This window comes from Pseudomonas sp. AF03-9 (genome assembly GCF_020515815.1).
Taxonomy (GTDB): domain Bacteria; phylum Pseudomonadota; class Gammaproteobacteria; order Pseudomonadales; family Pseudomonadaceae; genus Aquipseudomonas.
The window spans coordinates 1-56,921 of record NZ_JAHPJF010000001.1 but is presented as its reverse complement, the minus strand read 5'-3'; the positions used below and the strand labels follow the sequence as shown (position 1 = coordinate 56,921).

Annotated in this window: 52 protein-coding genes and 1 tRNA gene (1 of these 53 running past the window's edge); 24 read left to right on the top strand and 29 right to left on the bottom strand. The window is 60.8% G+C overall.

What is annotated here, in order from left to right; genetic code table 11:
- From LIY36_RS00265 to rpsU, 7 genes are all read right to left on the bottom strand, one after another.
- On the bottom strand, positions 1-193 hold the 5' end (the start) of the coding sequence (locus LIY36_RS00265) for a flavin monoamine oxidase family protein (protein WP_192299816.1). 1,499 nt of this gene lie to the left of the window's left edge; the window shows 193 of its 1,692 coding nt (coding positions 1-193); the start codon lies at positions 191-193; its stop codon lies beyond the left edge, outside the window.
- A 146-nt stretch (positions 194-339) separates the two neighbouring features.
- On the bottom strand, positions 340-786 hold the full coding sequence (locus LIY36_RS00260; protein WP_192299815.1) for an Lrp/AsnC family transcriptional regulator: 447 nt from the start codon (positions 784-786) through the stop codon (positions 340-342).
- 131 nt (positions 787-917) lie between these two features.
- Positions 918-994, bottom strand: a tRNA-Ile gene (locus LIY36_RS00255).
- Positions 995-1,009: 15 nt separating this feature from the next.
- Complete coding sequence (locus tag LIY36_RS00250) at positions 1,010-4,753, bottom strand: EAL domain-containing protein (RefSeq protein WP_226454466.1); 3,744 nt, start codon at positions 4,751-4,753, stop codon at positions 1,010-1,012.
- A 122-nt stretch (positions 4,754-4,875) separates the two neighbouring features.
- Positions 4,876-6,726 carry an RNA polymerase sigma factor RpoD gene (rpoD, locus tag LIY36_RS00245; RefSeq protein WP_226454465.1) on the bottom strand — a complete coding sequence of 617 codons (1,851 nt, stop codon included), beginning with the start codon at positions 6,724-6,726 and terminating at the stop codon, positions 4,876-4,878.
- A gap of 67 nt (positions 6,727-6,793) precedes the next feature.
- Positions 6,794-8,767, bottom strand: coding sequence for a DNA primase (dnaG, locus tag LIY36_RS00240; protein ID WP_226454464.1), 1,974 nt, complete (start codon positions 8,765-8,767; stop codon positions 6,794-6,796).
- Positions 8,768-9,212: 445 nt separating this feature from the next.
- On the bottom strand, positions 9,213-9,428 hold the full coding sequence (rpsU, locus tag LIY36_RS00235; protein WP_002551877.1) for a 30S ribosomal protein S21: 216 nt from the start codon (positions 9,426-9,428) through the stop codon (positions 9,213-9,215).
- Between the two features lie 202 nt (positions 9,429-9,630).
- Between rpsU and tsaD the strand changes: the two genes are divergently transcribed.
- Complete coding sequence (gene tsaD / locus LIY36_RS00230) at positions 9,631-10,656, top strand: tRNA (adenosine(37)-N6)-threonylcarbamoyltransferase complex transferase subunit TsaD (protein ID WP_192299811.1); 1,026 nt, start codon at positions 9,631-9,633, stop codon at positions 10,654-10,656.
- A gap of 30 nt (positions 10,657-10,686) precedes the next feature.
- Here tsaD and plsY read toward each other — a convergent pair whose 3' ends face one another.
- Entirely contained in the window at positions 10,687-11,256 is a 570-nt protein-coding gene (gene plsY / locus LIY36_RS00225; RefSeq protein WP_105524764.1) for a glycerol-3-phosphate 1-O-acyltransferase PlsY, read from the bottom strand.
- A gap of 74 nt (positions 11,257-11,330) precedes the next feature.
- On the opposite strand from plsY, the gene folB reads away from it, so the two are divergent.
- Both folB and folK read left to right on the top strand, forming a co-directional pair.
- A complete protein-coding gene (gene folB / locus LIY36_RS00220) occupies positions 11,331-11,684 on the top strand; it encodes a dihydroneopterin aldolase (RefSeq protein ID WP_053131128.1) in 354 nt (117 codons plus the stop codon).
- Positions 11,675-12,193, top strand: coding sequence for a 2-amino-4-hydroxy-6-hydroxymethyldihydropteridine diphosphokinase (folK, locus tag LIY36_RS00215; protein WP_226454463.1), 519 nt, complete (start codon positions 11,675-11,677; stop codon positions 12,191-12,193). The genes folB and folK overlap by 10 nt, the downstream gene beginning before the upstream one ends.
- 54 nt (positions 12,194-12,247) lie before the next feature.
- Here the strand turns inward: folK and LIY36_RS00210 are convergent, their stop codons facing one another.
- The 11 genes from LIY36_RS00210 to LIY36_RS00160 all read right to left on the bottom strand — a co-directional run bounded on the left by LIY36_RS00210 (position 12,248) and on the right by LIY36_RS00160 (position 26,317).
- Positions 12,248-13,477: a multifunctional CCA addition/repair protein gene (locus LIY36_RS00210; RefSeq protein ID WP_226454462.1), complete on the bottom strand. Its 1,230-nt coding sequence runs from the start codon at positions 13,475-13,477 to the stop codon at positions 12,248-12,250.
- Between the two features lie 63 nt (positions 13,478-13,540).
- The gene (locus LIY36_RS00205) at positions 13,541-15,106 is read right to left on the bottom strand and encodes a SpoVR family protein (RefSeq protein ID WP_192299808.1); all 1,566 of its coding nucleotides are present in this window, start codon (positions 15,104-15,106) and stop codon (positions 13,541-13,543) included.
- Entirely contained in the window at positions 15,103-16,374 is a 1,272-nt protein-coding gene (locus LIY36_RS00200; protein WP_016977872.1) for a YeaH/YhbH family protein, read from the bottom strand. Before LIY36_RS00200 ends, LIY36_RS00205 begins: the two co-directional genes overlap by 4 nt.
- A 113-nt stretch (positions 16,375-16,487) precedes the next feature.
- Positions 16,488-18,410, bottom strand: a complete 1,923-nt coding sequence (locus tag LIY36_RS00195; protein ID WP_192299807.1) for a PrkA family serine protein kinase — start codon at positions 18,408-18,410, stop codon at positions 16,488-16,490.
- A gap of 285 nt (positions 18,411-18,695) precedes the next feature.
- Positions 18,696-19,025, bottom strand: coding sequence for a thiosulfate sulfurtransferase GlpE (gene glpE / locus LIY36_RS00190; protein WP_192299806.1), 330 nt, complete (start codon positions 19,023-19,025; stop codon positions 18,696-18,698).
- A gap of 9 nt (positions 19,026-19,034) precedes the next feature.
- Positions 19,035-19,883 (bottom strand): symmetrical bis(5'-nucleosyl)-tetraphosphatase, encoded by an 849-nt coding sequence (locus LIY36_RS00185; protein WP_192299805.1) that lies wholly within the window; start codon positions 19,881-19,883, stop codon positions 19,035-19,037.
- On the bottom strand, positions 19,883-20,263 hold the full coding sequence (apaG, locus tag LIY36_RS00180; RefSeq protein WP_192299804.1) for a Co2+/Mg2+ efflux protein ApaG: 381 nt from the start codon (positions 20,261-20,263) through the stop codon (positions 19,883-19,885). Before apaG ends, LIY36_RS00185 begins: the two co-directional genes overlap by 1 nt.
- A 106-nt stretch (positions 20,264-20,369) precedes the next feature.
- A complete protein-coding gene (gene rsmA, locus LIY36_RS00175; protein WP_226454461.1) occupies positions 20,370-21,182 on the bottom strand; it encodes a 16S rRNA (adenine(1518)-N(6)/adenine(1519)-N(6))-dimethyltransferase RsmA in 813 nt (270 codons plus the stop codon).
- Entirely contained in the window at positions 21,179-22,168 is a 990-nt protein-coding gene (gene pdxA, locus LIY36_RS00170) for a 4-hydroxythreonine-4-phosphate dehydrogenase PdxA (RefSeq protein ID WP_124529347.1), read from the bottom strand. The genes rsmA and pdxA overlap by 4 nt, the downstream gene beginning before the upstream one ends.
- Positions 22,165-23,505, bottom strand: coding sequence for a peptidylprolyl isomerase (locus LIY36_RS00165; RefSeq protein WP_226454460.1), 1,341 nt, complete (start codon positions 23,503-23,505; stop codon positions 22,165-22,167). The genes pdxA and LIY36_RS00165 overlap by 4 nt, the downstream gene beginning before the upstream one ends.
- Positions 23,480-26,317, bottom strand: a complete 2,838-nt coding sequence (locus LIY36_RS00160) for an LPS-assembly protein LptD (protein WP_226454459.1) — start codon at positions 26,315-26,317, stop codon at positions 23,480-23,482. The genes LIY36_RS00165 and LIY36_RS00160 overlap by 26 nt, the downstream gene beginning before the upstream one ends.
- Positions 26,318-26,447: 130 nt before the next feature.
- Between LIY36_RS00160 and LIY36_RS00155 the strand changes: the two genes are divergently transcribed.
- Genes LIY36_RS00155 through LIY36_RS00145 form a run of 3 tightly spaced genes read left to right on the top strand, consistent with a single transcriptional unit; the run spans position 26,448 to position 28,913 of the window.
- Complete coding sequence (locus LIY36_RS00155) at positions 26,448-27,473, top strand: aminoglycoside phosphotransferase family protein (RefSeq protein WP_226454458.1); 1,026 nt, start codon at positions 26,448-26,450, stop codon at positions 27,471-27,473.
- Complete coding sequence (murU, locus tag LIY36_RS00150) at positions 27,470-28,144, top strand: N-acetylmuramate alpha-1-phosphate uridylyltransferase MurU (RefSeq protein WP_192299798.1); 675 nt, start codon at positions 27,470-27,472, stop codon at positions 28,142-28,144. Before LIY36_RS00155 ends, murU begins: the two co-directional genes overlap by 4 nt.
- A gap of 1 nt (position 28,145) precedes the next feature.
- Positions 28,146-28,913, top strand: coding sequence for a TerB family tellurite resistance protein (locus tag LIY36_RS00145; RefSeq protein WP_192299797.1), 768 nt, complete (start codon positions 28,146-28,148; stop codon positions 28,911-28,913).
- 154 nt (positions 28,914-29,067) lie between these two features.
- Here the strand turns inward: LIY36_RS00145 and LIY36_RS00140 are convergent, their stop codons facing one another.
- Positions 29,068-30,042, bottom strand: coding sequence for an alpha/beta hydrolase family protein (locus LIY36_RS00140; protein ID WP_226454457.1), 975 nt, complete (start codon positions 30,040-30,042; stop codon positions 29,068-29,070).
- Positions 30,043-30,119: 77 nt separating this feature from the next.
- Between LIY36_RS00140 and LIY36_RS00135 the strand changes: the two genes are divergently transcribed.
- From LIY36_RS00135 to LIY36_RS00070, 14 genes are all read left to right on the top strand, one after another.
- Positions 30,120-32,114 carry a sensor histidine kinase gene (locus LIY36_RS00135; protein ID WP_192299795.1) on the top strand — a complete coding sequence of 665 codons (1,995 nt, stop codon included), beginning with the start codon at positions 30,120-30,122 and terminating at the stop codon, positions 32,112-32,114.
- An 18-nt stretch (positions 32,115-32,132) separates the two neighbouring features.
- A complete protein-coding gene (locus LIY36_RS00130; RefSeq protein ID WP_038842984.1) occupies positions 32,133-32,762 on the top strand; it encodes a response regulator in 630 nt (209 codons plus the stop codon).
- 225 nt (positions 32,763-32,987) lie between these two features.
- Complete coding sequence (locus LIY36_RS00125; protein WP_226454456.1) at positions 32,988-34,100, top strand: ABC transporter ATP-binding protein; 1,113 nt, start codon at positions 32,988-32,990, stop codon at positions 34,098-34,100.
- Positions 34,101-34,144: 44 nt separating this feature from the next.
- A complete protein-coding gene (locus LIY36_RS00120; protein ID WP_226454455.1) occupies positions 34,145-35,185 on the top strand; it encodes an ABC transporter substrate-binding protein in 1,041 nt (346 codons plus the stop codon).
- 182 nt (positions 35,186-35,367) lie between these two features.
- Positions 35,368-36,615: an ABC transporter permease gene (locus LIY36_RS00115; protein ID WP_226454454.1), complete on the top strand. Its 1,248-nt coding sequence runs from the start codon at positions 35,368-35,370 to the stop codon at positions 36,613-36,615.
- A 12-nt stretch (positions 36,616-36,627) separates the two neighbouring features.
- Complete coding sequence (locus LIY36_RS00110) at positions 36,628-37,452, top strand: ABC transporter permease (RefSeq protein WP_192299791.1); 825 nt, start codon at positions 36,628-36,630, stop codon at positions 37,450-37,452.
- A gap of 219 nt (positions 37,453-37,671) precedes the next feature.
- Entirely contained in the window at positions 37,672-38,820 is a 1,149-nt protein-coding gene (locus tag LIY36_RS00105) for an iron-containing alcohol dehydrogenase (RefSeq protein WP_226454453.1), read from the top strand.
- Between the two features lie 84 nt (positions 38,821-38,904).
- The gene (gene rpe / locus LIY36_RS00100; RefSeq protein WP_192299789.1) at positions 38,905-39,579 is read left to right on the top strand and encodes a ribulose-phosphate 3-epimerase; all 675 of its coding nucleotides are present in this window, start codon (positions 38,905-38,907) and stop codon (positions 39,577-39,579) included.
- Positions 39,576-40,394: a phosphoglycolate phosphatase gene (locus LIY36_RS00095; RefSeq protein WP_192299788.1), complete on the top strand. Its 819-nt coding sequence runs from the start codon at positions 39,576-39,578 to the stop codon at positions 40,392-40,394. Before rpe ends, LIY36_RS00095 begins: the two co-directional genes overlap by 4 nt.
- 69 nt (positions 40,395-40,463) lie before the next feature.
- Positions 40,464-41,945 (top strand): anthranilate synthase component I, encoded by a 1,482-nt coding sequence (gene trpE, locus LIY36_RS00090; RefSeq protein WP_226454452.1) that lies wholly within the window; start codon positions 40,464-40,466, stop codon positions 41,943-41,945.
- 10 nt (positions 41,946-41,955) lie between these two features.
- A complete protein-coding gene (locus tag LIY36_RS00085) occupies positions 41,956-42,549 on the top strand; it encodes an aminodeoxychorismate/anthranilate synthase component II (RefSeq protein ID WP_192299786.1) in 594 nt (197 codons plus the stop codon).
- Between the two features lie 9 nt (positions 42,550-42,558).
- The gene (gene trpD / locus LIY36_RS00080; protein ID WP_192299785.1) at positions 42,559-43,608 is read left to right on the top strand and encodes an anthranilate phosphoribosyltransferase; all 1,050 of its coding nucleotides are present in this window, start codon (positions 42,559-42,561) and stop codon (positions 43,606-43,608) included.
- Positions 43,605-44,441, top strand: a complete 837-nt coding sequence (trpC, locus tag LIY36_RS00075; protein WP_226454451.1) for an indole-3-glycerol phosphate synthase TrpC — start codon at positions 43,605-43,607, stop codon at positions 44,439-44,441. The genes trpD and trpC overlap by 4 nt, the downstream gene beginning before the upstream one ends.
- 159 nt (positions 44,442-44,600) lie before the next feature.
- The gene (locus LIY36_RS00070) at positions 44,601-45,296 is read left to right on the top strand and encodes a lipoate--protein ligase family protein (RefSeq protein WP_192299783.1); all 696 of its coding nucleotides are present in this window, start codon (positions 44,601-44,603) and stop codon (positions 45,294-45,296) included.
- Here the strand turns inward: LIY36_RS00070 and crp are convergent.
- Positions 45,293-45,937, bottom strand: coding sequence for a cAMP-activated global transcriptional regulator CRP (crp, locus tag LIY36_RS00065; protein ID WP_192299782.1), 645 nt, complete (start codon positions 45,935-45,937; stop codon positions 45,293-45,295). The genes LIY36_RS00070 and crp overlap by 4 nt on opposite strands.
- A gap of 247 nt (positions 45,938-46,184) precedes the next feature.
- Between crp and LIY36_RS00060 the strand changes: the two genes are divergently transcribed.
- Entirely contained in the window at positions 46,185-46,607 is a 423-nt protein-coding gene (locus tag LIY36_RS00060) for an OsmC family protein (RefSeq protein ID WP_005792019.1), read from the top strand.
- A gap of 72 nt (positions 46,608-46,679) precedes the next feature.
- Here the strand turns inward: LIY36_RS00060 and coq7 are convergent, their stop codons facing one another.
- From coq7 to hemJ, 6 genes are all read right to left on the bottom strand, one after another.
- Complete coding sequence (coq7, locus tag LIY36_RS00055; RefSeq protein WP_017739622.1) at positions 46,680-47,327, bottom strand: 2-polyprenyl-3-methyl-6-methoxy-1,4-benzoquinone monooxygenase; 648 nt, start codon at positions 47,325-47,327, stop codon at positions 46,680-46,682.
- Between the two features lie 118 nt (positions 47,328-47,445).
- On the bottom strand, positions 47,446-47,784 hold the full coding sequence (locus LIY36_RS00050; RefSeq protein WP_192299781.1) for a histidine triad nucleotide-binding protein: 339 nt from the start codon (positions 47,782-47,784) through the stop codon (positions 47,446-47,448).
- Between the two features lie 46 nt (positions 47,785-47,830).
- Complete coding sequence (locus LIY36_RS00045) at positions 47,831-48,619, bottom strand: SDR family NAD(P)-dependent oxidoreductase (protein WP_192299780.1); 789 nt, start codon at positions 48,617-48,619, stop codon at positions 47,831-47,833.
- Positions 48,620-48,682: 63 nt separating this feature from the next.
- Positions 48,683-49,633, bottom strand: a complete 951-nt coding sequence (locus LIY36_RS00040) for a DUF805 domain-containing protein (RefSeq protein WP_226454450.1) — start codon at positions 49,631-49,633, stop codon at positions 48,683-48,685.
- A gap of 69 nt (positions 49,634-49,702) precedes the next feature.
- Positions 49,703-50,665 (bottom strand): NAD(P)H-dependent flavin oxidoreductase, encoded by a 963-nt coding sequence (locus tag LIY36_RS00035; protein WP_226454449.1) that lies wholly within the window; start codon positions 50,663-50,665, stop codon positions 49,703-49,705.
- 24 nt (positions 50,666-50,689) lie between these two features.
- Positions 50,690-51,118, bottom strand: a complete 429-nt coding sequence (gene hemJ, locus LIY36_RS00030) for a protoporphyrinogen oxidase HemJ (RefSeq protein WP_192299777.1) — start codon at positions 51,116-51,118, stop codon at positions 50,690-50,692.
- Between the two features lie 135 nt (positions 51,119-51,253).
- Between hemJ and argC the strand changes: the two genes are divergently transcribed.
- Entirely contained in the window at positions 51,254-52,288 is a 1,035-nt protein-coding gene (argC, locus tag LIY36_RS00025) for an N-acetyl-gamma-glutamyl-phosphate reductase (RefSeq protein WP_024077689.1), read from the top strand.
- A gap of 165 nt (positions 52,289-52,453) precedes the next feature.
- Positions 52,454-52,804, top strand: a complete 351-nt coding sequence (gene erpA, locus LIY36_RS00020) for an iron-sulfur cluster insertion protein ErpA (protein WP_003176443.1) — start codon at positions 52,454-52,456, stop codon at positions 52,802-52,804.
- A gap of 65 nt (positions 52,805-52,869) precedes the next feature.
- On the opposite strand, the gene LIY36_RS00015 is transcribed toward erpA, so the two are convergent.
- Positions 52,870-53,961 (bottom strand): anhydro-N-acetylmuramic acid kinase, encoded by a 1,092-nt coding sequence (locus LIY36_RS00015; RefSeq protein WP_226454448.1) that lies wholly within the window; start codon positions 53,959-53,961, stop codon positions 52,870-52,872.
- A 3-nt stretch (positions 53,962-53,964) separates the two neighbouring features.
- The gene (locus LIY36_RS00010) at positions 53,965-55,383 is read right to left on the bottom strand and encodes a peptidoglycan DD-metalloendopeptidase family protein (RefSeq protein ID WP_226454447.1); all 1,419 of its coding nucleotides are present in this window, start codon (positions 55,381-55,383) and stop codon (positions 53,965-53,967) included.
- Positions 55,384-55,592: 209 nt separating this feature from the next.
- On the opposite strand from LIY36_RS00010, the gene tyrS reads away from it, so the two are divergent.
- Positions 55,593-56,792, top strand: a complete 1,200-nt coding sequence (gene tyrS, locus LIY36_RS00005; RefSeq protein ID WP_226454446.1) for a tyrosine--tRNA ligase — start codon at positions 55,593-55,595, stop codon at positions 56,790-56,792.
- Positions 56,793-56,921: the final 129 nt, after the last annotated feature.

The window sequence follows — 56,921 nt, the reverse complement described above, 5'->3', positions numbered from 1 at the left end:
AAGCGGCCACCAGGCCGGCGATGCCCGCGCCGACAATCGCTACTTCGGCGCCATGGTTGGCGGCGGGAATGCTGCCCAGGCCGGCGGGGTGTTCGATCCAGTCATCGAAGGCGAACGGGAAGTCCGGGCCAAAGATGGTGATGGGTTTTTTACCGTCTGCAGGGTGGCGATTGTTTTTGTTGAATGTGTTCATGGCTGACCTGGCTGGCGACTCGGCGGGGCACGTCCCGCTGAGTATAGGAAAAGATGGCAGCCAGTTTAGGGAGCGTAGCGCTCGTTAATAAGACGCAAAGTGTCGTCGGAATGAATTGTTTTTAGTCAGAGTGACGAAGCGGGTGGTCAGACTGGCTGGCCGCGATCCAATTTGTTACTGAGGATGATCGAAGTGGTGGTCTTCTCGACGCCATCGACGCTGCCGATCTGGTCGAGCAACTGGTCGAGCTGCTCCGGCGAGTCGGTGCGCAGCCAGGCCACGTAATCGAACTCGCCGCTCACGGCGCACAACTGCTGGACCTGGGCCATCGCACTCAGTCGGCGCAGCACTTCCTTGCCGGAGCGCGGCTGGACGGTGATCCCCACATAAGCCTGCAAACCACCGCCCGCCACCCGTTGGCCGAGGCGTACACCGTAACCTGTGATCACCTGGGTCTTTTCCAGGCGCGCCAGGCGCGACGTCACCGTGGTGCGCGCGATCCCCAACTGGCGGGCCAGCATCGCCACGCTTTCGCGCGCGTTGATTTGCAGGGCGGCGATCAGTTGGCGGTCGATTTCGTCTAGGGCAGGCAAGGGGAGGCTCCAGTAGGTGAGCGATGGAGTGTGGACGCTTTTTACACACTTTCGTCGATTTATTCGCCTGGGCTGGCTGGCAAACCACTCGGCCAGACACACAAAAGCCGCGCAATGCGCGGCTTTGGAGTTGGTGGGCCCACACGGACTTGAACCGTGGACCAAAGGATTATGAGTCCTCTGCTCTGACCAACTGAGCTATAGGCCCTAAACAGGTCGCGGATTATAACGACGGTTTCTCCACTGTGCTATCCGAAAAATCCTCAGCCCTCATACGAAGGAATGTAGCTGCGAACAGTTCGGGCGGCAGGGGCAGGCTGACGATGTAGCCTTGCATCTGTTCGCAGCCCTCGGCGGCAAGGAATGCCTGTTGCGCGGAGTTTTCCACGCCCTCGGCGATGATGGTGAATTGCATGCTGTGGCCCAGGGCGATGATGGCGCGCACGATTGCAGCGTCGTGGGGGTCGTCGGGCAGGCCGCGGACGAAGGATTGGTCGATTTTCAGGAAGTCCAGCGGCAGCCGCTTGAGGTAGCTGAGGGATGAATAACCTGTGCCGAAGTCGTCGATCGCCAGCTGCACGCCCAGGTGCTTGAGTTGGTGCAGGACCTCCAGCGCTTCTTCAGCCTGGCTCATGATGAAGTTTTCGGTGATCTCCAGTTGCAGGCAGCCGGGTGTGAGGTGGTAGTCGTGCAACAGTTGTTCGATGCGTGACAGCAGGTTGGGGTGACGCAGTTGCGCGCCGGCGAGGTTGACCGAGAGTGTGCCGAAGTCATCGAAGGTGCCCTGCCAGGCGTGCATTTGCCGGCAGGCCTGTTCGAGTACCCAGTCACCGATCTGCAGGATCATGCCGTTCTCTTCGGCGAGGGCGATGAAGTGTTCGGGCGGCACTTCGCCGAAGGTCGGGTGACGCCAGCGGATCAGTGCTTCGGCGCCGATCAGTTCTTGTGTCGCCAGGCTGCGCTTGGGTTGGTAGCACAGGCTCAGTTCGTCGCGTTCGATGGCGCGGCGCAGTTCGTGTTCTAAGGCCACGCGCTCGTTGGCCTGGGCGGTGAGGTCGCGGGTGTAGCTCTCTACCCGGTTGCGGCCCTTGGCCTTGGAGCGGTACATCGCGGCGTCGGCGTTCTTGACCAGGGTGGCGACGTCGGTGCCGTCCTGGGGGTACAGGCTGGTGCCGATGCTGGCGCTGATGAAGAACTCATGTTCGCCGGCCTGGAACGGTAGGGTGAAGCACGCCAGCAGTTTGTTTGCGAGGTGTTCGGCGTCGCTGGCATGTTGCAGGCCCGGCAGCAGGATGATGAATTCATCGCCACCGAGGCGGGCGACGGTGTCGATGTCACGCAGTTGTTCCTTGAGGCGTACGGCAATGTCCTTGAGCAGCAGGTCGCCGACGGGGTGGCCGAGGCTGTCGTTGATGTGCTTGAAACGGTCCAGGTCGAGAAACAGCACGGCGCCCTGTTTGCCGGTTTCCTGATGGCCGTTGAGGGCGGCCTGCAGTCGGTTTTCAAACAGCGTGCGGTTTGGCAGGCCGGTCAGCGGGTCGTGGTGCGCCTGGTAGTCGAGGCGGGCCTGGGCCAGTTTTAGGCTGGAAATGTCGGCAAACACGGCGACGAAGTGCGTGATCAACTGGTCGCGGTTGCGTACGGCGCTGATGGTCAGCCAGCTGGGGTACGGCTCGCCATTCTTGCGGCGGTTGGAGATCTCGCCTTGCCAATGCCCATGGGCGGTCAACTGATGCCACATCGCGGCATAGAAGGCGCTGTCGTGCAGGCCCGAGGCGAGCAGACGTGGTGTCTGGCCCAAGGCTTCGGCTTCGCTGTAACCGGTGATCTCGCTGAAGGCGCGGTTGACGGCGCTGATGTTCTGCTGCGTGTCGGTGATCAGCACGCCCTCGGCGGTGCTTTCGAAGACCGTTGCGGCTTGTTGCAGTTTTTCCTGCATCAGCTGGCGTTCGGTAATGTCGCGGGCGATGGTGAGCATGCAGTCGTCGTCGCCGATTGGCAGTGGGCGGCTGGACAATTCACAGAGGCGGACTTGCCCATCACTGCGGCGGATATGGCAGATGAAATCGCGGACAAAGCCGTCGCGCTGCATCATCTCCAACATGTTTTTGCGTTCGTTGAGGTCGACCCAGATGCCCAGGTCCAAGGCGGACTTATCGATGGAGGTGGCGCTGGCGAAGCCGGTAATGCGGCTGAAACCATCGTTCACTTCGATCAGCAGCCCATCGCGTTGACGGCTCAGCAGCAAGCCGTCGGGGGAGGCATGGAATGCCTTGGCGAACTTCTCTTCCGAGGTTTGCAACTGCTGCTGGGTTTCCTTGAGCTGGGAAATATCGCGCACGACCACGACGATGGCTTCGATGGTGTCGAGCTGGAATGGCTCGGCGGAAATCAGGCCGGTGAAGACTTGGCCGTTGCTGCGCCGAAAGGGCATCTCCAGGTTGCGGATGCTGGAGGTCTGCACCCGTTTCAGCAGATCCGGGCCGGCGCCCTCGTAGCCCCAGATGTTCAACGCCGTGCCGGTTTTACCCACTACTTCCTCGGCGCTCAGGCCGACCTGATCCTCGAAGGCCTTGTTCACCTCCAGCAGGCAGCCGTCGGACAGACGGGCGATCACGAGTATGTCCGGGCATTGCTGGAACACCGAGGCAAACTTTTGCTCGGACAGTTGCAGCGCTTCTTCAGTGCGTTTGGCTTCGCTGATGTCGATCATCAGGCCGCGCAACACGGGCTCGTGACCATGCTCTATGAGGCTGACGATGTCGCGCACCCACAGGCAGCGGCCGTCGGCGGTGATGACGCGGTAATCGATGCTGTGGTCGCGGTTGGCGCGGGTTTCGCGATGGCAATAGGTTTCGGCGCGTGTCAGGTCGGCAGGGTGGATGATGTTGCGCCAGAAGCCTGGGATCAGCCAATGGGCACGCGGGTACCCCAGCAGTTCTTCGGCGTGGGGGGAGACGTAGCTGTAGGTGAAGTCGATGATGCTGGCTTCCCAGGCGATAGCCGACAGGCTCTCTACCAGGCCGCGGTAGTGGTATTCGCTGCTGCGCAGTTCTTGTTCGAGCGCCACGCGGCGGGAAATTTCCGAACTGAGCCGGCGATTGATCCGAATCACGATGGCCAAAACGGTGCTCAGCAGCAGCACTGCGGGCAGGCCGTAGGTCAGCAGGTCAGTCCAGAATGCGCGGTGATCGGTAATGCTGCCGACCCAGTGTTGCTGGATGGCATCGGTTTCGTCCGGGCTGAGGTCGGCCAGGACTTTATCGAGGATGCCGACCAGCATCTTGTTGTCACGCGGCACGCCCATCGCCAGTTGGTAGCGGTAGGGCGTTTCGCCGCTGACGTACAGACCGTCGAGTTTCAGCTGGCGCAGGCTCCAGACGCTGGATGCGAGGTCGCCGACCACGGCATCCACTTCGTCGGTGGCCAGCGCTTGTAGCGTCGAGCTGACGTTGGGCATGGCCACCAGATTCAGGTCGGGGTGGTGGGTGCGGAGCAGTTCGTGGGGGGCGTAATTTTCCACCACGGCAATCTTCAGCCCGTAGAGATCCTTGAGGTTGCGCGGCTGGGCGCCACCCTCATGGGCCAGGATCACGATGGGGAAGTCCAGGTACGGGCGCGTGAAGGCCATGTAGCTCTGGCGTTCAGGCGTGGACATGACACCGGGCAGCAGGTCGAGCTGGTTGTTTCGGGCCTGCTCGAGCACCGCGCTCCAGCTTGCGGGTTCGATCAATTTGATCCTGACGCCCAGGCGGTCCTGGATCAGGCGCACATAGTCGGCGGCCAGGCCCTGGTAGTGGCTATTTTCATCACGGTATTCGAAGGGTGGCCATGACGCATCCACCCCCAGCCGCAGTTCCTGATGGTCCGCTAGCCAGCCACGCTCATCATCGCTAAGAGTCAACGCGCCAGCCGTTGCGGTCCAGGTCAGCAGCGACAGCAGTAACACGGTCGGCAATCTGGGCATAACGGTCTCGTTATGGCACGGGGAATGGTTCGAGTGTAGACGGGCATTGCGGGGGAGGGGTGTTGCGCGGAATTTTTTGCTGTAGAAAACAAAACCCCCGGCCTGGGCCGGGGGTTCTGGTATCACTCGTCGAGGAAGGAGCGCAGGTGCTCGCTTCGCGTCGGGTGGCGCAACTTGCGCAACGCCTTGGCTTCGATCTGACGGATCCGCTCGCGGGTCACGTCAAACTGTTTACCGACTTCCTCAAGGGTGTGGTCGGTATTCATGTCGATGCCGAAACGCATGCGCAGTACCTTGGCTTCACGGGCAGTGAGGCCGGACAGTACGTCGCGAGTCGCTTCCTTGAGGCTCTCAACGGTGGCGACATCGATTGGCGACTGCATGGTCGAGTCTTCGATGAAGTCACCCAGATGGGAGTCTTCGTCATCACCGATCGGGGTTTCCATGGAGATCGGCTCTTTAGCGATCTTCAATACCTTGCGGATTTTATCCTCAGGCATTTCCATGCGTTCGCCCAACTCTTCCGGGGTCGGTTCGCGACCCATTTCCTGCAACATCTGCCGGGAAATGCGGTTGAGCTTGTTGATGGTCTCGATCATGTGCACCGGAATACGGATGGTGCGGGCCTGGTCGGCGATCGAGCGAGTGATCGCCTGACGGATCCACCAGGTGGCATAAGTCGAGAACTTGTAGCCGCGACGGTATTCGAACTTGTCCACAGCCTTCATCAAGCCGATGTTGCCTTCCTGGATCAGGTCGAGGAATTGCAAGCCACGGTTGGTGTACTTCTTGGCGATGGAGATCACCAGACGCAAGTTCGCTTCAACCATCTCTTTCTTCGCGCGGCGGGCCTTGGCCTCACCGATCGACATGCGACGGTTGATGTCCTTGATCTCGGCAATTGTCAGGCCGGTCTCGGTTTCAAGCGCGGTCAGCTTCTGCTGGCAGCGGATGATGTCCGGTTGCAGGCGACCAATGGCTTCAGCGTACTTCGCCTTGCCTTTGGCCAGTGCGTCGGACCAGCTTTCGTCAACTTCGTTGCCCGGGAACTGGCGCAGGAAATCGGTACGCGGCATGCGCGCATCACGGACACAGAGCTGCATGATCGCACGCTCTTGTGCACGCAGACGCTCAAGGGCGCTACGAACGCGTTCAACCAGGCCTTCGAATTGCTTCGGCACCAGCTTGATCGGCATGAACAGCTCGGCCAGGGCCAACAGCTCGGCAATGGCCTGCTTGTTGGAGCGACCGTGCTTCTTCAATGCCTTGCGGGTGATTTCCATTTGATCGGAAACCGCCCCGAAACGCTGGGCAGCGATGATCGGGTCCGGGCCGCTTTCGACTTCTTCTTCGTCGTCGCTGCTGGCTTCAGCATCGTCGTCTTCGGAATCGTCGTCAGCTTTCGCCGCTTTTGCATCGACAGGCGGCGGTATTTCGGCGGCAGGCGGCGCAATGCCGTCGTCCGGGTCGATGTAACCGCTCAAGACGTCGGACAGGCGACCACCTTCGGTGGTGACGCGAGTGTACTCGGAGAGAATGTGGTCAACCGTGCCAGGGAAGTGCGCGATTGCGCCCATCACTTCACGGATACCCTCTTCAATACGCTTGGCGATTTCGATTTCGCCTTCGCGTGTCAGCAACTCGACGGTACCCATTTCACGCATATACATGCGCACAGGGTCAGTCGTGCGACCGATGTCGGTCTCCACCGCAGCCAGCGCGGCAGCGGCTTCTTCAGCGGCTGCCTCGTCGGTATCGGCGTCGGCCAACATAAGGGCGTCCGCATCCGGAGCACTCTCGTGTACGGGGATCCCCATGTCGTTAATCATGCGGATGATGTCTTCCACCTGCTCAGGATCTGAAATATCCTCAGGCAGGTGGTCGTTGACCTCTGCGTAAGTCAGATACTTCTGCTCACGACCAAGGGTGATCAACTCTTTGATACGAGACTGCTGTTGCGCTTTTCCGGACATAACACCCTATCCACTGAAGGTCTTGGCGGGCAAAAAACAAGCCGAGGATTATACCCGAGCTATGACCTCACACGCCAGCTGAGGTCGGGTTTGATGCGGAAACATTCTGTTTTAAGAGGTCGCGCATCTGTTTTGCTATCTGAATTTGCTCTTCAGCCGACAATCCCGGCTGTCTTGCTCTCTTGATCAGTTCATCGAGGGTCTGCGTGTGCTGGCCCGCGGATAACCTAGTAATGGTGTCTAAAAACTGTTGTTCAAGGTTATCGCCGTCAATTAGCCACTCCTTTTCCGCGAGCGCCTTGAGTAATCGGCCTTGTTCGGTGCCATGCCAGCGAGCCATCAGCTGAATAGAGTTTAGCTTAGGATTTTTCTGCACGGCTTCGATCAGGGCAATCAGCACCTGGGCGTAAGTGTTGCTCGCGTTGGCAAAATGATCGGCACTTTCAACCTTGCCCGCCAGTTGCGGGTGGTGGATGAGCGTGCGCAGGGCAATCAGCGTCGGCGCTTCTACGGCAACCGGGGTGCGCGGGGCATAGGCTTCATCGCGGTCACCGCGCTTGCCGTTCTTGCTCCAAGGCTTCTTGTCCCATTTCTTGCCGCCGGCGCCGGGCTTTTTCGGTGTCCACTCCTGCTGGGGCGCGTAGGCCTCCTGCGGCTGGTGGAAGTCGGCGTAATCCGGCATGGCGTCGTAGTCCATGCCTGGGTCGTAGGCCGGTGGCGGTGCATCTTGCGGCGCGCTGTGCGCCAGCTGGCTGACGGCTTCGCCGCTCAGGCCGGTGATCTCTTGCAGGCGTTGGCGCATAAGCGTGCGCAGGTTCGCGCCCGGCACCTTGTCGATCAGCGGCGCCGCGAGGGTGGCCATGTGGGCCTTGCCTTCGAGTGAGCGCGGGTCGGCTTCTTCGGTCAGTTGCTGGAAGAAGTAATCTGCCAGCGGTTGCGCGTGTTGGTTGATGCGGGCGCGGAATGCGTCGGTGCCTTCGGAGCGGACCAGGGTGTCCGGGTCTTCGCCTTCGGGCAGGAACAAAAAGCGCGCGCGGCGCCCATCCTGCAGGCTCGATAGTGTGGCTTCGAGGGCGCGCCAGGCGGCATTGCGGCCGGCCTGGTCGCCGTCGAAGCAGAAAAGCACACTGGGCACTACGCGAAACAGGCGCTTCAAATGTTCTTCGCTGGTCGCCGTGCCCAGGGTCGCCACGGCATTGCGCAGGCCTTGCTGGGCGAGGGCGATCACGTCCATATAGCCTTCGACCACGATGATTTCATCGAGGTTGCGGTTGTTCTTGCGCGCTTCAAACAGGCCGTAGAGTTCCTGGCCCTTGTGGAATACCGGGGTTTCCGGGGAGTTCAGGTACTTGGGCTTGTCGTCCCCCAGCACGCGGCCACCGAAGGCGATGATGCGGCCGCGGCTGTCGCGGATCGGAAACATCACGCGGTCGCGGAAGCGGTCGTAACGTTTGCCGGTCTCGGCGTTTTCCACCAGTAGGCCGGCGTCGATCATGGCTTTTTGCTGCAGGGTGTCGCTGCTCAGGTGCTTGTACAGGTTGTCCCAGCCAGGCGGAGCGAAACCCAGGCCGAAGTCACGGGCGATTTCGCCGGTGAGGCCACGACCTTTCAGGTAGTCGACGGCGGCCTTGCGCTGCGGGTGGCTTTTAAGCGCCTGACGATAAAAGTCGGCAGCGGCCGTCAGCAGTGGGTACAGCGGCGAGTCGGTGGGCTGGCGCGGTTTGTGTGGGCGACCACTTTCTTCGCGAGGGACTTCCATGCCGGCGGCTTTCGCCAGGTCCTCGATGGCCTGGGGGAAGTCCAGGTTGTCGTGGTCCATGAGGAAACCGAGGGCATTGCCGCCAGCGCCGCAGCCGAAACAGTAGTAGAACTGCTTGTCGGGGCTGACGCTGAATGACGGGGTTTTCTCTTTGTGGAACGGGCAGCAGGCGGTGTAGTTCTTGCCGGCTTTTTTCAGTTGCACGCGCGAGCTGACGACATCGACGATGTCGGTGCGGTTCAGAAGGTCGTCAATAAAGCTCTGGGGAATTAGCCCGGCCATGGCGTTCTCGTCATCACTGCGTGTAAATGAGGGCCCATGATGTGCTCAAGCGCACGTAAGGCGTGGCTCGTTCATCGATTGTGTGCTGGGGCTGCATGGAAGTGTATCTGCCGAACATTCACTGACGTTAATTTCTGATCAGTCTTTGGCTTGGAAATGTTGCCCGGGCGTCCGGTCTTGGCCGTTAGTGGGCCTCGGAATCGCTTTGTTGGGCACAGCCGACCTGTTGATCGTCTGTTTACAGAATAAGTGTGCTCGTCAGTAGCCTTGTTAGACTCGTCAGAAGAGACGTGCACCGCTGGCAGAAGAGCCAGTCCTGACGTGTGAAGCAGTTGTTTCGGTCGCATGTGCGGCGTCAACAGTGAAGCATCAAGCGTTGTCCGCAAATGCCATTAGCCCGGCTGAGGGCCGGGCTTGGCAGAAGCTTGCTACGAACGTCTGTGTATTAGTACAGACGAACGGCGCGGCGCTGTTCGCGCTGAACTTTCTTGGCGTGACGCTTAACAGCGGCTGCTGCTTTGCGCTTACGCTCAGAAGTTGGCTTCTCGTAAAATTCGCGGCTACGAACTTCAGCCAGTACACCGGCTTTTTCGCAGGAGCGCTTGAAACGACGCAGAGCTACGTCGAAGGGTTCGTTCTCTTTAACTTTGACGGCTGGCATCCAGAGCTACCTTCTTTCATTACCGGGATCAACGTTCTCGTCGCAAACAATTCGCGGCTGAGGTCGTCGGTTTTTAAGGGTTGCGGATGTTAACCCCTCATTGGCCGGAATGCAAAGCCTCTGATCGAAAACCGCTAGTCGGGAGGGGGAGTGGCGACTATTATGCGCGCCTTCGAATTCAGCCTCTACAAGGCGCAAACCCATGCTAGTACTGGGACTTGAAACCTCCTGCGACGAAACCGGTGTCGCACTTTACGACAGTGAACGCGGGCTTTTGGCCGATGCACTGTTCAGTCAGATCGACCTGCACCGCGCCTATGGCGGCGTGGTGCCGGAGCTTGCCAGCCGAGATCACGTCAAACGCATGCTGCCGTTGATTCGCCAGGTGCTGGACGAGGCCGGTTGCGTGCCGACCGAGATCGATGCGATTGCCTACACGGCTGGCCCAGGATTGGTCGGAGCCCTGCTGGTTGGGGCCTCTTGCGCCCAGGCACTGGCCTTCGCCTGGGGCATTCCGGCCCTTGGCGTGCACCATATGGAAGGCCATTTATTGGCTCCAATGCTGGAAAAAACACCGCCAGAGTTCCCGTTCGTCGCTTTGTTGGTTTCCGGCGGCCATACGCAGCTGGTTCAGGTGGATGGCATCGGCCAATACACGCTGCTGGGTGAATCCCTGGACGACGCCGCCGGCGAAGCCTTCGACAAAACCGCGAAGATGATGGGCCTCAACTATCCAGGCGGTCCGGAAATCGCACGGCTTGCCGAAAAAGGCGTCGCCGGTCGCTACACATTTCCGCGTCCGATGTGCGATCGTCCGGGTTTGATGTTCAGCTTCAGCGGCTTGAAGACCTCCGCGTTGAATACCTGGCAGCACAGCGTCAGCGCCGGAGACGACAGCCAGCAAGCCCGTTGCGACATCGCGCTGGCGTTCCAGCAGGCCGTGGTGGAGACTTTGACCATCAAGTGCAAGCGTGCGCTGAAACAGGCGGGCATGAAGCGCCTGGTGATTGCCGGTGGCGTCAGCGCCAACAAGGCCTTGCGCACGTCGTTGGAAAAAATGCTCGGCGACATGAAGGGCGACGTGTTCTACGCGCGCCCCGAGTTCTGCACCGACAATGGCGCGATGATCGCCTACGCCGGCTGCCAGCGCCTGCAGGCCGGGCAGCATGAGAGTCTGGCGATCAGCGTGCAGGCGCGCTGGCCGATGGAGCAGTTGTCTGCGTTGTAGGCCTTTGCACGGGGCAACGTGAGCGGGTATTTAAAAATGCCGTTCGCGCCCGGCAAACAGGTCGCGTAAATTGCCGCGGTGGCGCCAGACGATCAGCAATGTCAGCACGCTCATCGGCAACAGTGCCGCCGGCTCCTGCCAGGCCAGCAGCGGCAGGGTCAGCGGGGTGGCGATCAGTGCGGCGAGTGAGCTGGTGCGGGTCAGGTAGAACGTCAGCAGCCAGGCAATAACGGCCAGCAACGCTGCTGGCGGGTAGATCCCCAGCAACATGCCGGCCGCCGTGGCGACACCTTTGCCACCGCGAAAGCGGAAGTACAGTGGGAACAGATGGCCGAGGACGGCACACACGCCGACCCAGGCCTGCTGTTGCAGGGTAAGACCGGCGAGGCTGGCGATCAGCACGGGCAACAGGCCCTTGCACAGATCGCCCAGCAGCGTCAGCACAGCGAGCTTCTTGCCCGCCAAGCGCAACATATTGGTGGCGCCGGCATTGCCTGAACCACTCATTCGCGGATCGGGATTTCCCGTCAGGCGGCTGAGCAAAATGGCGAAGGACAGCGAGCCGAGCAGGTAGGCGAAAATCGCCAGTGACCAAAACATGCTAACTATTCCGGGCGAGGACGCCCTGATTCTAACGGGGCATCGCGCCCTTGTCGTGCTGCGGAGAAGAGTGCTTGGACAGAGTGTTTATCGAAGGCCTGGAAGTCGACACCGTGATCGGGGCCTACGACTGGGAGCGCGGAATCCGCCAATGCCTGCGCCTGGACCTGAGCTTCGCCTGGGACAACCGCCCGGCTGCGGCCGGTGACGACCTGACCCTGGCCCTGGATTACGCCAGCGTTAGCACGCGCATCCAGGCGTTTGCCGAGCAATCCCAATACCAGCTTGTGGAAACCTTCGCCGAGCGTCTGGCCGAAGTGTTGATGAGCGAGTTCCAGATTCCCTGGCTGCACCTCAAGTTGACCAAGCCAGGGGCTGTGCCGGCCGCCAAGGGCGTGGGCGTGGAGATCGAGCGCGGATGTCGCTAACTCAGATTTACCTTGGCCTTGGCAGCAATATTGATCGCGAGACCCACCTGCGCGCCGGTCTTGATGCATTGGCGAGCTTTCTGACGGAAATACGTTGCTCGGCTGTGTTCGAAAGCCAGCCGGTGGGCATCAAGAGCGGTCCGTTCTTTAATCTGGTGGTGTCGGCCTATACCGACCTGTCATTGATGGAGTTGGATCGTCGCTTGAAATCCATCGAGGCCGATAACGGTCGCTATGCGCCGGACCGCAAAGGCTTGCCGCTGGACATCGACGTACTGCTGTATGGTGACCTGGTGGGCGATTTCGATGGTTTGATCCTGCCGCGAGCAGAGATCCTGAAGAACGCCTTCGTGCTGTGGCCGCTGTCACTGATGGCGCCGCAGCGTGTGCATCCTGAGGTGGGCAGGACCCTTGGCGACCTGTGGCGCGATGCGCAGATCGACCAGGTGCTGGCGCCTGTCGGGTTTGAATGGCAAGGCCAGCAACTCACGCCCGATGAGCTTCTGTAGGCCTGTGGCGAGCGCTGGGGGGCGCGGCGCCCCCGCGCCACGGTGGATTGGCGTCTACAGGTTGTGTTGCTCTTTGTAGGTTTTCAGCGCCTTGAGCCGTTCGCGCTTGAGCGCCTCGCCCAGTTCCGGGCCTTTGAAGCCCTTCTCCAGCAATGGCGCCACCGCCACCTCCCGCGCGGCCTTGGCAGCGCCGCGTAGATAATCCGCCTGTGGATAACTACGCTGCTCGAAACCCTTGCGGCCCCGGGCATCCATTTCGCAGGCGACCACAAACTCTTCAAAGCGCTGTGGTCGACGGTACACGTCAAAACTCTGCAGTAATTCCAGTAAAGTCGAGGCCTTCAGCTCCAGTGCCCGGTGGCCGTGGGTGTGATATTGGCCCACCAACAGTGCCAGTTCCTGGCAATCTCGCGGCACCTTGAAGCGTTCGTTGACCGCCTTGATCAGTTTGAGGCCGGTGTATTCGTGCGCAATGTGCTGTGGCAACTTATCCACAGGCGTCAGGCCCTTGCCCAGGTCATGCAGCAGGCAGGCCCAGCGAACAGTCAGCGGCTGTGTGTGTAGGGCGGCCTGTTCCAGCACGCTCAAGGTATGCACGCCCGTGTCGATCTCGGGGTGGTGCGCGGCGGGTTGCGGCACGCCGAAGAGGGCATCCACTTCCGGCATCAAGGTTTTCAGGGCGGCGCAGTCGCGCAGCACTTGGATAAATACCTGTGGCTGATCTTCCATCAGTGCGCGGGAGATTTCCTTCCAACTGCGCTCCGGAGTCAGGGCTTCCAGTTCGCCGGATTCACTGAGTTGACGCATCAGCTCCAGGGTTTCTGGTGCGACGCGAAAACCCAAGGGCGCGTAGCGCGCGGCGAAGCGGGCAACACGCAGGACTCGAAGGGGATCTTCGGCAAATGCGGGGGAAACGTGACGTAAAATGCGCGCTTTGAGATCGCGCTGCCCGTTATAAGGATCGGTCAGGTTGCCGTCATCATCCTCTGCCATGGCATTGATGGTCAGGTCGCGGCGGATCAGGTCTTCTTCCAGCGTGACGTCAGGGCTGGCGTGAAACACAAAGCCACCGTAACCCCGGCCGCTCTTGCGCTCGGTGCGGGCGAGGGCGTATTCGTCACCGTTTTTCGGGTCGAGGAACACTGGGAAGTCCGAGCCCACCGGCTTGTAGCCCTTGGCGAGCATCTCTTCTGCCGTGGCACCCACGACAACGCGGTCGATGTCGGTGACCGGGATGCCCAGCAGGCGATCCCGTACCGCACCGCCGACTTTGTAGATTTTCATGAAAAAGCCTCCATTAGCCGCACAGGATACCGCCTGTGCCCTGCCAATGGAGGCTTTGCCGTTTCAGAGGTGGACGACGGCAAGGTCCAGGCGGCCGTAGTCGTTGTCGTTGTGATCGGTGCGCGGGGGCACGTGGTGGGTTTTCATCACCTGATCGCCCTGCAGGGTTTCCAGGTGGATGTCGAAGCCCCAGAGCCGATGCAGGTGCTTGAGCACTTCCTCGGTGGACTCGCCCAGGGGTTTGCGGTCGTGTTGCTGGTGGCGCAGGGTCAGCGAACGGTCACCGCGCACGTCGATGCTGTAGATCTGCACGTTGGGTTCGCGGTTGCCCAGGTTGTACTGCGCCGCCAGGGTTTCACGGATGATGCGGTAGCCGGGTTCGTCGTGGATGGCCGGTACCACCAGGTCGTCCTTGAGATCGTCGTCGAGGATGCTGAATAGCTTGAGGTCGCGAATCACCTGGGGGGACAGGTATTGCAGGATGAAACTCTCATCCTTGAAGCTGCTCATGGCGAACTTGATGGTCGACAACCAATCGCTGCCGGCGATTTCCGGGAACCAGCGGCGGTCCTCCTCGGTGGGGTGTTCGCACATGCGCCGGATGTCGCGGTACATGGCAAAGCCCAGCGCATAGGGGTTGATGCCGCTGTAATACGGGCTGTCGAAGCCGGGCTGGAATACTACGCTGGTGTGGGATGTGAGGAACTCCATCATGAAACCGTCGGTGACCAGGCCTTCGTCGTACAGGTCGTTCATCAGCGTGTAGTGCCAGAACGTCGCCCAGCCTTCGTTCATCACTTGGGTCTGGCGCTGTGGATAAAAGTATTGGGCGATCTTGCGCACGATGCGCACGATTTCCCGTTGCCACGGCTCCAGCAGCGGCGCGTGTTTTTCCAGGAAGTACAGGATGTTTTCCTGGGGTTCGGCGGGGAAGCGCGCATTGTCCTTGTCGCTGTTTTTACCGGTCTTTTTCGGAATGGTGCGCCATAGGTCGTTGATCTGTTTCTGCAGATGCTCCTCGCGCTCCTTTTGGCGCAGGCGTTCTTCCTCGGCGGAAATCGGGTACGGGCGTTTGTAGCGATCGACGCCGTAGTTCATCAGCGCATGGCAGGAGTCGAGCAGGTCTTCCACCGCATCGATGCCGTGGCGCTCCTCGCACTGCATGATGTACTGCTTGGCGAATACCAGATAGTCGATGATCGAGCTGGCGTCGGTCCAGGTACGGAACAGGTAATTGCCCTTGAAGAAGCTGTTGTGCCCGTAGCAGGCATGCGCCACTACCAATGCCTGCATGCAGATGGTGTTTTCTTCCATCAAATAGGCGATGCACGGGTCGGAGTTGATCACGATCTCGTAGGCCAGGCCCATCTGGCCGCGGCTGTAGGACTTCTCGGTGCTGAGGAAGTGCTTGCCGTAGGACCAATGGTGATAACCCAAGGGCATGCCCACGGAGGCATAGGCGTCCATCATCTGTTCGGCAGTGATCACTTCGATCTGGTTGGGGTAGGTGTCCAGGGCATAACCCGCCGCAATACGGCTGATTTCCCGGTCATAGGCCTGGATCAGTTCAAAGGTCCACTCGGACCCCGTGGAAATGGGTTGGCGCTTTTGCTCTTTTTTGGCGGTCATGTCACTAACCTGCGCTGGAAGAGTTCACGGAAGACCGGGTAGATGTCGCCGGCCGAGACCAGTTGCTGCTGGGCGAACGTGTCGGCAAAGGCTTCGCCGATGCGCTCGTATTCGAACCACAGGGCCTGGTGCTCACGGGGGGTAATCTCAACATAAGTGTAGTACTGCACGAACGGCATGATCTGGTTGATCAGGATGTCGCGGCAGATGGGCGAATCGTCGTTCCAGTTGTCGCCGTCCGAGGCCTGGGCGGCGTAGATATTCCATTCGTTGGCCGGGTAACGTTCGGCCATGATCTCCTGCATCAGCTTCAGTGCGCTGGAGACGATGGTGCCGCCGGTTTCCCGTGAGTAGAAGAACTCTTCTTCGTCCACTTCCCGGGCGCTGGTGTGATGGCGGATAAACACCACGTCGATCTTGTCGTAGTTCCGTTTCAGGAACAGGTACAGCAGGATGAAGAAGCGCTTGGCGATGTCCTTGGTGGCTTGGGTCATGGAGCCGGACACGTCCATCAGGCAGAACATCACGGCCTTCGAACTGGGGTTGGGCTGCTTGACCAGCAGGTTGTACTTCAGGTCGAAGGTGTCGAGGAACGGCACGCGGTGAATGCGCGCACTGAGTTTCTCGATTTCTGCCTCGATTTCCTGAATATCGCCGAAGTTGTCCGGCTCTTCGCGTTTTAGACGCGCCAATTCTTCCTTGGCTTCCTTGAGCTTGGCGCGGCTGCTGCCGGACAGTGCAATACGCCGCGCATGGGCCGAGCGCAGGGTGCGGATGATATTGATGCGAGACGGATTGCCCTCGTTGCTGATCCCGGCACGCACAGTCTTGAAGGTATCGGTGCCGGTCAGGTTGCGCTTGACCAGATTGGGCAGTTCCAGGTCTTCGAACATGAATTCGAGGAACTCTTCCTGGGTGATCTGGAACACGAACTCGTCCATGCCCTCGCCGGAGTTGCCGGCCTTGCCCGGGCCTTTGCCACCGCCACCGCCTTGGGGGCGCTGGATATGTTCGCCGGTGGTGAACTCCTTGTTGCCGGGGTGCACGACAGTCTGTTTGCCGCCCCGGCCGTGGTGCAGCACCGGTTCGTCGATGTCCCGGCCGGGAATGCTGATTTGTTCGCCATGCTCCATGTCGGTGATGGAGCGGCGGCTCACGGCCTCTTCAACGGCCTTTTTGATGTGGTCACGGTAACGTCGCAGGAAACGCTGGCGGTTTACCGTGCTCTTGTTCTTGCCATTGAGGCGTCGGTCGATCACATAGCTCATGGGGAGCCCTCCGGGCAGCTTCACGTTACAAGCTTCAAACTGCGAGCTGGAAGCTTAAAGACAGGCGGTCAGTAGCCAGGCCCGAGGCCTGGCACTGCACGCTTGTCGCTGCCTTACTGCGATTTGCGCACCCGCAGATACCACTCGGAGAGCAGCCGTACCTGTTTGTCGGTGTAGCCACGTTCGACCATGCGTGTGACGAAGTCGTTGTGTTTTTGCTGATCCTCCTTGCTGGCCTTGGCATTGAAGCTGATGACCGGCAGCAGGTCCTCGGTGTTGGAGAACATTTTCTTCTCGATGACCACCCGCAGCTTCTCGTAGCTGAGCCAGGTGGGGTTCTTGCCGTTGTTGTTGGCCCGGGCACGCAGCACGAAGTTGACGATTTCGTTGCGGAAATCTTTCGGGTTGCTGATGCCGGCCGGTTTTTCGATCTTTTCCAGTTCCTCATTGAGGGCTACGCGGTTGAGGATCTCGCCGGTTTCCGGGTCGCGGTATTCCTGGTCCTGGATCCAGAAATCGGCGTACAGCACGTAGCGGTCGAAGATGTTCTGGCCGTACTCGCTGTAGGACTCCAGGTACGCGGTCTGGATTTCCTTGCCGATGAACTCGATGTAGCGCGGTGCCAGGTATTCCTTGAGGAACCGCAGGTAGCGCTCGCGGGTCTCGGCCTGGAATTGTTCCTGTTCGATCTGCTGTTCCAGCACGTAGAGCAGGTGCACCGGGTTGGCGGCGATCTCGTGGGGGTCGAAGTTGAAGACCTTGGACAGGATCTTGAACGCAAAGCGTGTCGACAGGCCGTTCATGCCCTCGTCCACACCCGCGGTGTCGCGGTATTCCTGGATCGACTTGGCCTTTGGATCGGTGTCCTTGAGGTTCTCGCCGTCGTACACGCGCATCTTCGAGTAGATATTCGAGTTCTCCGGCTCCTTGAGGCGCGACAGCACGGTGAACTGGGCGAGCATCTTCAGGGTGTCGGGCGCGCAATGGGCCTTGGCCAGGGAGCTGTTGAACAGCAGTTTGTCGTAGATCTTGATCTCATCGCTGACCCGCAGGCAGTACGGCACCTTGACGATATAGATCCGGTCGATGAAGGCTTCGTTGTTCTTGTTGTTGCGGAAGGTGTGCCACTCCGATTCGTTGGAGTGGGCCAGCAGGATGCCGGTGAACGGAATCGCGCCGAGGCCTTCGGTACTGTTGTAGTTGCCTTCCTGGGTGGCGGTGAGCAGTGGGTGCAGCACCTTGATCGGTGCCTTGAACATCTCCACGAACTCCATCAGGCCCTGGTTCGCCCGGCACAGCGCGCCCGAGTAGCTGTAGGCGTCGGCGTCGTTCTGTGGGAACTCTTCCAGTTTGCGAATATCGACTTTGCCCACCAGCGCCGAGATGTCCTGGTTGTTCTCGTCGCCCGGTTCGGTCTTGGCCACGCCGATCTGGTTAAGGATCGAGGGGTAGAGCTTGACCACGCGGAACTGGCTGATGTCACCACCGAATTCGGCCAGGCGCTTGGTGGCCCAGGGCGACATGATGGTGTTGAGGTAGCGCCGGGGAATGCCGAAATCTTCTTCGAGGATCGCGCCATCTTCGGTGGCGTTGAACAGGCCCAGGGGCGACTCGAACACCGGCGAGCCCTTGATGGCGTAGAAGGGCACTTTTTCGATCAGTTGTTTGAGTTTTTCGGCCAGGGACGATTTACCGCCACCGACGGGGCCGAGCAGGTAGAGGATCTGTTTCTTCTCTTCCAGGCCCTGGGCCGCATGGCGGAAGTAGGAGACGATCTGGTCGATGCATTCTTCCATGCCATGGAAGTCTTCAAAGGCCGGATAGCGACGGATCACCTTGTTGGAGAATATTCGCGACAGCCGCGAATTGTTCGAGGTGTCTATCAATTGCGGCTCGCCTATCGCCAGCAGCAGACGTTCGGCGGCAGACGCGTAGGTGCTGCGATCCTGTTTGCACAGCTCGAGGTACTCTTGCAGCGTGAGTTCCTCCTGCTGTGTGGATTCGAAGCGGTTTTTGAAGTGGCTAAAAATACTCATGACGTCGTCACCTCGCTCGATACGTGGAGCCGACGCCGGATCAATCAGTCGATGCTGGCAGTCATTGGCAGACGCCAATGGCCGTTTTCCCCCCAGAACACCCTGAAACGCTACCGATGACCCGCACGCCGGTGTACCGGCTCTCCCCTGATTCGGATGGCCTGCGCTTAAGGATAGTTCGGAATCAGGGAGGTCAAGGCACGATGCGTAATTAGTTTGGCTGCGCCGTTCGTCAGAAACGGCGCGAGCCCAAGCGTCACGCGGGGTAGCGGGGTGTGAAAAAAATTATTGCGAGTCGCCTGAGGAAATTTCCGCAGGAAAGGTCGTACGCCACAGCTCAAAGCCACCGTCCAGGCTGTAGACGTCGGAGAAGCCCTGGCTGATCAGGTAGGCCGCTGCGCTCTGGCTGGAATTGCCGTGGTAGCAACCCACGATCACCGGTGCGTCGAGGTCGGCGGCGCGGATGAAGTCGGCGATGTTGTGGTTGTCCAGGTGCTGGGCGCCGCTGATGTGTGCAGCGGCAAAAGTCGGTTGGTCGCGGATGTCGACAACCACTGCGCCTTTCTCGCGCAGGGCCTGGGCTTGTTCGGGAGAGATGCGTTTGAATTCGCTCATGGGGGGCTCCTAGGGCTTGGCGGCCGGCAGGGTAACGGAAAGAGGCGATTCGCACTGGCAGCTGTGGCGCTCGCCGGTGTCGATGTTCATCAGGGTCATGGCACCGCCCCACACGCAGCCGGTGTCGAGGGCAAATATACCGGGCTCGGTGCACTTGCCTTCGAGGGCTGCCCAGTGGCCAAAGATGATCTTTGTGCCGGCGGCCTTGCGGTCCTTGTGGGCGAACCAGGGTTTGTAGCCGGGCAGCGCGGTGTCGGCGCCTTCCTTGCTCTTGAGGTCCAGCTTGCCTTCGGCGGTGCAGAAGCGCATGCGCGTGAAGTAGTTGGTGATCACCCGCAGGCGGGCGACGCCGGTCAGGTCGTTGTCCCATTTCACCGGATCGTTGCCGTACATGCCGTCGAGGTAGGCGGTGTACAGGTTGTCATCGGCCAGGGCCGCCTCGACTTCGGCAGCGCACTTGAGGGCTTTCTTCAGCGTCCATTGCGGCGGGATGCCGGCATGCACGAGGGCCATGTTGCGGGCCTCGTCATAGTGCATGAGCTTTTGTCGGCGCAGCCAATCGAGCAAATCGGCCCGGTCCGGTGCGTCGAGGATCTCCCGCAGGGTGTCGCTTTTTTTCAGGCGTTCGACGTTTTTATCCGCCGCCAGCAAGTGCAGGTCGTGGTTGCCCAGCACGCAGACCAGGGAATCGCGCAGGCTATATAAGTAGCGCAGGGTCTCCAGGGATTCGGGGCCGCGGTTGACCAGATCACCGACCAGCCACAGACGGTCGCTTTTCGGGTCGAAGGCCACGCGCTCAAGTAAGCATTTGAGGGGCTCCAGGCAGCCTTGCAGGTCGCCGACCGCGTACGTCGCCATCAGTGCAGGGCTCCTGGCACGGCGAGGCGGAAGGGTGCGATGACGGCGTCGAACAGCTGGCCGTCCGTTGCTTTCATCTGATAGGAACCTTGCATGGTACCGACCTTGGAGGTCATCACCGTGCCGCTGCTGTAGGTGTGGCTGGCGCCGCAGTCGATCAACGGTTGCTGGCCGACGACGCCGGCACCGCGTACTTCCTCGACCTGACCGTCACCATCGGTGATCACCCAGTGGCGTGATAGCAACTTGGCCGGCACCAGCCCGTTGTTTTTCACCGTGATGGTGTAGGCAAAGGCGAAGCGGTTCTGTTCAGGTTGCGATTGGTCCGCGAGGAAGCGGGTGACGACGCTGACGTCGATCTGATAGCGAGGATCGGACATGCGAAAGGCCTTAAAAGCAAAAGCGGAGGACAGCAGATGCGGATCAGTCTAGGCCAAGAGGCGGGCACTAGGCCAGACATGCCGTCTGGCCTGTGCTCGGCAGGCTTCAGTCCGCGGCGGGCGCTGGCTGGATGGCAAGCTGGTCGGCCAGGCGCACGAATGCAGCCAGGTCCAGCTGCTCGGGGCGCAAGCCGCCGTCGACGCCGGCGGCTTCGATTTCAGCATTGCTCAGCAAAGCCTTGAGCGTGTTGCGCAGGGTCTTGCGACGCTGGTTGAAGGCCTCGCGTACCACGCGTTCGAGCAGCTTGTGATCCTTGGCCGGATGCGGCAGCACAGCGTGTGGCACCAGGCGCACGATGGCCGAATCGACCTTCGGCGGCGGGTTGAATGCGCCCGGGCCGACATTGAACAGGTGTTCGACGCGGCAGTGGTACTGGACCATGATCGACAAGCGGCCCCAATCACCGCCGCCAGGCCCTGCGGCCAGGCGCTCGACCACTTCCTTTTGCAGCATGAAGTGCATGTCGCGGATGATCCCTGCGTTATTCAGCAGGTGGAAAATCAGCGGCGTAGAGATGTTGTACGGCAGGTTGCCCACCACGCGCAGGCTGTTCGGCGCGGCGTTGAGGCTGTTGAAGTCGAACTTCAGCGCATCGCCCTGGTGCAGGTTGAAGTTGGGCTTGTTAGCGAACTGCTGGTTGAGGATCGGGATCAAGTCCTTGTCCAGTTCCACTACGTCCAGTTGCCCACCGCTGGCCAGCAGGCCTTGGGTCAGTGCGCCCTGGCCCGGGCCGATTTCCAGCAGACGGTCTTCGGGTTTGGCATGGATGGAGCGCAGGATGCGGTCGATCACGCCAGCGTCGTGCAGGAAGTTTTGCCCGAAGCGCTTGCGCGCCCGGTGTTGGTAATGCTCGGTCATATACGGGTCTCGGCCATCTGATAGGCGGTTTCCAGGGCCACGTGCAGGCTGCCGGTATCGATCTTGCCGCTGCCCGCCAGGTCCAGGGCAGTGCCATGGTCGACGGAGGTGCGGATGATCGGCAGGCCCAGTGTCACGTTGACGGCGGCGCCGAAGCCTTTGTATTTAAGCACCGGCAGCCCCTGGTCATGGTACATCGCCAGCACTGCGTCGCAGTGCTCCAGATATTTGGGGGTAAACAGAGTGTCTGCAGGCAATGGGCCGCGCAGGTCCATGCCTTCTTGGCGCAGACGCTCCAGGGTGGGTTCGATGATGTCGATTTCTTCATGGCCCAAGTGGCCGCCTTCACCGGCGTGGGGGTTGAGCCCACAGACCAGGATACGCGGTTGGGCGATGCCGAATTTCTGTTGCAGGTCGGCGTGCAGGATGCGCGTGACGCGCTCCACCCGCTCGACGGTGATGGCGTCGGCAATTTCACGCAGCGGCAGGTGCGTGGTCACCAGGGCGACGCGCAGGCCGCGGGTGGCCAGCATCATCACGACTTGTTCGGTGTGGGTCAGTTCGGCGAGGAATTCGGTATGCCCGGAAAAGGCGATCCCGGATTCGTTGATCACGCCCTTGTGCACCGGTGCGGTGATCATCCCGGCGAAGTCGCCGTCGATGCAGCCTTGGCCGGCACGGGTCAGTGTTTCCAGGACGAACGCGGCATTGGCAGTGTCCAGTTGCCCGGCCACCACCTTGGCTTGCAGTGGGGTGTCCCACACATACAGGCTGCCGGCGGGGGCGGGCAGGTCGGGCCAGTTGCCCGGTGCCACATCCAGCAAACTGACAGCCACGCCCAGTTGCGCGGCCCGCTCGAGGAGCAGGTCGCGGCTGGTAATGGCAATCAGCGGGTGTGGCTGGGGGTGCGAGGCGAGCAGCAGGCACAGGTCTGGACCAATGCCGGCCGGCTCGCCGGGTGTTACTGCGAAACGCTGGGGTTTCACTGGGTTGCCTGGTCGGTGCCTGTTTGCTCGGCGCCTGGCAGCTTGTTTTCTACGTAGGCTTCGTCACGGATCTGACGCAACCAGGTTTGCAGCTCTTCGTCGTATTTGCGGTTACGCAGTACGGACAGGGCTTGTTGCTCGCGGGCCTGGCTGGTGTTGTCGGTGGCGCGACGGCCAAGGACTTCCAGCACGTGCCAGCCATATTGGGTCTTGAACGGCTTGGACAATACACCCTGCGGGGTATCGGCCATCACCTGTTGGAACTCCGGCACCAGGGCTTTCGGGTCGATCCAGTTCAGGTCGCCGCCGTTGAGGGCGGAACCCGGGTCTTCCGAGAAGCTCTTGGCCAGGGTGGCGAAGTCTTCACCGCTTTGGATGCGGTCGTAGATCTTCTGGGCCAGTTCCTTGGTCTGGGCTTCGGTGCGGATTTCGCTAGGTTTGACCAGGATATGACGAACGTGCACTTCGTCTTTCAGCGAGGTCTCGCCGCCGCGTTTCTCCAGCAACTTCAGGATGATGAAGCCGCCCGGCGTACGTGCTGGCTGAGTGATTTCACCCGGCTGCATGGCGCTCAGCTCACGATCGAACGGAGGTGGCAATTGAGCGGCTTTACGCCAGCCCATGTCACCGCCGTCCAGGGCGTTGTCGCTGCCTGACTTGGCGATAGCCATCTGAGCAAAGTCGGCACCTTGCTTGAGTTGGTTGTAAATTTCCTGGGTTTTCGCCGCTGCTGCATTGAGCTGTTCGGAGTTGGCGCTGTCCGGGGTAGGGATCAGGATGTTGGCCAGGTGCAGTTCTTCGGAAAGCTGCATCTTGCCCAGGTCCGAGGCCAGGAAGTTCTTCACTTCCTGCTCGGAGACCTGCACCCGCTCAGCTACGCGACGCTGACGTACACGGCTGATGATCATTTCGCGACGGATCTGGTCACGGGCGTCCTCATAGGACAAGCCGTCGTGGGCCAGGGCGGCACGGAACTGGTCAATGCTCATATTGTTGCGCTGAGCGATGGTGCCAACCGCCTGGTTCAGTTCTTCGTCCGAAATACGGATGCCCGAACGCTCGCCGATCTGCAGTTGCAGGTTCTCGACGATCAGGCGTTCCAGCACCTGTTGGTCCAGCACGCTGGTCGGTGGCACGCCACCGCCACGCTTGGCGATGGTTTGCTGAACTTCCTTGACGCGTTGGTCCAGCTGGCTCTGCATGATCACGTCGTTATCGACGATGGCCACCACTTTATCCAGCTGTTGAACCGCAGCGTGTGCCGATGCGGTACCCAGGAACAGCGCGCCCAGTACGAGCGGGCGCAGACAATCAGAAAGCTTGGTCTTCACGTTCACGATAACCTTCAATGCCTTTGTCGAGGAAGCTCTCTACCTTGGCGCCGGTCAGGCCGCCGAGTCCTTTGAGGACGATCTGCAGGAAGAGCCCGTGGTCACCCTTTTCGTTAAGCGGGGCGATCTGGCTGTATTCGTCGTTGGCAACCCAGTAACGGTTGATGACACGCAGTTTCCAGCAGCAGTTGTCGTACTCGAAACCACCGAAGGCTTCCAGGGTGCGGTTGCGGGCATAGTCATACTGCCAGCGGGTGATCAGGTTCCACTGCGGAACGATCGGCCACATCATCGAGAAGTCGTGTTGCTGGATTTTGTAGTAATCCTTCACGTAGTTGTCAGCGCCTGGCGTGCCGTAGTCACCACCGAACTGCCATTTGCCGGTCAGCTGGTTGTACACCACCTGATCGTTGCGATAGCGGTAGCCGAGGTTGACGACCTTGTTCGGGTTGTCTTCCGGCTGGTAGTGGAACATCGCGCTGCCGGAACGAGGACTGTGGTTCTCGGTGTCCCAGTTGTAGTCGGCCGTGGCGCGCCAGTCGCGGTTGAAGCGGAACTCGTAGTCCAGGGCGATTGGCGATACATCGGACTGTGCGTCGGCACGGTCTGCGGCGAGGATGCCCGGCAGTTGCACCTCACGATCCTTGAAGTACAGCGCCTGGCCAACGGCGATGCGTTGACGTTCGAAGCCGTTTTCTTCGATCCAGCGGCTAGTCACACCCAGGGAGAGCTTGTTCTCGTCGCCGATCCGGTCGGAGCCGCTGAAGCGGTTGTCACGGAACAGCGAGGCATAGCTGAACGAGTACTCACTGGTGTCGAATACCGGGATGTCGCTCTGGTCCTTGTTCGGTACGTACAAGTAGAAGGCGCGCGGTTCAAGAGTCTGGCGATAGTCTTTGCCGAACCAGTTGGTGTCGCGGTCGAAGTACAGGCCGCTGTCGACACTGGCGACTGGCACGGCACGGTCTTGCGAGCTTTTGAATGTGCCGCCGGAATATTGGGTCCCGGCTAACGCTGCTGCTGCTTGCGCCGCAGCGATGTCGTTCTTGCCTCGGTTATCCAGATCAAGATCGTACTTGGTGTAGACGTACTTGAGCTTCGGCGTAATGAAACCGTAGGTCGACTCCATCGGGTATGAGACAGCCGGGGCAGCGTTCAGGCGAGTACCGTTTGCACGGGTTAACCCTCTGACATATTCATCCAAGCGTTTTTCACCGACAGTACCGTCCGCATTTATCGGGCCACCGTCTTCATTGATGACGTTACCGCTCCTGAGATTCCGATCGAACCTTACGGCCTCGGTTTCATAGGTGAAGTCCAGTCCACCCGGATGGTAAGGCAGTGTCCCGTTGAACGTGATCTGCGGCAACCTGTCATACGGGGTTATCTGGGAGATCGTCGCCAACTGATAAGCCTGGACATTTAAGCGCGCCCTGTAGGAGTCGCCACGGTAAGTCAGCGCCCCTTGCTGGTTCAGGAAGTCTCGGCTCTCAACACCTTCCTGATAGGCCTTCAGGTCTTGGAAGTAGAACGGATCGCTGATTTTGGTGTAGTCAACCTCGGTCGACAGGCGCGAATCCAGCCCACCCTTATGCTGCCAATTGAGCATATAGCGGGTTTTTTCGTAATCGGTCTGCTTCTTGCGCTCGTCGCTATCGTCATTCAGGTACGCGCCGCCGAACTGACCTTCGCTGGACTTGGTGAGGTAGCGGAATTCGCCTTCCATCAACATGCCGCGCTTGGTCATGTATTGCGGGTACAACGTGGCGTCGTAGTTGGGCGCCAGGTTGAAGTAGTACGGCGTGACCAGGGTAAAGCCGGTTTCGCTGCCGGTGCTGAAGCTCGGCGGCAGGAAGCCGGACTGACGACGGTCGTCGATCGGGAAATAGATGTAAGGGGTGTACAGGATCGGAATGTTCTTGATCCGCAACGTCGCGTTGGTGGCCGTACCGAAACCGGTCGCCGGGTTCAACGTGATGTTGTTGCCCTTGAGCTGCCAGGCGTTGCTGTCCGGCTCGCAGGTGGTGTACGTACCGTCCTTGAGACGGATGATCGCGTTTTCGGCACGCTTGGCGTACAGCGCGCTGCCGCGGATACGCGACTTGTGCATCACGTATTCGGCGTTGTCGATCTGTGCCGCACCGGTATCCAGCTGGACTTCGGCATGGTCGCCGACGATCAGCGCGCCGTTGTCGCGCAGACGGACCTTGCCGTTCAGCTCGCCACGGTTCTCGGCCTGATACAGGCTGGCCTCATCGGATTCCATCTGCATGCTGCCCTGACGCATGACGACGTCACCGGCCAGGGTCGCGACCTGTTGTTCCTGCTCGTAACGAGAGGCCTTGGCACCGATGAAGGTCGGCGCATCGCTCTGTTTCGTCTTGTCGTTCATGCCAGGACGAGTCGGCTCGATATACGCACCGCCGCAATACGGGCCGGTTTCGGCCAGTTGGGCAGCGGTCAGCTTCTCGCGGGGTACCCAGTCCAGGTGGCTGTAGTCGGCGCTGCGCGAACGCAGGCCACGGCCCTTGGATTCGGTGACCAGTGCGGTCTGCGGCGCGGCGTCGGCGCTGCCGCCGGTTTCGCCTTGCGACGCAACGGCGGTCGAGCCAGCGGCGGCACCGTCGTGCACCGGACGCGGTGGCAATGGGGCTGCGGCGGTTTTCGGCGCGCAATCCCAGGCACCCGAAGCAGAGACTGAGCAGTCATACTGTTCCGCGGCGACCACGAATGAGGTGGCGAAGGGTTGCAAGGCCAGCAGACTGCCGGTTACCAGCAACGGAAATTTTCTACGAAACGCGGGGGATTTCAATGCCATCTTATTAGTCCGGGCTTCCTGCGTGCCATCTGCCCGCGGTTTGGGCCGCACGCCTCTCGATGGTCTGAAAAAGATGCGTGATAATAAAGCATGCCCCGCTTGACGGCTAGCGCCGTCGGAGACCCTTGTAATGCCCGAGCAAGATCTACGTTTACAACAGCTGGAAGTCTGGCTGGATGAGCAGTTACCGATCCTTTTCAACGCTCAAGGCTGGGGTGCCGTACCCCCGGCTACATTGACCGCGGCCAGTAGCGACGCGAGTTTCAGGCGCTACTTCCGTTGGGAAGGCGGTGGTCGCACGTTCGTCGTGATGGACGCCCCACCCCCCCAGGAAAACTGCAAACCTTTCGTCGATATCGCGCATTTGCTGGCGAAATCGGGAATAAATGTGCCAAAAATTTATGCAGAAGATTTGCCGCGCGGCTTTCTTTTGCTCAATGACCTGGGCACAAAAACCTATCTGGACGTGATCGACGAGCAAAACGCCGACCCATTGTTCGCCGATGCCATCAACGCCCTGCTGGCCTTCCAGCAATTGCCGATGGACGCGCCACTGCCCAGCTATGACGTGGCTTTGCTGCGCCGCGAGCTGGAATTGTTTCCCGAGTGGTACGTGCGTCGCCACCTGGGTCGTGAACTGGATACCCACCAGCAAGCGCTGTGGCAACGCGCCAGCGACCTGCTGATCGACAGCGCCCTGGCCCAGCCGAAAGTGCTGGTGCACCGCGACTACATGCCGCGCAACCTGATGATCAGCACGCCCAACCCCGGCGTACTGGACTTCCAGGACGCGGTCTACGGCCCGGTGACCTACGACATCACCTGCCTGTTCAAGGATGCGTTCCTCAGCTGGCCCCAGGCTCGTGTGCGTGAATGGCAGCGCGGCTACTGGGAGCGCGCTGTGCAGGCCGGAATTGCGGTACAGGCGCAATTTGATGACTTCCTGCGCGCCAGCGACCTGATGGGCGTGCAGCGTCATCTCAAGGTCATCGGCATTTTTGCGCGGATCTGCCATCGCGACGGCAAACCCCGCTACCTGGCCGATGTACCGCGCTTCTTTGCTTATATAGAAGCGGTGCTGGCGGATCGCCCTGAGCTGAGCGAATTGGCCGAACTGCTGACCAGCCTGCGCCAGCCCGCCGAGGCGACTGTATGAAGGCCATGATCCTGGCCGCCGGCAAAGGTGAGCGGATGCGTCCGCTCACCCTGCACACGCCCAAGCCGCTGGTGCAGGCCGGCGGCAAGCGCCTTATCGAGTATCACCTGGAGGCGCTGGCCAAGGCCGGTTTCACTGAAATCGTGATCAACCATGCCTGGCTCGGCCAGCAGATCGAAAGTTACCTGGGCGACGGCGCGCAGTTCGGCTTGCGTATCCAGTACTCGCCGGAGGGCGAACCGCTGGAGACTGGTGGCGGGATTTTCCAGGCCTTGCCGTTGCTGGGGGATGAGCCATTTCTGGTGGTCAACGGCGACATCTGGACCGACTACGATTTCAGCCGACTGCGCCAGCCGCTCCAAGGCCTGGCCCATCTGGTGATGGTCGATAACCCGGCACATCACCCCTCGGGCGGTGATTTCTACCTCGATCAAGGTTTGCTTCATGATGCTGCGCCCGGTGCCGATAACCTGACCTTCAGTGGCATTTCTGTGCTCGACCCGCAGCTGTTCGCGGGTTGCAGCGCCGGTGCCTTCAAGCTGGCGCCGCTGTTGCGGGCGGCGATGGCCAAGGATTTGGTAACGGGGGAGCACATGGCGGGACGCTGGATTGATGTCGGTACGCTGGAGCGCCTGGCGCAAGTCGAAACCCTGCTGACAGCGGGGCAGTAACATGCTGTGGCCAGGGACGCTGATCGGCGCCGGGGCTGGCTTTGCCATTGCCAGTATTCCGGGGGCCATGTTGGGTGCGCTGTTGGGGCAGGCGCTGGATCGGCGGTTGCACCTGCAAAACTGGGCGCAACTGCGCGAGCGTCTCGGCGGGCGGCCAGCGTTGCGCAACGACGAGTTGTTGTTTGTGCTGCTGGGTCGCCTGGCCAAAAGCAATGGCCGGATCGTCGACGGGCATATCCAGCAGGCGCGCCAGGAAATGCGCGCGCTGGATATGTCCGAGCCTGCCCAGCGCCGGGCGATTGCCGCGTTCAACCGCGGCAAGTCCGGCACCGACCGCGTGCGCAGCTACTTGCGCGTGCTCAAGGCCCAGCCCCATGCCGCGGAAGGTGTATTGCGTGCCTGTTGGCGCATGGTCTGGGCGGACGGCAAGGCGGATGACGCCGAGCGCGATCTGATCGAGCAATGGGGTAAATGGCTGGGCTGGACGCCGCAACAGTTGCAGGCATTGGCGACTGACTACAAGCCGGAACGCAAACCGCTGGTGAGCCGGGGGATGTCCTATCAGGACGCGTTGCGCCTGCTCGCCGTGACGGCCACCACTGAACCTGCGGTGATCAAACGTGCCTATCGGCGCCTGCTCAGCCGCCACCATCCGGACAAGATTGCTGGCACTGGCGCAAGCCCCGCGCAAGTGCTTGAGGCCACCGAGCGTACCCGCGAGCTGCACAGCGCGTTTGCATTGATTCGCGAGCGCCGGGATTTCCGCTAGTCGTCGCCAGTCTTGATTTGATAACCCATTCCAATGTGGGAGTGGGCTTGCTCGCGAATGCGGTGGTTCAGTCAAAACATCTGTGACTGATACTCCGCCTTCGCGAGCAAGCCCGCTCCCACAAGGGGATCAGCGGTGTTCTTTGAGCCTGCGATCAGTCGGCGGTTGCCTGCGGGCTCAACCAGCCACGAATCCGTCGATACAGCTGCTCCTGCTCCGCCGCGCTGTTGCCCGGCACGGTTTTAAGTGACACCTGCTTATAACCGTCATTTTTCGATCGCTTGGCGGCCTGGACGCGCTCCAGAGCTGCCTTGCGATCCTGGGCGGCGTCTTGATAGAACACATCCGCCGTGGGCACCTTCAGCTCCGGAGCCAGTTGTTGCAAATTCGGCTGGCGACCTGCGGGCGTTTTGCCAGCGACCATCACCAGTTTCTGCACCTGGGCCGGTTGTTTCTCGTTGAGATAACGCGCCGCCCACCAGGCGCCGGTGCCGTGGCCGAGCAGCACCACACTGCGCGCACCCTGGGTCTGGGCGAAGGCGACGGCGGCGTCGATGCGGTCGAAGATGCGCTTGGCGTCGGTTTTGTCGCTCTCGTCCGCACCTGGCACCACCGCCGGATCGGTGCCTTCGGCTTCGGCGCTGGCCGCTTGTTCGATGGGCTTGGCGGCGGTGCTGCCGTCTTTGCTGCTGGTGTCGACCGCTGCCTTCGGCGCTTCGATCACCCGAGGTGGCAAGGTGTCGATGTTGATGTCGGGCAGCGAGAGGCTGAGGGTGCCCCAATTGGCATTGGGCAGTTTGCGCCGCAGCGGTGCAATTGCTTGCGGCCAGTCAGCACTTTCGCCGGCGCCCGGTACGATAATCACCACGCCTTCGGGTTCGGCGCTGTTGGCCGGTTTCCACAAGGCCAGGAAGGTATCGCTGGCGGCCTGCAGTTGTTGCTGTTCCTCGCGCGGAACCTGGCGTTCCAGGGCGCTGGCATCTTCCTGGCTACGCTCCGGCAGGGGTTGGCGCACGGCAGGTGTTTCGGCGGCGGGGGCAGGCGCATCGGCGGCCTGCGCAGAAAAGCCGCTGGTAAAGAGCAGCGACAGGCACAATGCTGGCAGTGCCGAGCGGTTTCGAGGTGGCATCGTTGGTTTCCGGCCGTAAGTGATTCCAGCAGCCTAATGGGTTGGTCAGTATTTGTCAGTGATGTGAGACGTGGATCATGGGTTTTCGCTGTCTGCTGGTTATCGGCTGTTTGTGGTTTCCCTTGATGGCGGGAGCCACGCCTGTCTCTGCGGCGCCGCAAGCGCAGCTGGATGCCGGGCAACGGGAATGGTTGGCCGCGCACCCGCAGCTGCGCGTCGGCCTGGTGCTGCAGGCGCCCTACGCGCAGTACGACCGGCGCTTGCAGCGCTTGTCGGGGGCCAATGTCGAGTTGATGCAGTGGCTGGCCAAGGCGTTGAACATCGAACTGAGCTGGCGCAACTTTCCCACCCAGGAGCAACTGGAAGAGGCGTTGCGCGACGGTGAGGTCGACATCGCCCCCGGCTTGCAGCAAACCCCGGCCGGTTTGCGCCTGTGGTTGTTCACCGATCCGTATATGCGGGTGCCCCAACATATCGTCGGGACCCGTGAAGGTGGCGGCGCCGTCGAGTTGGAAAAACTCGACGAACTCTCACGCATCGCCGTGCGTATGCCCAGTGCCGTGGCCGACTACCTGCGCAGTACCTATCCCAAACTGAACCTGCAAGGCGTGCCCATGGAGCGCCAGGCCTTGCAATTGCTGCTCAGCCAGCAAGCGCGCTACGCCGTGGTGGATGAGGCGCAATTGAGCCGGCTGTCGGGTGAGGCGGAATTCGCCGGGCTGGCGGTGGTGGGGGACATCGGCCTGCCGCAATTGCTGCGGGTGGCCACGCGTCGCGAATGGCCGGAACTGGCCGGGATCATGCAAAGTGCGCTGCGCGCGATCCCCGCCCGGGATCTGGACCAACTGCACACCCGCTGGCTGCAACCCAAATACCCGCGGTTGTCGGAGTCGCCAGGGCTGTGGCAAAACCTCAGCCTGCTGCTCGGCCTGTTGCTGCTGGCCGGCCTGGCGGCGCTGTTCTGGCAGCGGCGCCAGTTGCGCGGCCTGGAGCACAGCTTGCTCGGCGCGCGGGAAGAAAGCGCCGCGCGTGCGGCGGGCGCCGAGGCGTTGCGGTTGACGCAGTTTTCCATCGATCAAAGCACCGTCGGCATTCTGTGGGTCAACTGGGACAGCCATGTGCGCTACGCCAACCGTGCGGCGGAAAGCATGCTTGGCTACGCGCCCGGAGCCTTGATCGAGCGACCGCTGATCGATTTTGATCCGACCCTGGACATGGACCGTTGGCTCAACCTGTGGAAGCGCGCCCGCGCCAGCGACGACGCCCCGCAGAACTTTGCCACCGACTGCCTGCGCGCCGATGGCAGCATCCTGCCGGCCGATGTGTCGTTGAGCTTCCTGCGCTTTGCCGACGGCGAATACCTGGTGGTCTACCTCAATGACGTCACCGAACGCCGTCGCTACGTGGCCGCGTTGCTGCAGAGCGAGGCGCAACTGCGCGAACTGTCCGCGCACCTGGAAACCGTGCGTGAAGAAGAAAAAGCGCGCATCGCCCGCGAAGTGCACGACGAACTGGGACAGATGCTCACCGTGCTCAAGCTGGAAACCTCCATGTGCGAGTTGGCCTACGCCCAACTCGACCCCGGCCTGCAGGAGCGCCTGAACAGCATGAAGCGCCTGATCGCCCAACTGTTCCAATTGGTGCGCGATGTGGCCACCGCGTTGCGCCCGCCGATTCTCGACGCCGGGATCGCCTCGGCCATCGAATGGCAGGCGCGGCGCTTCGAAGCGCGTACGCAGATTCCCTGCCTGGTGCAGGTTCCGGATAATCTGCCCGCCTTGAGCGATGCCAAGGCCATCGGCCTGTTCCGCATCCTGCAGGAGGCGCTGACCAATGTGATGCGCCATGCCCAGGCGCATACTGTCGAACTGACCCTGGCTGTGGAGGATTCGGACTTGCGGCTGACCATCAGCGATGACGGCGTCGGTTTTGTCCAGGCCCAGGGCCGCCCGGTATCGTTTGGCCTGGTCGGCATGCGTGAGCGCGTGTTGATCATGGGCGGGCAGTTGAGCCTGGACAGCGAGTTGGGGGAGGGCACCACCCTGAGTGTCACGGTGCCGTTGGATGCATAACACCAAGAGGAAGTCCCTGTGATCCGCGTACTGGTAGCCGAAGACCACACCATCGTTCGAGAAGGCATCAAGCAATTGATCGGCCTGGCCAAAGACCTGCTGGTGGTCGGCGAGGCGAGCAATGGCGAGCAGTTGCTGGAGACCTTGCGCCATGTGGCCTGCGAGGTGGTGCTGTTGGACATCTCGATGCCCGGCGTCAACGGCCTGGAGGCGATTGCGCGGATCCGTGCATTGAACAACCCACCGGCGATCCTGGTGTTGTCGATGCACGATGAGGCGCAAATGGCCGCCCGTGCGTTGAAGGTCGGTGCCGCCGGTTACGCCACCAAGGACAGCGATCCGGCGCTGTTGCTCACGGCAATTCGCAAGGTCGCGGCGGGCGGGCGTTATATCGACCCGGACCTGGCCGACCGCATGGTCTTCGAGGTCGGCCTGACCGATGCGCGGCCGCTGCATTCGTTGCTGTCGGAGCGCGAGTTCTCGGTGTTCGAACGCCTGGCCCAGGGCGCCAACGTCAACGACATCGCCCAGCAACTGGCGTTGAGCAGCAAAACCATCAGCACCCACAAGGCGCGCTTGATGCAAAAACTCAATATCACCTCCCTGGCCGAACTGGTGAAGTACGCGATGGAACACAAGCTCCTCTGACGACATACCCAATAACGACACCCCGAAAATCTCGCCGCACCTATTCTTGCCGCTTGCGGCTCACCCCTTGCGTCGGCACTGTCCCGTGCGCGCCATCCGTGTAGGGCAATCCCTACCCCCAACCTTCCATCCGGCTGATGCAATTCTCTCCCGGCCCCCGATTTCCGGGGCCTCGCGCCTGGACTACGCTTGTGCCACAGCAGTCCAAAATACAAAGGTGCGGGTATGAGCGAGGTGGATTCAAATGAGGTCCTGGTCAGCTTTCGTGGCGTGCAGAAGAGCTACGACGGCGAGAACCTGATCGTCAAAGACCTCAACCTGGAGATTCGCAAGGGCGAGTTCCTCACCCTGCTCGGGCCTTCCGGTTCGGGCAAGACCACCAGCCTGATGATGCTTGCCGGCTTTGAAACGCCGACCGCCGGCGAAATCCAGCTGGCCGGGCGCGCCATCAACAATGTGCCGCCGCACAAGCGCGACATCGGCATGGTGTTCCAGAACTACGCGCTGTTCCCGCACATGACCGTCGCCGAGAACCTGGCGTTCCCGCTGTCGGTGCGCGGCCTGAGCAAGACCGACATCAGCGAGCGGGTCAAACGTGTGCTGAGCATGGTCCAGCTCGACGCCTTCGCCCAGCGCTACCCGGCGCAATTGTCCGGCGGCCAGCAGCAGCGTGTGGCCCTGGCCCGCGCCTTGGTGTTCGAACCGCAATTGGTGCTGATGGATGAACCCCTCGGCGCCCTCGACAAGCAACTGCGTGAACACATGCAGATGGAGATCAAGCACCTGCACCAGCGCCTCGGCGTGACCGTGGTGTACGTGACCCATGACCAGGGCGAAGCCTTGACCATGTCCGACCGTGTGGCGGTGTTCCACCAGGGCGAGATCCAGCAGATCGCCCCACCGCGCACACTTTATGAAGAGCCGAAGAACACCTTCGTCGCCAACTTCATCGGCGAAAACAACCGCCTCAATGGCCGCCTGCACAGCCACTCCGGCGAGCGCTGCGTGGTCGAGCTGGCGCGCGGTGAGAAGGTCGAGGCACTGGCGGTCAACGTCGGCCAGATCGGTGGCCCGGTGACCCTGTCGGTGCGCCCGGAGCGCGTCAGCCTCAATGGTTCCAGCGAAAGTTGCGTCAACCGCTTCTCGGGGCGGGTGGCGGAATTCATCTACCTGGGCGACCACGTGCGTGTGCGCCTGGAAGTCTGCGGCAAGGCCGATTTTTTTGTGAAACAACCGATTGCCGAGCTGGACCCGGCCCTGGCAGTCGGCGACGTGGTTCCGATTGGCTGGCAAGTCGAGCACGTTCGCGCACTCGACCCACTTCTAGAGGCGAATTAATCGCCCCCATGGCTTCACCAACCCTGCACGTGGAGAGAACAACAATGTTGAGAACCCTGAAATTTTCCGCCCTGGCCCTGGGCCTGATCGGTGCGACCCAGGCCATGGCCGGCCCGGACCTGACTGTCGTGTCCTTCGGTGGCGCGAACAAGGCCGCCCAGGTCAAGGCCTTCTATGCCCCGTGGGAAAGCGCGGGCAACGGCAAGATCGTCGCTGGCGAGTACAACGGTGAAATGGCCAAGGTCAAGGCCATGGTCGACACCAAGAGCGTGTCTTGGGACCTGGTGGAAGTGGAGTCGCCGGAGCTGTCCCGTGGCTGTGACGAAGACATGTTCGAGCCGTTGGACCCGAAACTGTTCGGCAACACCGCCGATTACGTTAAAGGCGCGATCCAGCCGTGCGGCGTGGGCTTCTTCGTGTGGTCCACGGTGTTGGCCTACAACGCCGATAAACTGGCCAGCGCGCCTACCAGCTGGGCGGATTTCTGGGACGTGAAGAAATTCCCGGGCAAGCGCGGCCTGCGCAAGGGCGCCAAGTACACCCTGGAATTCGCGCTGATGGCCGACGGCGTTGCGCCGAAGGACGTCTACAAAGTACTGGCCGGCAAAGATGGCCAGGACCGCGCGTTCAAGAAACTCGACGAACTCAAGCCGTCGATCCAGTGGTGGGAAGCTGGCGCGCAACCGCCGCAGTACCTCGCCTCGGGTGACGTGGTGATGAGCTCGGCCTACAACGGCCGCATCGCCGCCGTGCAGAAAGAAAGCAACCTGAAAGTGGTGTGGAACGGCGGTATCTACGATTTCGACGCATGGGCCATTCCTAAAGGCCTGGCCAAGGACCGTGCCGAAGCGGCGAAGAAATTCATCGCCTTCTCGGTACAGCCGCAGCAGCAGAAGACCTACTCGGAAAACATCGCCTACGGCCCCGCCAACACCCAAGCCGTACCGTTGCTGGCCAAGGACATCCTCAAGGACATGCCGACCACCCCGGAAAACATCGCCAACCAAGTGCAGATCGATGTGAGCTTCTGGGCGGATAACGGCGAGCAGTTGGAGCAGCGTTTCAACTCGTGGGCTGCCAAGTAATCAGCAACACCGCTAAATCCATGTGTAGTGGGCTTGTGTGGGAGCGGGCTTGCTCGCGAAGGCGGTAGATCAGCCGCCACATGTGCAAGCTGATCCACCGCCTTCGCGAGCAAGCCCGCTCCCACATGGGATCTGCTGTGTTCAGTAGATTGCATTCATTTTCAGATTTCCCGGAGTTAGCCATGGCCATCGCCGTTCCCTCTAACGAGGTCAACAGCCCCACCCTCAAGCAGCGTCTGGCGCATGCCGAGCGGGTCAATCGCTGGAAGGCCCAGGCCTTGATTGCGCCGCTGGTGCTGTTTTTGCTGCTGGTGTTCCTGGTGCCAATCGTTGCGCTGCTGTTCAAGAGCGTCGGCAACCCGGAAGTGGTGGGCGGCTTGCCGCGTACCGTGGTGGCGGTGACGGCCTGGGACGGGCGTGGCCTGCCGGGCGAGCCGGTGTATCAGGCCCTCAGTGAGGACCTGGGCGAAGCCCGCAAAAACCAGACCTTGGGCGACCTGTCCAAGCGCTTGAACATGGAACTGGCCGGCTATCGCAGCCTGCTGACCAAAACCGCCCGTGCGCTGCCGTTTACCGAAGCGCCGGCCTCTTATAAGCAAGCGCTGGAAAGCCTCGATGAACGCTGGGGCGACCCGGCGTACTGGCAGGCGATCCGGCGCAACACCAGCAGCCTGACGCCGTTCTACCTGCTGGCGGCCGTCGATCACCGCATCGACGACCTCGGTGAAGTCGCCCCGGCCACGCCGGACCAGGCGATCTACCTGGACATCTTCGCCCGTACCTTCTGGATGGGCCTGGTGATCACCGCCATCTGCCTGCTGCTGGCCTATCCCCTGGCCTACCTGCTGGCGAACCTGCCGGCGCGTAAAAGCAACCTGTTGATGATCCTGGTGCTGCTGCCGTTCTGGACCTCGATCCTGGTGCGGGTGGCGGCGTGGATCGTGTTGCTGCAATCCGGTGGCCTGATCAACAGCGCACTGATGAGCATGGGCCTGATCGATAAACCGCTGGAGCTGGTGTTCAATCGCACCGGGGTCTACATCTCCATGGTGCACATCCTGCTGCCGTTCATGATCCTGCCGATCTACAGCGTGATGAAGGGCATCTCGCCCACCTACATGCGTGCGGCGATCTCCCTGGGCTGCCACCCGTTCACCAGCTTCTGGCGCGTGTACTTCCCGCAGACCTACGCCGGTGTGGGCGCCGGTTGCCTGTTGGTGTTCATCCTGGCGATTGGTTACTACATCACCCCGGCGCTGCTGGGCAGCCCGAACGACCAGATGGTCAGCTACTTCGTGGCCTTCTACACCAACACCAGCATCAACTGGGGCATGGCCACGGCTCTGGGCGGCTTGCTGCTGCTGGCCACCGTGTTGCTGTACCTGATCTATAACCGGCTGGTGGGCGCCAGCCGCCTGCGCCTGAGCTAAGGAGACCTTGCGATGCTGAGCCCTTATATGTCGCCCGTTGAGCGGGTTTGGTTCTACAGCTTGCGGATCCTCTGCGGCTTGATCCTGTTGTTCCTGATATTGCCGGTATTGGTGATCATCCCGCTGTCGTTCAACAGCGGCAGTTTCCTGGTGTATCCGTTGCAGGGGTTTTCGTTGCATTGGTATCAGGACTTCTTCGGCTCGGCCGAATGGATGCGTGCGCTGAAAAACAGCATCATCGTCGCCCCGGCGGCCACGGTGTTGGCGATGGTGTTCGGTACCCTGGCGGCGATTGGCCTGACCCGTGGCAATTTCCCCGGCAAGGCGCTGGTGATGGCCCTGGTGATTTCGCCGATGGTGGTGCCAGTGGTGATCATCGGCGTGGCCAGTTACCTGTTCTTTGCGCCGCTGGGCCTGGGTAACAGCTTTTTCTCGCTGATCGTGGTGCATGCGGTACTGGGCGTGCCGTTTGTGATCATCACCGTGTCGGCGACGTTGCAGGGCTTCAACCATAACCTGGTGCGGGCGGCGGCGAGCCTGGGCGCTTCGCCTTTGACCGCGTTCCGTCGGGTGACCTTGCCGCTGATTGCACCGGGGGTGATTTCCGGGGCGTTGTTTGCCTTTGCGACGTCGTTTGATGAGGTGGTGGTGACGCTGTTTCTGGCCGGGCCTGAGCAAGCGACGTTGCCGCGCCAGATGTTCAGCGGTATCCGCGAGAACCTCAGCCCGACGATTGCTGCTGCCGCGACGTTGTTGATTGCCTTCTCGGTACTGCTGTTGCTGACATTGGAATGGCTGCGCGGCCGCAGCGAAAAACTGCGTACCGCACAGGTCTAACGTACCGAAACCGGATCAACTGTGGGAGCTGGCTTGCCTGCGATAGCTGTGGGCCAGCTTGCTTATCTGCTGCTGACACACCGCTAGCGCAGGCAAGCCAGCTCCCACATCGACCGTGCCCACTTTGAATTACCTCTGCATTCAGTTGCTGAATGGCTGACAACCTATTTCCCTCAGCTACGCTTGTGCCAGCCCATTTCCGAATAAGAGGCCGCGCACATGAGTACTTCCTCATTCAAGATCGCCCACAAACTGCTCACCGGCGCTGGCGCCATCGAACAACTGGCGTTTGAACTCACGCGCCTGGATGTGGATAACCCGCTGATTGTCACCGACGCTGCGTTGGTCAAGTCCGGTACCGTGGCGCTGGCGCTCGAACACCTGGGCGAGCGCAGTTACGAAATATTCGACCGCGTATTGCCCGACCCGGAAATCGCCATCGTCGAAGACTGCATGCGCGCCTACCGCGAAGGCGGGCATGACGGGCTGATCGGCCTGGGCGGCGGCAGTGCCATCGACATTGCCAAAAGCGTAGCCGCCTATGCCGGTTACCACGGCGCGCTGGCGGATTTGTTCGGTGTCGACCAGGTGCCGCGCAAGGGGCCGCCGCTGATCGCGATCCCGACCACGGCCGGCACTGGTTCGGAAGTGACCAACGTGGCGATCCTTTCCGACAAGGTCGCGCAACTGAAAAAAGGCATCGTCAGCGACTATCTGTTGCCGGATGTCGCGCTGATCAGCCCGCAAATGACCCTCACCTGCCCGCGTAGCGTGACTGCCGCCAGTGGCGTGGATGCGCTGGTGCATGCCATCGAGTCGTACCTGTCGCTGAATGCCTCGCCGATCACCGATGCGCTGGCGATTGGCGCAATCAAGCTGATCGCCAACGCGTTGCCCAAGGCTTACGCCAACCCGGCCAACTTGCAGGCCCGGGATGACATGGCCACCGCCAGCCTGATGGCCGGCATGGCCTTTGGTAATGCCGGCGTGGGCGCAGTGCATGCGCTGGCGTACCCGTTGGGCGGGCGGTTCAATATTGCCCATGGGGTGAGCAATGCGCTGTTGCTGCCGTATGTGATGCACTGGAACAAGCTGGCATGCGTGGAGCGCATGCAGGAGATTGCCCAGGCCATGGGCGTGAATGTCACGGGGATGAGCGCCGTCGATGCGGCCGATAGCGCTGTCGAGGCGATGACGCGACTGTGTGCCGCAGTCGAGATCCCGGCGGGCCTGCGCAGTTTCGGGGTGCCCGAGGACGCCATCCCGGCCATGGCCACCGAAGCGGCGGGCATTGAGCGGCTGATGCGCAACAATCCGCGCAAGCTCAGCGCGGCCGACATCGAGAAAATCTACCGGGCTGCCTACTAGCCGTTGAGACAGGTCACGGTGCGCGTGGCAAAGCATGCGGTATACAATGCGCGCCATCGTGATTTAGCTCAGAAAAGGTGCGTCATGCAGCCCTTCGTAATTGCTCCATCGATTCTCTCCGCCGATTTCGCCCGCCTGGGTGAGGAAGTGGACAACGTGTTGGCCGCCGGTGCCGACTTCGTGCACTTCGATGTCATGGACAACCACTACGTGCCCAACCTGACCATCGGTCCGATGGTCTGCGCGGCGCTGCGCAAGTACGGCGTCACTGCGCCGATCGACGCGCACCTGATGGTCAGCCCGGTGGACCGTATCGTCGGCGACTTCATCGAAGCCGGTGCGACCTACATCACCTTCCACCCGGAAGCCACGCAACACGTCGACCGCAGCCTGCAGCTGATCCGCGAGGGCGGCTGCAAGGCGGGCCTGGTGTTCAACCCGGCGACGCCGCTGGACGTGCTCAAGTACGTGATGGACAAGGTCGACATGGTCTTGCTGATGAGCGTCAACCCAGGCTTCGGCGGGCAGAAGTTCATCCCCGGCACGCTCGACAAGCTGCGCGAAGCCCGCGCGCTGATCGACGCGTCCGGCCGTGACATCCGCCTGGAAATCGACGGTGGGGTCAACGTCAACAACATCCGCGAAATCGCCGCCGCCGGCGCCGACACCTTTGTGGCCGGCTCGGCGATCTTCAACGCGCCGAACTATCAGGACGTCATCGACAAGATGCGCGCCGAACTGGCGCTGGCGCGTCCATGAGCGGCTTTGAGCAGCTGTTTCCCGGCAAACTGCCCCGGCTGGTGATGTTTGATCTGGACGGTACCCTGATCGACTCGGTGCCAGACCTGGCGGCGGCGGTGGACAACATGCTGCTCAAACTGGGGCGCAAGCCGGCGGGGATCGAGGCGGTACGCATGTGGGTCGGTAACGGCGTGCAGATGCTGGTACGCCGGGCCTTGGCCAATAACATCGATGCCGAGGGGGTCGATGAGGTCGAGGCCGAGCACGCGCTGGAACTGTTCAACACCGCCTATGAAGACGGCCACGAACTGACCGTGGTCTACCCCGGCGTACGAGACACCCTCAAGTGGTTGAGCAAGCAGGGCGTGGAAATGGCCCTGATCACCAACAAACCGGAGCGGTTCGTCGCGCCGCTGTTGGACCAGATGAAAATCGGCCGCTATTTCCGCTGGATCATCGGCGGCGATACCTTGCCGCAGAAGAAACCCGACCCGGCGGCGCTGTTTTTCGTGATGAAAATGGCCAATATTCCTGCCTCGCAGTCGCTGTTTGTCGGTGACTCGCGCAGTGACGTGCTGGCCGCAAAGGCCGCTGGCGTGCAGTGCGTGGCCTTGAGCTACGGCTATAACCACGGCCGCCCCATTGCCGAAGAGTCGCCGTCGCTGGTGATTGATGACCTGCGACTGCTAATCCCCGGTTGCTTGGGAGCGGGCGCTGAGATAACGTTGCCCGACACCGATCCGTCCCCTTCTGGAAATCCCATCGTGGTGGTCACTCGCAAACTCTGGATGAAAGTCATCAAGGCCCTGGCCCGCTGGCGTTGGCGCGCCTGACTGATCCCGGCCGCGCTACGCGGCACGTTTGCATACCTGACCGTTAGACCCTCACGCCACGAGGCACACATGATCCGCGAAGAATTCCTGCGTTTGGCCGCTGCCGGCTATAACCGTATCCCCCTGGCCTGCGAAACCCTGGCCGACTTCGACACGCCGCTGTCGATCTACCTGAAACTGGCCGACGAGCCCAATTCCTATCTGCTGGAATCGGTGCAGGGCGGCGAGAAATGGGGCCGTTATTCGATCATTGGCCTGCCGTGCCGCACCGTTATGCGCGTTCACGATCACCACGTGAGCATCACCCATGATGGCGTCGAGATCGAAAGCCACGACGTAGAAGACCCGTTGGCCTTCGTCGAAACCTTCAAGGCGCGCTACAACGTGCCGACCATCCCGGGGCTGCCGCGTTTCAACGGTGGCCTGGTGGGTTATTTCGGTTACGACTGTGTGCGCTACGTGGAAAAGCGCTTGGGCAAATGCCCGAATCCGGACCCGCTGGGCGTGCCGGACATTCTGCTGATGGTCTCCGACGCGGTCGTCGTGTTCGACAACCTCGCCGGCAAGATGCACGCAATCGTGCTCGCCGACCCGTCCCAGGCGGACGCATTCGAACAAGGCCAGGCCAGCCTCGAAGCCTTGCTGGAAAAACTGCGCCAGCCGATCACCCCGCGTCGCGGCCTGGACCTCAGCCGTCCGCCGGCGGCCGACCCGGTGTTCCGCTCCAGCTTTACCCAGGATGACTACGAGCGCGCAGTAGACACCATCAAGGAATACATCCTCGCCGGTGACTGCATGCAAGTGGTGCCGTCGCAGCGCATGTCCATCGACTTCAAGGCCGCGCCGATCGATCTGTACCGCGCGCTGCGCTGCTTCAACCCGACGCCGTACATGTACTTCTTCAATTTTGGCGACTTCCACGTGGTGGGCAGCTCGCCGGAAGTGCTGGTGCGCGTCGAAGACAACCTGATCACCGTGCGCCCGATTGCCGGCACCCGCCCACGTGGCGCGACCGAAGAAGAGGATGTGGCGCTGGAACAAGACCTGCTCAGCGACGACAAGGAAATCGCCGAGCACCTGATGCTGATCGACCTGGGCCGCAACGATACCGGGCGCGTCTCGGAAATCGGTTCGGTGAAGCTCACCGAGAAGATGGTCATCGAGCGGTATTCCAACGTGATGCACATCGTGTCCAACGTCACGGGTGAGCTGAAGGCCGGCCTGACCGCGGTGGACGCACTGCGTGCGATTCTGCCGGCGGGCACCTTGTCGGGCGCGCCGAAGATCCGTGCGATGGAAATCATCGACGAGCTGGAGCCGGTCAAGCGTGGTGTCTACGGCGGTGCCGTGGGTTATTTCGCCTGGAACGGTAACATGGACACTGCGATTGCAATCCGCACTGCGGTGATCAAGGACGGGGAGTTGCACGTGCAGGCCGGTGGCGGGATTGTCGCCGACTCGGTGCCGGCCCTCGAATGGGAAGAAACCCTGAACAAGCGCCGCGCGATGTTCCGCGCCGTTGCGCTGGCTGAACAGACCCCCAATTCCTGAGGTTTCCCCCATGTTGCTGATGATTGATAACTACGACTCCTTTACCTACAACGTTGTGCAGTACCTGGGCGAACTCGGTGCCGAGGTCAAGGTGGTGCGCAACGATGAAATGACTGTGGCCGAAATCGCCGCGCTGAACCCAGAGCGCATTGTGGTCTCGCCAGGGCCGTGCACGCCGACCGAAGCGGGCATCTCCCTCGAAGCGATCAAGTACTTCGCCGGTAAATTGCCGATCCTGGGCGTGTGCCTGGGCCACCAGTCCATCGGCCAGGCCTTTGGCGGTGACGTGGTGCGCGCGCGCCAGGTCATGCACGGCAAGACCAGCCCGGTGTTCCACAACAATGTGGGCGTGTTCCACGGCCTGAATCTGCCGGTGACGGTGACCCGTTACCACTCCCTGGTGGTCAAGCGCGAAACCTTGCCCGAATGCCTGGAACTGACCGCCTGGACCCAGTTGGAAGACGGCTCGGTCGACGAGATCATGGGCCTGCGTCACAAGACACTGAATGTCGAAGGGGTGCAATTTCACCCTGAATCGATCCTGACCGAGCAGGGCTACGAGCTGTTCGCCAATTTTCTCAAGCAGAGCGGCGGCACGCGCTAAGGACTTTCCATGGATATCAAGACTGCCCTGAGCCGTATCGTCGGCCATTTGGACCTGAGCACCGCTGAAATGAGCGATGTGATGCGCGAGATCATGACCGGTCAATGCACCGACGCGCAGATCGGCGCGTTCATGATGGCGATGCGCATGAAGAGCGAGAGCATCGACGAGATCGTCGGCGCCGTGTCGGTGATGCGCGAGCTGGCGGACAAGGTTGAGCTCAAGACCCTGGACGGCGTGGTGGATGTGGTCGGCACTGGCGGTGACGGTGCGAACATCTTCAACGTGTCGACGGCATCTTCTTTTGTGGTCGCGGCGGCGGGTTGCACAGTGGCCAAGCACGGTAACCGTGCGGTGTCTGGCAAGAGCGGCAGCGCCGATCTGCTGGAAGCGGCCGGGATCTACCTGAACCTGACGCCGGTTCAAGTGGCGCGTTGCATCGATAACGTCGGCATCGGCTTCATGTTTGCCCAGACCCACCACAGCGCAATGAAACACGCCGCCGGCCCGCGCAAAGACCTCGGCCTGCGTACCCTGTTCAACATGCTCGGCCCGCTTACGAATCCGGCCGGTGTGAAACACCAGGTGGTTGGCGTGTTCAGCCAGGCGCTGTGCCGGCCTTTGGCCGAAGTGTTGCAGCGCCTGGGCAGCAAACATGTGCTGGTGGTGCACTCCAAGGATGGCCTGGACGAATTCAGCCTGGCGGCACCGACCTTTGTCGCGGAGCTGAAGAACGACCAGATCACGGAGTATTGGGTCGAACCTGAAGACCTGGGCATGAAGAGCCAGAGCCTGCACGGCCTGGCGGTGGAAAGCCCGGCGGCGTCCCTGGAATTGATTCGTGATGCCCTGGGGCGGCGCAAGACCGAGAACGGGCAAAAAGCTGCGGAGATGATTGTTCTGAATGCTGGCGCGGCACTTTATGCAGCCGACCACGCCTATAGTCTTAAGGAAGGTGTCGCCTTGGCCCACGATGCGCTGCACACCGGTCTGGCTCGCGAGAAGCTCGAAGAGCTGGGAGCATTCACCGCGGTATTCAAGATGGAGAATGAAGGATGAGTGTGCCAACCGTTCTGGAAAAGATCCTCGCCCGCAAAGCTGAAGAAGTCGCCGAGCGCCGCGCCCGCGTCAGCCTTGCCGAGCTGGAAAGCCAGGCCAAGCTTGCCGATGCCCCGCGTGGTTTCGCCAACGCCTTGATCGCCCAGGCCAAGCTCAAGCAGCCGGCGGTGATCGCCGAGGTCAAGAAAGCCTCGCCAAGCAAAGGCGTGATCCGCGAGAACTTTGTGCCGTCGGAAATTGCCGTCAGTTATGAGAAGGGCGGCGCGACGTGCCTGTCCGTCCTGACTGATATCGACTATTTCCAGGGTTCCGACCTGTTCTTGCAACAAGCCCGCGCCGCGTGCAAGTTGCCGGTGATCCGCAAGGATTTCATGGTCGACCCGTACCAGATCGTTGAAGCCCGTGCCCTGGGCGCCGACTGTGTGCTGCTGATCGTCTCAGCCCTGGATGACGTGAAGATGGCCGAGCTGGCGGCCGTGGCCAAAAGTGTCGGCCTGGATGTGCTGGTGGAAGTGCACGACGGCGATGAGCTGGAGCGCGCACTGAAAACCCTGGATACACCGCTGGTTGGCGTCAACAACCGCAACCTGCACACTTTCGAAGTGAGCCTGGAAAACACCCTCGACCTGTTGCCGCGGATCCCGCGTGACCGCCTGGTGATTACCGAGAGTGGCATCGTCAACCGTGCCGATGTGGAACTGATGGAAATCAGTGGGGTGTATTCGTTCCTGGTCGGCGAGACGTTCATGCGTGCCGAGAATCCGGGCGCGGAGTTGCAGCGCCTGTTCTTCCCGGAGCGTGGCGTGGCGGTCAGCGGTTCGACCCTCGACTGATTTGAAATGCGATCAAACTGTGGCAGCGGGCTTGTGTGGGAGCGGGCTTGCCTGCGATAGCGATCGGTCAGTCGATGGATAGGTGACTGACACACCGTCTTCGCGGGCAAGCCCGCTCCCACATTGGGTTTTGTGTTTGTTCAGAAAGATAGGTGTTTGATGGTTAAGCCAGTTTCGATGACTGTTGAGGCTGGCCTTGCCGCCGAGCAGGACCTTTTGGCGGCTGTTTGCGCAGGCGACCAGGAATACGGCCTGCTGTTCTGGCAACCCAGCGATCAAGCCTTGGTAATGCCGCGTCGGCTGAGTCGTTTGCCTGCATTCGAAACCGCCAGCCAGGTCTCGGCCGCCGCCGATTGGCCGGTGTTGCTGCGCGAAACCGGTGGCGAGCCGGTGCCGCAGTCGAGCGCCACGGTCAACATCGCCCTGGTCTATGCGCCACCGCGCAGTGAAGGCGATCAGAATCGCATCGAAACCGGCTATTTGCGGTTGTGCCAGCCAATCTGCGATTTGCTGATCGAGCTGGGTGGCGATGCGTCCGTCGGCGAAATCGATGGCGCGTTCTGCGACGGTCGCTACAACGTCAATCTCAACGGCCGCAAAATGGTCGGCACGGCCCAACGCTGGCGCCAAAGCGGTGGGCGCCCGGTGGGGTTGGTGCACGGTGCGTTGTTGCTGGACGGCGATCGCGAAGAGCTGATCGCGGCGGTCAACCGCTTCAATGCGGCATGCGGGCTGGAACAGCGGGTTCGCGCCGAGAGTCATATCGCCTTGCACGAAGCTTTCCCTGCGCCGGATGCAATCAGCCGCCTGGACACGTTGTATCGTCAGATGCTGGCAGGCTTCCTGGCGCTTTAACGTGTACCGAACACCACCATCGTCTTGCCTTTGACGTGCACCAGGTTGCGTTCTTCGAGATCCTTGAGCACGCGGCCGACCATCTCCCGTGAACAACCGACAATGCGCCCGATTTCCTGGCGTGTGATCTTGATCTGCATGCCATCGGGGTGGGTCATGGCGTCGGGCTGCTTGCACAACTCCAGCAGGCAGCGGGCTACGCGGCCGGTCACATCAAAGAAGGCGAGGTCGCCGACCTTGCGCGTCGTGTCCCGCAGGCGCTGGGCGATCTGGCCACTCAGGGCGTAGAGAATGTCCGGGTCTTGCTGGGCCAACTCGCGAAACTTGGCGTAGCTGATCTCGGCCACTTCGCACTCGACCTTGGCGCGCACCCACGCACTGCGTTCCTGTTCCTTGCCTGCTTGCTCGAACAGCCCCAGCTCACCAAAGAAATCGCCGGTGTTGAGGTAGGCGATGATCATCTCGCGGCCGTCTTCGTCCTCGATCAGGATGGTGACCGAGCCCTTGATGATGAAGAACAGTGTCTCGGAACGTTCGCCAGCGCAGATAATGTTGTGTTTGGCCGGATAACGCCGACGTTGGCAGTGCATCAGCAGCTTGTCGAGATTCTTGATCTTGGGTATGGGCGTAAGAGCAACCATGTTTGTATCCCGAAAAGACAGTGCAAAGGGTCGGAGTTTTTGTATTTGTGTGGGTATCGGCATTGATACACGTTGTATAAATACTAGCAATACGCCATCGATTTGGCGCCAGCTTACCAGACACATTCTGACTCGATTAACCAATTTTCTCGGCAAACCCTGCTATTGATCGCTTTGATGCGAAACGCAGTCGGCGGCGGGCCCTGTGCTAAGCTGGCGACCCTTTTTTAGCAGTGGAGTCTGGGCGATGAAGGCACGCATCCAATGGGCGGGCGAAGCCATGTTCCTCGGTGAGTCGGGCAGTGGCCATGTCGTGGTCATGGACGGCCCGCCGGAAGCCGGTGGCCGTAACCTGGGCGTACGCCCGATGGAAATGCTCCTGCTTGGTGTAGGCGGTTGCAGTAATTTCGACGTGGTCAGCATCCTGAAGAAGTCCCGCCAGGCCGTGGAAAGCTGTGAAGCCTTCCTGGAAGCCGAGCGCGCCACTGAAGATCCCAAGGTGTTTACCAAGATCCACATGCATTTTGTGGTGAAGGGGCGGGCGTTGAAGGAAGCCCAGGTCAAGCGTGCCATCGAGCTGTCGGCCGAGAAGTACTGCTCGGCGTCGATCATGCTCGGCGCGGCCGGTGTGGCCATCACCCATGACTACGAGATTATCGAGCTGGGTTGATCGCCGGTTCCGTCGGCAAAAAGAAAGGGCGCTTAGAAAGCGCCCTTTTTTGTGGCTTTGGATTTGATGTATTCAGATTCTGTACGTGCTTTTGGTCATGACCTTGGCCAGTAGGCTCATGCCAAACCGTACCGGCGCCGGGAAGCGGAAACCGCCGGCGTCCAGTGCGCTTTCTGCGTGGTGTTCCTCGTCGATGCGCATTTGCTCGAGAATCGCCCGGGACTTTTCGTCCTCGGCCGGCAATTGCTCAAGGTGCTCGTCCAGGTGTTTGCACACTTGATGTTCGGTGGCGGCGACAAAACCCAGGCTGACCTTGTCGCTGATCAGGCCGGCGGCGGCGCCGATGCCGAATGACAAACCGTAGAACAGCGGGTTGAGCACGCTCGGGTGGCTGCCCAACTGCCGAATGCGCTGCTCGCACCAGGCCAGGTGGTCGATTTCTTCCTCGGCCGCATGTTCCATGGCCGCGCGTACTTGCGGCAGCTTGGCGGTCAGCGCCTGGCCCTGGTACAGCGCTTGGGCACAGACTTCGCCGGTATGATTGATGCGCATCAGGCCCGCAACGTGGCGGGTGTCGGTCTCGCTCATCTGTGCGTCGGGCTGCACGATGGCAGGCGAGGGGCGATACGGCTGGCCGCTGAACGGCAACAACGTGCGCATGGCCATGTCGGCTTGCAACAACAGACGGTCAATCGGCGAGTAGTGACGTTGGGTAGTCATGCTGACCTCCGGGAAGAATCTCGGCGGCCAGTTTACCGCAAGAGAGGGGGAAGCGTTTGCGCTGCGTCAAGCCCATGGGGTCGCGGCCTGGGGCGCACGACCGTTGCTGAGGGGCTGATCAGCCCGGCGGCCAGTTCATCTGGCGTTGACCGAGCACATGCATATGGATGTGATAAACGGTCTGCCCGCCTTTCGGGTTGCAGTTCATCACCACGCGGAAACCTTCCTCGCAGCCCTGCTCCAGTGCCAGGCGCTGGGCGGTGAACAAGATATGGCCGGCCAGGGCCTTGTCTTCTTCGGTCAGGTCGTTGAGGGTCGCGATGTGCTTCTTCGGGATGACCAGGAAGTGCACGGGCGCTGCCGGGTGGATGTCCTTGAAGGCCAGGACCTGGTCATCTTCGTAGATGATGTCGGCCGGTATTTCTCTGTTGATGATCTTGGTGAACAGAGTATCCACAGCTGTTTCTCCATTATGAGTAGGCAGGGTGAGTGTACTCAGGCAATCAACGCGGGCAATAGGCCTTGTTGATCGCGCCGGCAATCTTGCGAGTCAGCCAGCGTGGGCTGAAACGCGGGCTGAAGGCGAGCCAGCGGTTGCGTCGGCCGGGAATGATGATGGCTTTGTTCTTGTCGAGGGCGCGTACGGTGAAGAGCGCCACTTCTTCCGGGCTCATCAGTTTTTCGCTGCGGTCGAGCTTGGCGGTATCCATTTGCGCAGTGCCGAAGAACGCGGTGCGCGTCGGGCCGGGGCAGAGTACCGAGACCTTGATGCCGCAGGTCTTCAACTCTTCACGCAAACCTTCTGAGAAGTGCAGCACGTAGGCCTTGCTGGCGTAGTAGCTGCTCATCCATGGGCCGGGCTGAAACGCGGCCACCGAGGCAACGTTGAGAATCTGCCCGCCGCCGTGCAGCGCCATGGCGTTGCCAAGGGCGTGACACATACGGGTGAGGGCGAGGATGTTGACTTCGATCAGGTCCTGTTCGGTCATCCAGTCCTGGGCCAGGAATGGGCCGCTGGTACCGATGCCGGCGCAGTTGACCAGCAGGTCGATCTGCCGTTCGCCTTCTTCCAGCTCCAGCAGGAACCCGGACAAACGCAGTGGTTCGCCCAGGTCGCAGGCTCGAAACAGCACCTCCACGCCGAAACGTTGGGTCAATTCCAGTGCAATGCTTTCCAACTGATCACGCTGGCGGGCCACCAGAATCAAGCTGCGGCCGCGACGGGCCAAGGCTTCGGCCAAAGCCAGGCCGATGCCGCTGGAGGCACCGGTGATCAGAGCGTAACGGGTCATGCCTTTCTCCATCGCAACGCCGCCGAGCCTGTGACAGAGGCATCACAGGCGGCGGGCGTTTCTTCACTGTTCTGGAGAGTCTACAGGTTCGGCCGCTTCGTCAGCACTTTGCGCTTCGTCTTCATCAACGATCACGCTCTGGTCGGTGTCGGCATCGGAGGTGATGGAGCTGTTTTCGTAGCTGCTGTCGACGTTGGCTTCAAGTTGGTTCAGGTAACCGTTCATACCCAGGGTCACCACAATCGCCAGCATCACCGGGATAAACGCCAGCCATAGGGTGGCCAGGACCTTTACCGCGGTGGAGTTGCGCGGTGGTGGCGCGCCGTATTGGTTGGCGCCGGCATTGCCTGGCAATACCAGCAGCAGGATCGGGAAGACGCTGTTCACCAGCGGCACCAGGTTGAGGAACCACAACCAACCGGACCAGCCCAGGTCATGCAGGCGCTGCACGGCGATTTGCACGCTGACCCACAGCAGTGCGACGAACAACGCAAAACCCAGCAGGATGCCGAGAATCATGCCTGCCGTCGGCGAGGCGGTTGCCACGGCGAAGCCGGCAGTGGCTATGATGCCCGAGGCGACCAGCATCGCGACGGTCAACACCAGCGTCCAGGCGAGGTAGCGCAGGCGGCCGATGCGCCCGTGGATGGTGAACACCTTCAGGGTGGAGAATTCCGGCAAGTCGTCACCCACAGCGGCGCGCGGTGGCGCGTAAGGGGATGCGGCGGCGGAGGGGCCGGAACCGGTCTCGTGTGTTTCGGCAAGGTTGAACGCTACGGGTTGCTCGGTTTCGATGCGTGCGTCGACCCCGGCGTTTTTCAGCGCATTGAGGTAGGTTTCGGCATCGGGGCGGGACAGGTCGCGTTTCAGCGCGACCGGGCGGCCGGTGAAGAGTTTTTCGATGGCGTCGACTTCACTCTTGAACAGCTCGGCCAGGTTGAGTTTGGCAGTGGCGCTTTCGACCCCCGGGAGCAAGGCTCCATCAAACACAATCTTGAAACGGTTGTCGCTCATGCGGGCTTCCTTGTCACTCTATCTGTGAGGTAATGCAGGACTGCCCAAGCGGCAGGCCTTGCGGTTGGTTTAGCGTGGCCAGCGCAATTGTACCGCCTGTTCGTGCGCCTTGCGGTATTCGGCATCCAGGCGCGCAACCAGTTCATCGACGCTGGGTAAATCTTTGATCTCACCAACGCCTTGGCCGGCCGACCAGACGGTCTTCCAGGCCTTGGCTTCGTCGCTCAACGGCTTGAGCTTGGAGCCGAAGTTGACTTCACCCTTGCCTTGCAGCGCAGCGAGGTCGAAACCGGCGTTTTCCAGGCTCTGGCGCATAAAGCTGGCGGGCACGCCGGAGACTGCAGGAGTGTGCACGATGTCGGCGGCGCGCGATGTGAGCAGCATCTCTTTATAGGCATCCGGGGCGTGGCTTTCGGTGGTGCCGATAAAGCGGGTGCCGAAATACGCCAGGTCAGCCCCCAGCAACTGGGCCGCGAGGATCTCGTGCCCGTGGTTGAGGCAGCCGGCCAGCAGCAGGGTCTTGTCGAAGAACTGACGAATCTCGGCGATCAGCGCGAACGGGCTCCAGGTGCCGGCATGGCCGCCAGCGCCTGCGGCCACGGCGATCAGGCCATCCACACCGGCTTCAGCGGCTTTCTCGGCATGGCGCCGGGTGGTGACGTCGTGGAACACCAGGCCGCCATAGCTGTGCACGGCGTCGACCACTTCCTTCACCGCGCCAAGGCTGGTGATGACGATTGGCACCTTGTGCTCGACGCAGATCGCCAGGTCTGCCTCCAGTCGCGGGTTGCTGTTGTGCACGATCAGGTTCACGGCATATGGCGCGGGGTTGTCCAACTGCGCCAGGCCCGCTTCTATTTCTTCCAGCCAGGCTTTGAAACCACTGCTTTCGCGCTGGTTGAGTGCCGGGAAACTCCCGACGACACCATTACGGCAGCAGGCCAGCACCAGTTGTGGGTTGGAAATCAGAAACATCGGCGCGACCACCACCGGCAGGCGCAGATGTTGTTCAAGCAGAGCAGGCAGCGACATTGGATTGATCCCGTGTGATTGAAGTTAGAACGGTTTGACCACGACCAAAATTACGATAGCCAGCAATAGCAGAACCGGGACTTCATTGAACCAGCGATAAAAGACATGGCTGCGGGTGTTTTCGCCACGGGCAAAGCGTTTCACCTGCGCGCCGCACATGTGGTGGTAGCCGATGAGCAGCACGACAAGGGTCAGCTTGGCGTGGATCCAGCCGCCCGAGTGAAAGATGCTCGGGTTCAGGTAGATCAGCCAGCCGCCGAAAATCAGCGCGGCAAGCATCGCCGGGCCCATGATGCCGCGATACAGCTTGCGCTCCATGAGGCTGAAGCGTTCCTGGCTGACGGTGTCTTCGCTTTGGGCGTGGTACACGAACAGGCGTGGCAGGTAGAACAGCCCGGCAAACCAGCAGACGATGCTGATGATGTGGAAGGCTTTGACCCATAGATAGAGCATTTTTAGTTATTCCCAGGTTCACGGTAGCGAAGATAGTAGTGGCTGATGCGCCCGTACGTCACGTTGGCGGTTGTCGCAGGACGATACGGCCCCTATTATCGTCGGCTTTCCAGTGGGTTCGTTGAGGGCAGGTTTATGGTCAAGGTCGGTATCGTCGGCGGCACGGGTTACACCGGTGTCGAATTGCTGCGTCTGTTGGCTCAGCATCCGCAAGCAGAGGTGGTGGTCATCACTTCCCGATCCGAGGCTGGGCTGGCCGTGGCCGATATGTACCCGAACCTGCGAGGCCACTACGATGGCCTGGCGTTCAGCGTGCCGGACATCAAGACCCTGGGCGCCTGCGACGTGGTGTTCTTCGCGACCCCGCACGGTGTTGCCCATGCGCTGGCCGGTGAGCTGCTGGCGGCCGGCACCAAGGTGATCGACCTGTCTGCGGACTTCCGCCTGCAAGATGCCGATGAGTGGGCCAAGTGGTACGGCCAGCCGCACGGTGCGCCGGAGTTGCTTGAGGAGGCTGTCTACGGTCTGCCGGAAGTCAATCGTGAGCAGATCAAGCAAGCCCGACTGATTGCCGTGCCGGGTTGCTATCCGACCGCGACACAACTGGGTTTCCTGCCATTGCTGGAAGCCGGGCTGGCGGATGCGTCGCGTTTGATCGCGGACTGCAAGTCGGGCGTCAGCGGTGCCGGTCGTGGTGCTGCCGTAGGCTCGCTGTACTCCGAGACGTCGGAAAGCATGAAGGCCTATGCAGTAAAAGGGCATCGTCACTTGCCGGAAATCCGCCAGGGGCTGCGTCGCGCCGCCGGCAAGGAGGTGGGCCTGACGTTTGTGCCGCACCTGACGCCGATGATCCGTGGCATTCACTCCACGTTGTATGCGACCGTGGTCGATCGTTCGGTAGACCTGCAGGCACTGTTTGAAAAACGTTATGCCAACGAACCGTTCGTCGATGTGATGCCTGCCGGCAGCCACCCGGAAACCCGCAGTGTGCGTGGCGCCAACGTGTGCCGTATCGCGGTGCATCGTCCACAGGATGGCGACCTGGTCGTGGTGCTGTCGGTGATCGATAACCTGGTCAAGGGCGCGTCGGGCCAGGCGGTGCAGAACATGAACATCCTGTTCGGCCTGGATGAGAAGTTGGGCTTGTCCCACGCTGGCATGCTGCCTTAAGGCCGCTGACTGGATTTGCAAAAGGCCCGTTGATCGGGCCTTTTGTGTTTTTAATGGCGCCAGCGCAGATTGATATACCGTAACAATAGTTGACCGCTTTTCTAGGAGAAGCGGATAATGCCCGCCATTACGCATATGGCGGCGGTACGCCGGGAGATTATCAGCATGAGCGTTGAATCCTTCACCCCCACGGCTTTGCAATTCACCCACGGTGCTGCGCACAAGGTGAAGAGCCTGGTCGATGAAGAGGGTAATGATCGCTTGAAGCTGCGCGTATTTGTTACGGGCGGCGGTTGTTCAGGGTTTCAGTACGGTTTTACCTTCGATGAAGATGTAGCCGATGACGACACCATCGTCGAACGCGAGGGCGTGAGCCTGGTTGTGGACCCGATGAGCTTCCAGTACCTGGCAGGCGCCGAGGTGGATTATCAGGAAGGTCTGGAGGGTTCGCGTTTTGTGATCAAGAACCCTAATGCCACGACTACCTGTGGTTGCGGGTCTTCGTTCTCGATCTGATCGATAGCGGATACAAAAACGCCGCTTGGCTTTAATAGGCCAAGCGGCGTTTTGCTGTGTGGGGTTCAGGCTGGGTAGATTGCGCCCAATACGCGAAGCCCGCGTGCTCCAGTAACGCTGGGGCGGTTGGCGGCGATTCCTTCCAGGCAGCAGTGGGCCAGCCAGGCGAAGGCCATCGCTTCTACCCAGTCAGGGTCTACGCCGTGGGTGGCTGTACTGCTGACCTGAGTCGAGGGCAGTAGCGTCGCCAGACGATTCATCAATGTCGAGTTATGTGCGCCACCACCACAGACCAGCAGGGTTTCGGTCTGGGCTTGGGCGCTTTGCAGAGACTCCACGATGGTCAGGGCGGTCAGTTCCAGCAGGGTAGCCTGAACGTCCTGTTGCTCGAATACAGGCAAGCGGGAGAGGTGTTGTTGCAACCATCCCAGGTTGAACACTTCGCGGCCGGTGCTTTTAGGGCCCTTGGTCAAGAAGAAGGGGTCGCTGAGCAAGGCGTTGAGGAGCTGGGGCACGATACTGCCGCTGGCTGCCCATTGGCCATCAAGGTCGAAGTGTTCGCCGCGTTGTTGATGAATCCACGCATCGAGCAGCACATTGCCTGGGCCGCAGTCGAATCCGGCTACCGGCTTGCCGGTCTCGATCAGGCTGAGGTTGCTGAAACCTCCCACATTCAACACCGCGTTATTGCCGGTGCGTTCACCAAACAGTGCTTCGTGAAAGGCTGGAACCAGCGGTGCGCCTTGGCCGCCAGCGGCGACGTCGCGGCTACGGAAGTCGCTGACCACGGTAATACCTGTCAGCTCGGTGAGCAGGGCAGGGTTGCCGATCTGCACCGTAAAGCCCCGTGCAGGCTCGTGGCGGATGGTCTGGCCGTGGCTGCCAATCGCGCGAATATCCTGGGGCTTGAGGTTTTGCTGGTCGAGCAAGGCGTGAATGCCTTGGGCGGCGAGCGTTACCCAGTGTTGCTGGGCAATGGCCGAGCGTGCGATCTCGTCCGGGCCGCTGGCGCACAGGCCGAGCAGCTCGGTACGCAGGGCGTCGGGCATGGGGATGTAGTGGCTGGCGACCAGTGCGATCGCCGAGTCTTGTCTGATGAGGGCTATGTCCAGGCCGTCGAGGCTGGTTCCGGACATCACACCTATATAGAGCGACATACCTTAGCGCTTCGCCGAAGCCAGCAGCGTGGAGCGCTCCTGGTCCATGCGCGCCATCAGCGGTTGGCTTTGCTGCATGAAGCGCGCGCGCTCAGCCTTGGCGATCGGATCGGCCATCGGCAGCTTCTGGCCCAGCGGGTCGACGTGTACGCCGTTGACCTGGAATTCATAGTGCAAGTGCGGGCCGGTAGACAGGCCGGTGGTGCCGATGTAGCCAATGACCTGGCCTTGTTTCACGGTGCCGCCGGTCTGCACGCCTTTGGCAAAGCCCTGCATGTGGCCGTAGAGCGTACGGTAGGTGTTGCCGTGCTGAATGATCACGGTGTTGCCATAACCGCCACGACGCCCGGCCAGCAGCACTTTGCCGTCACCCGCTGCCTTGATCGGTGTGCCGCGAGGGGCGGCGTAGTCGACGCCTTTGTGGGCGCGGATTTTGTTCAGAATTGGATGCTTGCGGCCCATGGAGAAACGCGAGCTAATGCGAGCGAAGTCCACGGGGGTGCGTATGAAGGCCTTGCGCATGCTGTTGCCGTCGGCGGTGTAGTAGCTGCTGTTGCCTTGTTTGTTGGTGTAGCGCACCGCGGTGTAAGTCTTGCCGCGGTTGGTGAAGCGTGCGGAGAGGATGCTGCCGGTGCCTACCACTTTGCCGTTGGCGACCTTTTGTTCGTAAATGACGTCGAATTCGTCGCCTTGGCGGATGTCCTGTGCGAAGTCAATGTCATAGCCAAACACGCTGGCCATGTCCATGGTCATGCTGTGGGACAGACCGGCGCGGGCGGCCGATTGCGACAAGGAACTGTTGATCACGCCGTGTGCGTAGGCGGAACGCATTACCGGTTTGGTCGTGATGCGGTTGAAGGCGAAGCCTTTGGCGCCCTTGGTCAGGGTAATGCTTTCGAGGTCGCTGACGCTGCTGTGCAGGTTGTTCAACTGGCCGTCGGGCGTGAGTTCGAACTCCAGCTTTTGTCCGTGTTTGAGCTGGGTGAACTGCTTGGCTTGCTTATCGCTGGCGAGCACGTCATTTACCGTGGCAGCAGGCAGGCCGACCTTCTCGAACAGCGTAGATAGCGTGTCGCCCTTGGCCACGATCACTTCGCGGTGCTGAGGGTTCTTGGCGGTGGCTGCAGCAGGCGTGGGTTGACCCTGGGCGGCTTGCTGGGTGTCTTCTGGAGCGCTTTCTATCTGGGCGAACGGCGATTCGCTTGGCGCATTTGTGGCTTGTTGTGAGTCGGAAGCGTCTTGATCTTGTGTCAGTTGTTCAACTGGGCTTTCCAGGTCAAGGCTCAGGGATGTTCGTTTGGCTTCTACGTCACTGGAAGGGAATACCAGGAGTGCCAGGCTGAGAAGGGCGGCGATACCACTTGCTGCGAGCAGGTGGGTCTTCGGGTAAAGCGGAGGCGCTTTAGACGGTTCAGTGGTCATAAGTAATTTTGACTTTGAAGATGAAATGGAAAAGATGAATGACATGATGAAGATGAAATAACTGTATAAAATATAACCAAATCATCTGTGGCGCAAGCTCGCGAACGCTGGGCTTGCTGAACGGTGTCCGTGCGCAGGGCAAAACTTGTAATTAGTCCCTGATCTTGTATGGTTGGTTCCCTTTTGAATCTGAGCTTTGCAGGTCTGTTATGAAGTCGGTTGAAGAGCAGCTAGCGCTGATAAAACGTGGTGCGGAAGAACTGTTGGTTGAGGCTGAGCTGATTGAAAAGCTCAAGCGTGGCCAGCCCCTGCGTATTAAAGCCGGCTTTGATCCGACTGCGCCGGATCTGCACCTGGGTCACACCGTGCTTATTAATAAGCTGCGCCAGTTCCAGGAGCTGGGGCACCAGGTGATCTTCCTTATAGGTGACTTCACCGGGATGATCGGTGATCCGAGCGGCAAGAGCGCGACGCGTCCACCGTTGACTCGCGAGCAAGTGCTCGACAATGCCGAGACCTACAAGACTCAGGTGTTCAAGATTCTTGATCCGGCCAAGACCGAAGTGGCGTTCAACTCCACGTGGATGGATCAAATGGGGCCGGCGGATTTTATTCGTCTGACTTCCCAGTACACCGTGGCACGCATGCTTGAGCGTGACGACTTCGATAAGCGCTATTCAACCAATCAGCCAATCGCGATTCATGAGTTCCTCTATCCGCTGGTTCAGGGCTATGACTCGGTGGCGTTGCGTGCGGACGTTGAGTTGGGCGGCACGGATCAGAAGTTCAACCTGCTGATGGGGCGTGAGCTGCAGCGTGCCTATGGGCAGGAAGCTCAGTGCATTCTGACCATGCCGTTGCTGGAAGGCTTGGATGGCGTCAAGAAGATGTCCAAGTCGCTGGGTAACTATGTCGGTATCCAGGAAGCGCCGGGCGTGATGTACGGCAAGCTTGTTTCGATTCCGGATGCCCTGATGTGGCGTTACTTCGAGCTGTTGAGCTTCCGTTCGATGGATGAGATCAATGCGTTGCGTGCTGATGTCGAGGCAGGTGCCAACCCGCGTGATGTGAAGATCAAGCTGGCGGAAGAGATTGTTGCGCGCTTCCATGGTGAGGAGGCTGCGGCCAGCGCTCATCGTGGCGCTGGCAACCGCATGAAGGATGGCGAGCTGCCGGATGACCTGCCGGAAGTTGAGCTGTCTGCTGCGGAGGCCATGCCGATTGCAGCTGTGCTTAATAAGGCGGGCTTGGTGAAGAACTCGGCGGTTGCGCGTGATCTGCTGGGTTCGGGCGGCGTGCGTATAGATGGTGAAGTTGTTGATCGCACCTTTATATACGAGCTGGGTGCTACCCATGTCTGCCAGGCTGGGAAGAAGGCATTTGCGCGCATTACGCTCAAATCCGAATAAACCTGTAATTAAGTGTTGACGGCGAATTGTAACTGTCTATAATTCGCCCCACTTCCGGCGCAGTCGAAACGGAAAACTCCTTGGTAAACAATGAGTTACGCAGTTTTCGGCAGCAGGTTGCTTCAGTTA

Excerpts from the sequence above, each read along its gene's own strand:
- LIY36_RS00155 (WP_226454458.1), top strand. The coding sequence starts at position 26,448 with ATGCCCGAGCAAGATCTACGTTTACAACAGCTGGAAGTCTGGCTGGAT.
- rpoD (WP_226454465.1), bottom strand. The coding sequence starts at position 6,726 with ATGTCCGGAAAAGCGCAACAGCAGTCTCGTATCAAAGAGTTGATCACC.
- LIY36_RS00120 (WP_226454455.1), top strand. The coding sequence starts at position 34,145 with ATGTTGAGAACCCTGAAATTTTCCGCCCTGGCCCTGGGCCTGATCGGT.
- LIY36_RS00070 (WP_192299783.1), top strand. The coding sequence starts at position 44,601 with ATGGTTAAGCCAGTTTCGATGACTGTTGAGGCTGGCCTTGCCGCCGAG.
- LIY36_RS00035 (WP_226454449.1), bottom strand. The coding sequence starts at position 50,665 with ATGTCGCTGCCTGCTCTGCTTGAACAACATCTGCGCCTGCCGGTGGTG.
- LIY36_RS00195 (WP_192299807.1), bottom strand. The coding sequence starts at position 18,410 with ATGAGTATTTTTAGCCACTTCAAAAACCGCTTCGAATCCACACAGCAG.
- LIY36_RS00200 (WP_016977872.1), bottom strand. The coding sequence starts at position 16,374 with ATGAGCTATGTGATCGACCGACGCCTCAATGGCAAGAACAAGAGCACG.
- LIY36_RS00125 (WP_226454456.1), top strand. The coding sequence starts at position 32,988 with ATGAGCGAGGTGGATTCAAATGAGGTCCTGGTCAGCTTTCGTGGCGTG.
- tyrS (WP_226454446.1), top strand. The coding sequence starts at position 55,593 with ATGAAGTCGGTTGAAGAGCAGCTAGCGCTGATAAAACGTGGTGCGGAA.
- LIY36_RS00135 (WP_192299795.1), top strand. The coding sequence starts at position 30,120 with ATGGGTTTTCGCTGTCTGCTGGTTATCGGCTGTTTGTGGTTTCCCTTG.
- LIY36_RS00010 (WP_226454447.1), bottom strand. The coding sequence starts at position 55,383 with ATGACCACTGAACCGTCTAAAGCGCCTCCGCTTTACCCGAAGACCCAC.
- hemJ (WP_192299777.1), bottom strand. The coding sequence starts at position 51,118 with ATGCTCTATCTATGGGTCAAAGCCTTCCACATCATCAGCATCGTCTGC.
- LIY36_RS00105 (WP_226454453.1), top strand. The coding sequence starts at position 37,672 with ATGAGTACTTCCTCATTCAAGATCGCCCACAAACTGCTCACCGGCGCT.
- plsY (WP_105524764.1), bottom strand. The coding sequence starts at position 11,256 with ATGTTTTGGTCACTGGCGATTTTCGCCTACCTGCTCGGCTCGCTGTCC.
- coq7 (WP_017739622.1), bottom strand. The coding sequence starts at position 47,327 with ATGACTACCCAACGTCACTACTCGCCGATTGACCGTCTGTTGTTGCAA.
- LIY36_RS00250 (WP_226454466.1), bottom strand. The coding sequence starts at position 4,753 with ATGCCCAGATTGCCGACCGTGTTACTGCTGTCGCTGCTGACCTGGACC.
- rsmA (WP_226454461.1), bottom strand. The coding sequence starts at position 21,182 with ATGACCGAGCATTACCAACACCGGGCGCGCAAGCGCTTCGGGCAAAAC.
- LIY36_RS00110 (WP_192299791.1), top strand. The coding sequence starts at position 36,628 with ATGCTGAGCCCTTATATGTCGCCCGTTGAGCGGGTTTGGTTCTACAGC.
- LIY36_RS00160 (WP_226454459.1), bottom strand. The coding sequence starts at position 26,317 with ATGGCATTGAAATCCCCCGCGTTTCGTAGAAAATTTCCGTTGCTGGTA.
- LIY36_RS00205 (WP_192299808.1), bottom strand. The coding sequence starts at position 15,106 with ATGACCGCCAAAAAAGAGCAAAAGCGCCAACCCATTTCCACGGGGTCC.
- dnaG (WP_226454464.1), bottom strand. The coding sequence starts at position 8,767 with ATGGCCGGGCTAATTCCCCAGAGCTTTATTGACGACCTTCTGAACCGC.
- LIY36_RS00040 (WP_226454450.1), bottom strand. The coding sequence starts at position 49,633 with ATGAGCGACAACCGTTTCAAGATTGTGTTTGATGGAGCCTTGCTCCCG.
- LIY36_RS00085 (WP_192299786.1), top strand. The coding sequence starts at position 41,956 with ATGTTGCTGATGATTGATAACTACGACTCCTTTACCTACAACGTTGTG.
- LIY36_RS00140 (WP_226454457.1), bottom strand. The coding sequence starts at position 30,042 with ATGCCACCTCGAAACCGCTCGGCACTGCCAGCATTGTGCCTGTCGCTG.
- LIY36_RS00145 (WP_192299797.1), top strand. The coding sequence starts at position 28,146 with ATGCTGTGGCCAGGGACGCTGATCGGCGCCGGGGCTGGCTTTGCCATT.
- rpsU (WP_002551877.1), bottom strand. The coding sequence starts at position 9,428 with ATGCCAGCCGTCAAAGTTAAAGAGAACGAACCCTTCGACGTAGCTCTG.
- crp (WP_192299782.1), bottom strand. The coding sequence starts at position 45,937 with ATGGTTGCTCTTACGCCCATACCCAAGATCAAGAATCTCGACAAGCTG.
- LIY36_RS00210 (WP_226454462.1), bottom strand. The coding sequence starts at position 13,477 with ATGAAAATCTACAAAGTCGGCGGTGCGGTACGGGATCGCCTGCTGGGC.
- LIY36_RS00045 (WP_192299780.1), bottom strand. The coding sequence starts at position 48,619 with ATGACCCGTTACGCTCTGATCACCGGTGCCTCCAGCGGCATCGGCCTG.
- LIY36_RS00115 (WP_226454454.1), top strand. The coding sequence starts at position 35,368 with ATGGCCATCGCCGTTCCCTCTAACGAGGTCAACAGCCCCACCCTCAAG.
- trpD (WP_192299785.1), top strand. The coding sequence starts at position 42,559 with ATGGATATCAAGACTGCCCTGAGCCGTATCGTCGGCCATTTGGACCTG.
- rpe (WP_192299789.1), top strand. The coding sequence starts at position 38,905 with ATGCAGCCCTTCGTAATTGCTCCATCGATTCTCTCCGCCGATTTCGCC.
- glpE (WP_192299806.1), bottom strand. The coding sequence starts at position 19,025 with ATGAGCGAATTCAAACGCATCTCTCCCGAACAAGCCCAGGCCCTGCGC.
- erpA (WP_003176443.1), top strand. The coding sequence starts at position 52,454 with ATGAGCGTTGAATCCTTCACCCCCACGGCTTTGCAATTCACCCACGGT.
- LIY36_RS00015 (WP_226454448.1), bottom strand. The coding sequence starts at position 53,961 with ATGTCGCTCTATATAGGTGTGATGTCCGGAACCAGCCTCGACGGCCTG.
- folK (WP_226454463.1), top strand. The coding sequence starts at position 11,675 with ATGTCGCTAACTCAGATTTACCTTGGCCTTGGCAGCAATATTGATCGC.
- LIY36_RS00095 (WP_192299788.1), top strand. The coding sequence starts at position 39,576 with ATGAGCGGCTTTGAGCAGCTGTTTCCCGGCAAACTGCCCCGGCTGGTG.
- murU (WP_192299798.1), top strand. The coding sequence starts at position 27,470 with ATGAAGGCCATGATCCTGGCCGCCGGCAAAGGTGAGCGGATGCGTCCG.
- trpE (WP_226454452.1), top strand. The coding sequence starts at position 40,464 with ATGATCCGCGAAGAATTCCTGCGTTTGGCCGCTGCCGGCTATAACCGT.
- apaG (WP_192299804.1), bottom strand. The coding sequence starts at position 20,263 with ATGTCCGATCCTCGCTATCAGATCGACGTCAGCGTCGTCACCCGCTTC.
- trpC (WP_226454451.1), top strand. The coding sequence starts at position 43,605 with ATGAGTGTGCCAACCGTTCTGGAAAAGATCCTCGCCCGCAAAGCTGAA.
- argC (WP_024077689.1), top strand. The coding sequence starts at position 51,254 with ATGGTCAAGGTCGGTATCGTCGGCGGCACGGGTTACACCGGTGTCGAA.
- tsaD (WP_192299811.1), top strand. The coding sequence starts at position 9,631 with ATGCTAGTACTGGGACTTGAAACCTCCTGCGACGAAACCGGTGTCGCA.
- LIY36_RS00060 (WP_005792019.1), top strand. The coding sequence starts at position 46,185 with ATGAAGGCACGCATCCAATGGGCGGGCGAAGCCATGTTCCTCGGTGAG.
- LIY36_RS00185 (WP_192299805.1), bottom strand. The coding sequence starts at position 19,883 with ATGGCGACGTACGCGGTCGGCGACCTGCAAGGCTGCCTGGAGCCCCTC.